The sequence below is a fragment of the Actinopolyspora biskrensis genome, assembly GCF_013408175.1.
GTDB classification, from domain to species: Bacteria; Actinomycetota; Actinomycetes; order Mycobacteriales; family Pseudonocardiaceae; genus Actinopolyspora; species Actinopolyspora biskrensis.
In genome coordinates, this window is sequence record NZ_JACBYW010000004.1 from 244597 (window position 1) to 301442 (window position 56846).

A 56846-nucleotide genomic window follows, 5' to 3' on the forward strand; every position below is an offset into this window, starting at 1 on the left:
AGCCAGAGCACCACGGCGCTGGCCACCAGCGAGAACACCGCCGCCAGCGGCGCTTCCCACGGGGCGGCGACCCCGAGCGCCAGCCGCATCGGCATCAACACCGGCGAGAATCCGGGCACGAAGGACAGCACCGTCCCCAACGTGCTGTTCGGATCGGCGGGAAGCACCGAGACCCCCACCACGAACGGCACCACCAGCGTCATGATCACCGGTGTGATCACGCTCTGCAGGTCCTCCTGGCGGGAAACCAGGGAAGACGCCGCCGCGAGCAGCGTCGCGTACAGGAGGAATCCGAGCAGGAACCACACCAGTATCCAGCCCAGCAGGCCCGCGACGGCCCCCAGCGGAAGCACCAGCGTCGCCGTGGCGCTGACCGCGCCGAACCCGACCACCCCGATGACCGCGAACTGGATCAGTCCGGTGAGTCCGATCCCCAGGATCTTCCCGGCCATCAGCTGGGTGCTGCTGATCGTGGCCAGCAGCATCTCGACGACCCGGTTGGACTTCTCCTCCACGACTCCCTGGGCGATCATCTGCCCGGTCATGATCAGGAACATGTAGAGCAGGAACGCGGCCACGAACGCGATCACCAGTCGCTGTGCCTGCTGCGGGTCGGAGGAGTCCAGGTTCGTGGTCGTGACTTCGACCCGATCGGCCTGCCCGCGGACCTGGCCGGGGTCCGCACCGGCTTCGGCCATCGCTTCGTCCAGGGAGCGCTGCCACGCGATGTTGGCCAGTGAACGCCGCAGGTCGGCGTGGTCCCCGCTTTCGAAAACCAGTTCCGGCTCGGTGGACGTACCGGTCACCAGCACGTCCAGCTCACCCTCGCGGACCAGGTTCTCGCCCCGCTGCCGATCGTCGACCCGCTGGATCCGCCACTCGGCGTCGCCCGGAGTTCCCGCCCCGAGCGGTTGGGTGAGCGAGGTCGCCTGCGGCGTCACCCCGACGTCGGTGCCGCTCGCCGGTGCGTTCGAGCTGCCGATGAAGAACATCAGAGCCGGGTAGGCCAGCACCACCAGAAGCATGAAAAGGGTGCCGAGCACGAACGAGCGGGTTCGGACCCTGGTCCGCAGTTCGCGTCTGGCGACGAGCCATACTGCGTTCGATGTCGATTTCACTCGGCGGGCTCCTCGGTTACGACATTGCGGAACAGATCGGTCAGGCTCGGCCGGTTCCTGCTGAACTCGTGCACCGGCCCCGTGCTCAGCGCCGCCTGCAGCACGGCCTGGTCGTCGGCGGTCTCGTCGAGTCGTAGCGTGGTGCGCCCGCCGGAGGTGTCGACGACGCTCACCCCCCGCAGCCCGTCCGCCCAGTCGGGAGGTGCCTGCGGTGCGTGCACGGTCAGGTCGGCCGGTCCGCTGGAACGGAGTTGTTCGACCGTTCCGTCGGCGACCATCCTCCCCCGCTGCACGATGCCGACCCGGTCGCACAGTTTCTGCACGAGTTCGAGCTGGTGGCTGGAGAACACCACCGGGACCCCGCGCTCGCACGTCTGGCGCAGGACTGTGCTCATCAGTTCGACGGCCACGGGGTCCAGGCCGGAGAAGGGCTCGTCCAGGATCAGCACGGCCGGGTCGTGCACCAGCGCAGCGGCGAGCTGTACGCGTTGCTGGTTGCCGAGGCTGAGCTTCTGCAACTGGTCGTTGCGACGTTCGGCCAGGCCGAGCCGTTCGAGCCACGATTCGGCCGTTCTCCCGGCTTCCGCGCGGGAGAGGCCGTGCAGCTCCCCCAGGTACTGGAGCTGGTCCAGGACCCTCATCTTCGGGTAGAGTCCGCGCTCCTCGGGCATGTAGCCGATTCGGCTGCGGACGGTGCGGTCGATCGGGGCGTCGTTGTAGCGGACCTCCCCGGAGTCCGCTGCGAGCACGCCCAGCGCGATCCGCATGGTGGTGGTCTTTCCGGCGCCGTTGCTGCCGACGAATCCCAACATCTCACCGGGTCTCACGGTGAGTGACATCTCGTCCAGGGCAACGACGTCCCCGTAGCGTTTGGAGATCCGGTCGATCTCCAGTGCGCCTTCGGGCACGGGGCCCTCCTCTTCGGTAGTCGATCACGGAACCGTCCCGCTTCAGCGTGGGCGCGCCGCCGGATCGGTTCCGCCGCCGCGTCTTCGTCTTCTCGTCCCCAGCTGACGCGAGACCGTTTCACGAAAGAGCCTATCGCCGAATCGGCCTCCGACGAGTGCTTTTACCGAATCGGAAGACAACCGTGCTGGGGGAACCGGCCGCGCGCGGCGACTCACGTGAGGGCACCCGACAAGCGCACCCGGGGACTGATGAGGACCGAGGCTCGGGTGAGGTCTGTCCCGCGTGCGCGGGGCCTACCAATCGGCGATCCAGCCGGGAAAGACCAGGACGGGTCTGTCCCCGCGTGCGCGGGTCCTACACTTGGTGACCTGCGATCTTAGCAGCGCTTTCCCGCTGCGGGAACCACTTCTGTTCCGGGAGCGAGGAGGGGTCAGTACCACTGGCCGGGTTGCCACACCACGAGCACCGAGCCGCGGGGCAGAATGGTCCGTACCGCTTGCTTGCAGTTGAACTCTCCACGACACATCGTATCGTTCAGCACGATCACCCCGTACGTTTGACCGGCCTCTTTCATCCGTTGTGCGTATTTCGCTTCGACGTGCAGCACGACACCGGGAGCACCACGGGTGTCCGGATCACCGAAGATGCGGGAGTTGTGCAGATCGAGCCGCATCCGCTCGGAGAGGTCCTCACGTCCGCTGGTCAGGATCTGCTCGTTGCCGTCCTGGTCGTAGATGAGCCCGGATGTTTGACCACCCTCATAGCGCGGTAGCCGTTCGCGTGCTTGGTCGATCCACGAACGGTCGTGGGCGGTGTCGGTGGGAACTCGCGGGAGGGTCGAGGGGTGCGGCAGGCTGGGTGGGGGTTGGTCGGTGTTGAGGCCGAGTCCGGCGAGGTAGTTGATCAGGTGTTCTCGGGTGTTGTCGGACAGGGCGAGCACGTCGTCGATCAATTCCCGTGCCCGTTCGAGCAGGGCTACTGCCTCGGCCAGTTCGGACGAGGTGCTGCCTTCACCGACTTCGGTCAGGGTGGGCAGGGCGTATTCCTCGATCCAGGCGGGGGCCTGGTGCAGCTGCTCCGGCGGTAATCGTCCGAGCATCCCGGCGAGGGTGTTGCCCATCTCCTCCACAGCGGACATGGCGGGCTCCTGCAGGACGGCGGAAAAGGACCGGACGTGCTCGGCGGCCCGCATCGCTGCCGGTAGCTCGCCGGTGGGGGTGGCCTCGGTGATCTGCGGGAGTCGTTTCCGGATGTCGTCGCGCATCACCGGTCTCCTACCAGCCCGGGATGACAGTCAGATCGTGTTCGCGGCCTGCGACCTGTGGTGCGGGCACTGCTCGGGGGTGTACGGGTCGACGTAGAGGTAGAGCTGTCCGGTGGCGGTGACGATCATGGCCTCGACGGACAGCCCGTAGGCCAACGCGTGCCGATCGCGGGCCGCGTCACGAACTCCGGGACCGTCGAGGGTCACCCCCCACGGGGTGTGCCATTCGATGGCGATCGTGTCCGCGCTGTGGGCGGTGAGCATGTCGGCGATCCATTCGGCCCCGGCTTCCGGATCGAGCAGCACCGCGTCGGGGGAGTAGTTCCTCCGGAGCTTCGCGGCGGTGGCGTGGTCGGACAGGTGCGCGTGCCAGTGCAGCCCGTGGTCGCGCCAGCGGGTCGGAAGGTGGTCGGTCATGGGGGCCTTCTTCGTGGGAGGTGTGGTGGACGGGGCCCGGCGCCGGAGGTCGGGGTTCGAACGGCGCCGGGGGTGTGGACTACAGGGCACGCAGCCCGGACAGCACGCGGGCGAGCAGGTCCTCGTCCGGGTTCGGGTACAGTCCTGGGATAGGCTCGGGCTGCCGACCCGGCAGGGTGGTACTGCCGGGTCGGCGCTTGGCTGCGGCCGACAGCGGCAGCGTGCCGTGCCAGCGCGACCGGCGCGGCAGTCGTGCCACGGCGGGCATGATCTCGGTGGGTGCCGCGTCCGCTCGGACGGGTGCCTCCGGCGGCGGGCTAGTCATCGACGCCGCCCTCGGTGACCTCCGCGCCGTCGAGCTCGTCGGCGTAGCCCCGCAACCGCTCGGCGATTCCCTCGAAGGCCACGGCCGCATCGCGGCACTGCGCACCTGTGGCCGCACCACGGGGGATGTCGTAGGCCAGTTGTTCCATGGTCCACTGCTCGTGCGCGGCCCACGTGGCCAGCTCGCCCGGCCTCATGACTGACCCCGGATCGCCGCATCCAGCACGTCCCGCAACTCGCGAGCCTGCTCGACCGTCCACCGCGTCCGATTCCAGATCGTCGGCGTCGTGATCCGCACCTCGCCATCCACAGCAGACACCCGCAACGACACCGCCCCACCCTCGGAGTGGCACGGCACCCGCACACCCGGACCATCAAATGATCCATGTCTCATGCTCATGCGCTACGCTCCCCGTAGGAGATTAAACCTGATACCGGAATCAATAGTCTCTAACCGGTATCTGCGGTTTCAATCCTCCGAATGGGTGTACTGTTTGGACAGCTTTATCCACTACGGTTGAGTCATGGCCGGACTCAACGAGGCGCATACTCCGAAAGCTCGTCTGCTCGGTGCTGAACTGCGTGAACTGCGCAAAAACGCTGGATTCAACGGTCGGCAACTTGCCGCAAAGCTCGGCATCACACAGACAACGATCTCGCGATACGAACGAGGAGCACGGACACCACCAGTCGACTACGTAGCCCGCGTGCTCGGACTATTCGGTGTCACTGGTCAGCGATACGACGAACTGGTGGAGTTCGCGCACTCGGCATCCGAACCAAACATGATTACCCGGTCGAGTATTCACCGGAACCTCGTCGAGATCAGCGAGTTCGAACGCGACGCGAGCGAAATCGTCTACATCGCGCCGTTGATGATTCCCGGGCCGCTTCAGACCAGGGCATACGCCGCAGCCGTGATGGCTAGTCTGCCACCGGATGAGCGCGACTTGCGCATTGAGCTACGGATGGCACGTCGTGAGGCTCTGGCCGAGCCACGTCAGATCACTACCTACCTCGCTGAACGCGTGTTGCGGGACCAGCTCGGTGGGTTCTCCGTAATGGCTGAGCAGATCGAGCATCTCGTCAAAGAAGCGTCACGTCCGAATGTTGATATCCGAGTCATCCCGGCTGATCAACAGAGGTGGACGCTCGCGCATGATGGCTCGTTCGTGCTGTACAAGTTCCCGAAAGCGTCCCCGATCGTGCACCTGGATCACCACGGCGGACCAGCGTTCCTCTATGACCAAGCCGACGTGGCGATCTATGCCGATGCGGTCGATACGCTGCCGGAGGTGTCCATGAGCCCGGATGAGTCGGTCGGGCTCATGGCCAACATGCTGGAAAAAATGGAAGGACGAAGTGATGCTACACCCTACTAACTGGCGTAAGGCCAGCTACTCGGGGCCGAACAACGGATGCGTCGAGGTCGGCCGGGTCGGTGACGGTGCGGCGGTGCGCGACACCAAGGACCGCTCGCTCGGCTACTTCACCGCCGACCGGCAGCAGTGGCAAGCGTTCCTCGACGCGGTGAAGACCGACCGCTTCGAGTGAGCCGACCGCACGAAGGGCGCCCCCGGAGAACTTTCCGGGGGTGCCCTTTTTCGCGCCGTGCGAAACTGTCCACAGTAGTCATCCCGTGGGGTGGATGTGGGGGCGGACCGCGACCAGCAGCGGCTGGTAGCGACCAGTCCGCATATCCACGGCTCCCCTGCGTGCGGGGAAAATTATGAGCAGCCAGTTCGCGTGACCGCTCTCCTAGAGCAGCACGCCGCGCAGGGCCCGGGCGACGAGCCCGTCCAGCTCTTCCAGGGCAGCGGCGCGTTCGGAGGGGGGCGGTTCCACCCGGAGCCGTCTGTCCAGCACGTCGGTGGCATTCAGGGCGCCCTCGTGGCGTACCGCCCACAGGACCTCGGCCACGGTCGGGGAGTGCCCGGACAGCGCGCGTTCGGCCAGGTTCGGATCGAGCTCGTGCAGGGCGACTATCCGCTCGGCGTCCCGCCCGTAGTTCGCGACCAGCTCGGGTGGCGCCTCCACCTGCGCCGGGTCGTCGCCGCCCGTGGCCCCGGCCAGCCGGAGTGCCGCGGTTCCGCTGGGCCCCGCGCGCAGGCCGGTCGTTCGCGCCGCGGTGTCGACGGCCTCCTCCGCCGCCTTCCGGAACGAGCTCGGCCCGGAGCCGGCGACCGTGACGACACCGTCGGGCGAGATGTGCGCTCCGTGCCCGGGGAAGGCCCGGGCGGCCCCGCCGCGTCCCGCCCGCGGTGCCCGTCGGAGAACGGTGCGCGAGTCGGTGTGAACCCCGGTGACGTGCTCGGACGACAGGCGCGTTCCGAGCAGTCCGCTGCCCGACTCCAACAGGCTCTCCCGCTCGGAGTCCGACAGCTCGGCGGGGCGGGTGGCCGCTTCGCCCGGGGTGCTCTCGGTGGTGAGCGGTCCCAGCGAGAGCCGCCCGTCCCCCAGCGGCAGGATCTCGATCGAGCCGCCGGTGGGACCGCCCCCGGCCGAGGCCACTCCCGCGCGGGTGGTGCCCACGGCGTCGGCGGTCAGCAACAGCCAGGAGTCGCGCAGCACCCGCGCCCCGGGGACCTCGGCCAGCTCCTGCGCACGTCCCCCGGTGGCGTTCACGACCGAACGGGCCCGCACGCGGATCTCGGAGTCGCCGAGCCGGTCCGACACGTCGGCCCCGTCGCGGTGCAGCGCCGTGGCGCGTACCCGGGGCAGGATCCGGGCGCCCAGCCCGGCCGCGGTGCGGGCGAGCGCCACGACCAGCCTGGCCTCGTCGACCGGCTGTCCGGTGAATCCCAGCAGACCGCCGCGCAGGTCCTCCCGGCGGAGCGCGGGCACCAGCGCCCGCGCCTCGGCGGGAGGTACCCGGCGTGTCGCCGGCAGGGCGTTCGCGCCCGTGCGCCTCCGCGGCGCCTCCGCGCTCCGGAGGCGGGTGAGCAGCGTGAGCTCGTCCGCGGTGGACAGCTCCGCGCCGAACGGGGTGAGCAGTGGCAGCGTGCGGAACAGGTGCGGGGCGGTCCGGTTCGTCAGCGAGGCGAGCTCGACCGCCCGGGAACGGGCGTGGGCGAGTTCTTCGGGAGCGAGCCGGGGAGGTGGTCCGCAGGTGGACCCGCGGGACCGGCGGGAGGAGTTCCGGGCGAGGTCCCCCTCCTCGATCAGTGCCACGGACAGCCCGCGCGAAGCGGCGTCGAGGGCCACGCCCGCCCCGGTGATCCCACCGCCGACCACCAGCACGTCGGGACGCGCTCCACCGGCGAGTTCGGCGAGCTCGGCGTCGCGCCTGGAAGCGTTGAGCGAGGTGGCCCGGAACGGGGCGGACGGGCTGGATGTGCTCATGCGGTCCTTCGGCCTCCCGTGGAGCTCGGTGAATCCGGCGCGGACCCGGTCGTGCGCGCCGCCGACGGCACGCACGACCGGGACGCCCCGGGGACTCGTCCTCCGCGCCGGTCCACGTCGGCCGGGGACCGGCCGGCCCGCGGCGGAAGGATCAGACGTTGACGATCATCTTGCCGGTGTTGTCCCCGCGCAGCACACCGAGGAAGGCCTCGGGCGCGTTGCGCAGCCCGTCCACGAAGGTCTCCTCGTGGATGAGCCTACCCTCGCGGACCAGCGGGGCCACGTGCTCGAAGAACTCGCGCTTGAGGTGGCCGTTGTCGTTGACGATGAAGCCCTGCATGCTCAGGCGCTTGGTCACGAACTGGAACATGTTGCGGGGACCCGGCTGCGCCTCGGTCGCGTTGTACTGCGAGATCGCTCCGCAGGCCGCGATCCGGCCGAAGTCGTTCATCGTCCCGATGGCCGCTTCGAGGTGGTCGCCGCCGACGTTGTCGAAGTAGACGTCGATGCCGTTCGGGGCCGCCTCGCGCAGCTGTTCGCCCACGGGGGCGTCCTTGTAGTTGAAGGCCGCGTCGAAGCCGAACCTCTCGGTGAGCAGCCGCACCTTCTCGGCCGATCCGGCGCTGCCGATCACGCGTTCGGCTCCGTTGAGCTTGGCGAGCTGCCCCACGAGCGAGCCGACCGCTCCGGCGGCTCCGGAGACGAAGACGGTGTCGCCCTGCTGGAAGCGCGCCTTGTCCATCAGCCCGACGTAGGCGGTCATGCCCGGCATCCCGAGAACGCCGAGGAACGCGCTCGACGGCAGGTCGTCGGCCACCGTGGTGGCCTGGGAGGCGTCCACCGCGGCGTACTCCCGCCAGCCGAGGGCGTGCAGGACCTGCTGTCCGGTGGAGAAGTCGTCCGAGTTGGAGCTGACGACCTCACCGACGGCTCCTCCGTCGAGTGGTTTGCCGATCTCGAAGGGAGCCACGTAGGACTTGGCCGCGCTCATGCGCCCGCGCATGTACGGGTCGACGCTCATGGCCTTGTTGCGCACCAGGATCTGGCCCGGGCCGGGTTCGGGGACGGGGGCTTCCGCGATCTCGAAGTTGTCCGTTGTCGGCCATCCCGCGGGGCGGGAGGCGAGCCGGACCTCCAGGGCTGTGGCCGGGACGGAAGAGTCGGTCACCTGAACCTCCATATTCGAAACTGTTTCGTATCGTAATTTTACCCGCGTCGCTGTGCGGTTGCCACGCGAATAAGTACGTCCGATCGTACCGACCGGTCGGTCTCCGAAGGGCGAGCCGCCGCGCTTCGCGACCCCTCCGGTTGCGGGGCCGCGGTTTCCGGCGGGTTTCAGGAGGCTGTGGGGACCCCGGTTTCAGGCAGAACTGAGTCCCTGTGCCCGGTCGAAGTGCTGCGACCGCTCTTGCACCGGATCGGGGTGGTTAACCCGTTGTGGGGCTCGGTGGTCACGGCGATCCCCCGAGCACGTCGTGGATCAGCGCTCGCGGCGGCCCAGCCAGCCGGTGGGGAGCAACCCCGAACCCGACCAGCGCTTCTGACCGACCGCCTCGTGCAGTTCCATGTAGGCGCTCTGCACCGAGCGGATGGCCTCCTCGGCCGAAGTGGGCTCGGCCGCGGGGTCGGGGGAGGGGAGCTGGGTCACCTGCATCCAGCGCTCCTCCCACAGCGCCTCCTTGGCCGCGTTCCAGCGGAGACGAACGCCCTCGTCCACCTGGTCCCGCTGCTGTCGCGCCTGCTCGACCCGGTCCCGCTCGGTGGTGAGCTCGTGCTCCAGCTGCTCGACGCGCTGTCGCTCCCGCTCGCTCAACCGCTCCGCCGCCTCGGTGGCCAGGGCGGCGATCTCCTTGTAGCGCTCGGCTGCCCTGGACGTCCTCTCCTCGGAGTGCTCAGTCACCGGTGTCCTCCCCGACGTTGGAGATGACCGCGTCCGAACCGCGCGGACGCGGGACGTGTTCCTGCTCGTCGGGCTCCGGATCCGACCCCCGTTGCTCGAGCACCCCGGAAAGATCGAACGGGAGGACGACCTCGGGGTGCGAGTGCGCCGAGCGGTCGAAGAACAGCCCACGATGGGCGCGCGGGGACCAGGTGATCAGCTGGCCCGCCGCCAGCGGTGCCAGTTCCTGGCCCTGCACGTCGAAGGCGACCCAGGCTCCCACGTCGTCGGCCGGTCCCATGCCCAGCGCGTTGCGCAGCCGCTGGACGCTGCGCCACCAGCCGATGGTGTGCACCCCCGCCTCCGGGCCCTGCTTGAGGAGCTTGCGCAGCTGGTCCAGCCCGCTGAGCCGCGTCTGCGGATCCTTGTTCTCCAGCAGGGGCTGGGCGGCATCGGCCCCGTAGAGCAGCAGGCAGTGCTTGGCTGTCCCGGACCCCTTCGAGGTCGAATCGGCGCGCTCGTCGAGCAGCGCGGACAACCGCTGCAGGGTGTCGTTCAACTCCCCCGTCTCGACGAACGAGACCTCGTGCCCGCCCTGCCGCAGCGTCGACTCCAACGCGCGCGCCTGTTCCGCGCTCTCGTCGACCAGCCCCGCGATGGTGAACTCGATGTCACCGGGCACGAACTGCGCGGCCAGCGAGAGCGCGCTCGCGCCCAGCACGGCCACGGCGTCCTGCTGGGCCGAACCGAGCACAGCCAGGTTCCTGCCGGGGGAGCGCCCGAACGGCAGCGCCGCCGCCGTGCCCCGAACGTCGATCACCTGCCCCAGCAGCACCTGCGGGGAACGCTTCGGACCCGGGCGCAGCGCCTCGTAGTCCTCCAGCTCGGAGAGTCGGGGCAGGTGCGAGCCGTCGAACAGCCGCGGAGGGCGCGCGTTGCGCCTGCCCGTTTCCCACAGGTGCCGCTCCCACAGGCCCGTCTGCAGCGAGTCGAAGGTCTCCGAGGCAGTGGCGTCCGGTATGCGCGCCACTTCGTTGCCGTGCTTGACCCCGGAGTCGTGGTTGACCACGGCGTGCCAGCGCGGCAGCTCCAACGCTGTCGTGTTGTTGTCCACCAGCACCCTCCGGGCCTTGGGCAGGGCGATCCGCAGGATGAACTGCTCGAAGATGGCCGGTTTGCCCCAGAACGCCTCGATGCCGGAGACGTCCTGACTGGCCAGAATCAGATGGATCCCCTGGGAACGTCCCCTGCGGGCGACGTCCTCCAGCAGTGTGGCCGCCTGAGTGGAGACCGAGTCGCGTTCGGAGAACAGGTACTGGAACTCGTCGATCACGGCGACGATCCGGGGCCAGCGCCCCTGCGGATCACGCTGGCGCAGCTCCTCGAGCTTGGTCACCTCGTGCGCCTTGGCCGCGTCGGCCCTGCGCCGCATCTCCGTGGCGAGGAAGCGCAGCAGGGCCAGACCGAACTCGCGGTCGGTGTTGACGTTGACCCCCACGAGCTTGGCGTGCGGCAACCAGCTCGGGTCCCTGCTGCCGGGGGTGAACTGGGCGAACGACACGCCCTCCTTGAAGTCGAGCAGGTACATCTCCAGCTCGTCCGGGCTGTACCGGGCGGCGAGCGCCCCCAGCATCCCGTACAGGAAGTTCGTCTTGCCCGAGCCGCTGGGCCCGCCGACCAGGGTGTGCGGACTGGAGTCGCCGAGCGAGATCCGCACCGGCTCCCCCTCGAAGAAACCGACGGGAGCGGTCAGCCCTGAGGTGGAGTCGTTCGTCCAGTACCGCTCGGGAAGCAGGTCGTCGAAGGTCCGCACCCGGGAGCGCCTGGCCTGGAACGTTTCCGAGATCGCCGAGCAGGCCCTGCTCACGCGCTCCCGCGGGGGAGCCTCGTCCGGGGTGATCGTCAGGTGTGCGCCGGTCATGCTGCTGCGCGCGCTGTCCGGGCCGGTCAGGGTCACCGACTCCAGGGCGTTGTTCACCGTCATCGGCAGGTCCACGACGATCAGCTGGATCCCGCAGGACAGCCCGTTGCGGGCGACGCGCTGCAACTGCTGCTGCTGTTCCTCCTTGAGCGGTTCACCGTCACCGAACAGCACGGCGATCCGCCAGGGCTCGCCACGGTGGCCGGTTTCCTCGGCGAGGGACTTCAACGAAGTGTGCCCCCCGAGCAGCGCGGTGGTGTGGATCCTCCTGATGTGCTCGGCCAGCTCTTCGAGGAGATCGTCCAGTCGTGTCGGGTCGTGCGCCGTGAGCAGACCGGAGCGGGTCAGGGGGAACAGCCCGGGCAGGGTGCCGGTCAACCGTGCCGTGTCCCAGACGTGGACGCGCACCAGCCCCGGCTCGTAGTACGAGAGCACGCGCAGCAGCAGGTTCTGCACGAGGTGCTCGGCGGCGTCCCTCGTGGCGTTCTCGGACGTGGCGGACCGGCAGGTGATGCGCAGGTTCGACTCGTCGAGCAGCGGAACCGCGGCGGGGAACCCGGCCGCCTCGGGAGCGGCCGGGGCGTGCCCGGTGCCGATGCGCCACAGCTCGGGCGCGGGGGTCTGCGCGGTCGCGGAGCCGATGCTGCCCAGCCACTCGCGCCACGGTGCCGAGGCCGTGCCGGGAGCCGCTTCGGACATCAGCTCGGCCAACCGGTCGGGCCCCTGCGCCGTCCACCGGGAGAACACCTCGACCCGTTCGGCCACCGCCTCGTCCAGCGCCTCCCGGAACTCCGGTTGGTCGGATCCCTCGAACGATTCCGGATCACCTGCCGCAGCGGAGACCCCGTGCTGTGCGATTCGCAGCGCGTGCTCCTGCTTGACCTGCTCCGACCGGACCCGCTCCACCTCGTTCTCGGCCGCTCCGAGAGCCGTGGCCGCGGTGGCCCTGAGCCGATCGAAGGCCGTTTGAATCGCGTTGCGCCGCTCGTTGCGTTTACGCACGCCCCACCTCGGTACTCGCGTCACTGACCGTAAGCAAAGTACCACTGAACAGCCCGTGCGGACGGTGGTGTGATCGGTTACTCGCGACGGGCCACCGGAGCACCGAGGCACACCCGGAGGGACGGTTCCCCGGTGTTCTCCGTTCAGCTCGTCGTGGACGCTCACTCGGCGGGATCTCTCGCGGGCTCCTGAGCGGGCGCCCCGACGCCGGACAGCGACCTGCACGACGCCGGGACCGTCCTCGCGGGAACACCACGGGAGAACCCGCGGCGGTGCCGACGGGCGGGATGCTGTGCTTCGGCGCCGGGAGCGCCGAAGGAAGAACCCCGACCCAACGACCCGACCGGAAAAGCTCTGTCAAAGTCCTGCCGCGAACTGTCTGATCGCGTCGGAGACGTGCTCCACCGTGGACAGTGTATGTCCTATCTGGTCGTCCGCGCGGTGCAGCCCCGGAGGTACCACCGTCTCCGGGTTGTCCGGGTCCACCCCGCGCAGCGCCGATTCCGCCTGGTGCAGCGCGGTGCGGGAGGTGGCCAGGTGCCGCTGGGTCTGCTCGAGCTGGTCGCTGACCGTCTGCAGTGCCTGTTGGAGTTCCTGGAGCGCCGACACCGTGTTACAGCCGTCCCGCGTAGTTCTCGGCCGAGGTGATGCTGGCGTTGATCGTGCCCTGAACCCCGTTGAGGCTCTGTGCGGCCTCGGCGAGCATCCCGTAGGCGTGCTGGATCTCCTCCTGCCCGCTGCCCTGCGTGGCGTTGGCCAGCGCCTGCTGGGCCTCCTCCAGGCTCAGGGTCGCCTGCTGCAAGGCGGCCACGCTCTCCGAGGCCTTCTGATTGGCCAGTGCTATACCGGCACGAACTTCTTCCACACCTGCCATCGACTTGTCCCCCTCCGGGTGATCGTGTTCTGATGCCACCGCCGCTGCGGGCGCGTTCACGTGGACACCGATGTCGATCACCAAAGTAGCGTTCCACCGCGGTGTTGCCGATCTCAGGTTGGCACTCGGCGTGTTCGCCCGAAACGCCCGTACGGAGGTCCCTTCCGGCTGATTCGCCCGGAACCCCCGGAACGGCGGAGGAACGGCCGAACCGTCCTCCGCACCGGGCCGGAGGTGCGCCTTCAGGGGTCGACGTGATTCCCGGACTGGCTCTCCGGCCGGGAGGGCTGTGCGGGGCTCTGGTGGGGGGCTCCGGTCAACGGTCCCGCCGTGGTCGCGGAGGCCACGTCTCCGGCGGAGTCGGTCCTCCCGGTGGTGCTCCACGCTTCCACGAGCATCCGCTCGCCCCGTGCGACCAGGGAACCGACCAGTGCGGGGTCGTCGATCACGGTCCAGGCGCTCGGCGGTTCGCAGGAGACGCGGGCTCCGGTGAACCCGGGGCCGAGAACGTTCAGCAGCTCCCGCACCGCCCGGGAGAGGGTGGCGGCCTGGTTCCCCGACGCCGGTGCGGAGGTGGTCCGTGCCAGCGTCACGGAACGGCACCCCGGTTCCTCGTCGGAGCAGTCCGCGGACTGCACGATCCGCCCCGCCGTCCGCCGGATCAGATCGTCGCACGCCCGGCGTGCCGTTTCCTCGTCCTCGGCGCCGACCACGACAGTGGTCAACAGCTCCACAGCGAACTCGTCAGCCGTCACGGCCGTCATTGTCCCGCAGCCGATCGACGGCACGGTCGGGTGCGCCCCCCGGGAGCGGGCCGTGGGCCCCCGGGCGGTGCGGCTCCGGGGAATCTCCGCCGGGGGAGCCCTCGGCCCCTGTGCGAGGGGACTCCGAGGAGCGCTCCGGGGCGGGTACGTGCTCCTGTCCCGGAGCCGTCATCGCCTCCGGTGGGCAGCTTCGGTTGCGTGCGTGCGAGTGCCGCGTTCGGGAGTTCGCGGCGGGGGTGCTTCCCGGAACCCCGGGAGGCGGTACTCCCGTGTCGTCGACGCCGTAGTGCTCGTAGAGTCTGCGCCCGTCCCGGTTCGAGAGGTGGCCGTGCTCGACGTCCACGTTCGGGGCCGTCCTCACCTGCCGCTTCGAGAAAACGAGCAGCAGGTGACCCCGGCTGAGGACGGCACCGTGCAGTGGGGCGAAGTTCTCACGCATCCCCAGGGGGCCGCTGCGAACCGTCACCCAGTCGGCCCGGTGGCTGGTGTCGTCGACGTAGACGTCCCCGACCCGTCCGATGCGTTCCCCGTCCTGATCGCGCACCTGGATGCCGAGCAGGTCCTGTGCGTGCGGCACTTCGCTCATGGCCCCCGCCTCGGTCGTGCTCGGGATGACGAGTGTTCCTCCGCCGCCGTCAGTTCCGAGTCCTACGCTGCCCGGTTCGCCGGGTGAGCGCAAATCCTGCGGATGCGGGGACCGGTGGCACCGGGTCCGCCCCGGCGGAGCGGGCGAAGTCTCCGCCGTCCGGCACGGGCACCGGCCGAGCGGTTCAACGGAACGCCGTCACGTCGATGGCTCCTCCACCGCACACCCGGCCGTGGTTCCAGTCGAGCCGGAACGAATCGGTTTCGTCCGGCGGGGTGACACTGACCCCGCTCGGGGCGGGCTCACAGGGGTTGCCCGACGGATCGGTACCGCTCGGAACGACACTCCAGTGCAGCCGTGCCGAAGAGGTCTCGTCCGGAGCCAGTCTGACGGTGCTGGGGCCAGGAGCGGCGTTCCTGGACACATCGGTGGGCAGCGGGGCGCCGGACTCGTCGAGCAGTTCCAGTCCCGGGTACCCGTAGAGCGTGCACGTGCTGTCGCCGGTGTTGCGCAGCGTCAGCTCGGCGTAGCGCTGTCCGGCCCCCGGGCTGCCCCGCTTCAGGGCACCGTCCAGCACCCCGGTGTGACAACGGCTCGTCGAAGGACGTTGTCCGGCGTTGGTGGAGGTTCTTCCGGTCGATTCTCTCCCTTCCGAGGTCGAGGAAGCGGTGGAGCGCTCCGCCGAGCTCCGGTCCGTCCGTGCTCCGTCGGCGGAGTCGTCGGTTCGTGTGCGGGACGTCGACGCGCCCGTCGCTCCCGCGGCGGAGTCGCCGGACGTTCCCATCGCTTCGCCCGCCGATCCGGACAGCTCGTTCGCGGGGTCGGCCTGCTGACCGCACCCGGCGAGCAGAGCACCTGTGAGCAGGGTCGTCGTCGCCGCGAAAACGCGGAAACCGAGACCGTTCCGTCGATGGGGAACCATTGCGGCACCTCCCGTTGCTACCGGTTTCGTCGATTCACCGTTGATCCGTTTCTCTTCCCGTAGGACGTGTCGGTTGCCCAGGGGTTGCTTCCGTAGTACCGAACTGGGCGAGATCGACTCAGCTGCCCGTTGGGTCCGATTCGCCCGGGCGCGGTGCGGCCCCGTTGTCGTCGCGTGGCGGACAGGGCCCGTTCGGGCGCGGGGTGATCGAGCTTCGCGTGTGCCCGTGAGTTCGTCACGCCGGGTCGCCGAACGGGCTCGCCGCGTGTTGTTCCCTCTTTCGCGCGAGTGGGCTCACTCACTGCGGACCGTACTCCTCGGCCCCGGGGAATGCCGTGTCCCGCGGTGTTCGTGGAGACGAATTCGCTGGTGTGCGAGCTGCAGCGCGGGCAGGGGGCACGTTCGGGTGGCCGGGGTCCGAATGAAGCGAATCGGCATCGCACCGCGGACGGGTGTTCTACAGTCGTGCGCGTGAACGTCCGGGCTGCGTGGAGTCCGGGGGTGTCCCCGAGAGCAGCGCGGCGCACTCCGGGGAAAGTGGGGGAACACCCTGAAGTGCAACGATGTGCGGTACGCGAGATTCATGGGGAGCAGGAACAGGCCTGCCCGGTTCCGGGGCGCGTGCGAAGGACTTCCGGTCGGGACTCTCGGCGATTCGGAGTTTTCGGCGGTGTTGTGGAGGATCGTGGTGGAGACACGGGAAGGCGGGTGTTCCCGTTCCGGGGACGCGAGGAACCGAGTGAGAACGGTGGCTCGTGGTGCTGGATGATGCGGCTATGAGCGGACGAGATCTGATATGACCATGTTCGCGGTTGTACTCGCGGCCGTGGCGGCCTTCGGATACGCCTTCGGAGCTCGCCTGCAGCACGGTGCGGTCCACGACACGATCTCCGGACGAGGCCTGGGGGTGCGCAACCAGCTGCGCCTGGTGCGCAACACCCGGTGGCTGTTGGGGTTGATCTGCCTGGGCAGCGGCACTGTCCTGCACGCCCTGGCACTGGGGTTCGCTCCGCTCAGCGTGGTACAGCCGCTCGGGGTGCTGGCCCTGCCGATCACCGTGCTGCTGAACTCGGGCGGAAACGCCGGAGAGTTGGGCAAGCTGCCGCGTTCCACGATCGTGGCGGTCTTGATGAGTGGTGGCGGTGTCGCCGCGTTCGTCTTCCTGGCGGTGCGGAGCGCGACCCCGACTTCGGTGACTTCGGAGGCGGCCGTGACCGCGGTCCAGCTCGTCACCGTGGCGGTGCTGGTGTTCGGGGTGGTGGCCCTGCTGAGTCGCCGCTCGGTACGCTGCGTCGCCTACGCCTCCGGGTGCGCCGTGGCGTACGGTCTCGTTTCGCTGCTGCTCCGCGCGGTGTCCCAGCAGGTGACCTCCGGAAAGCTCGCCGAGGTCCAGCTGTGGTTGCTGCTGGCCATGGTGGTGGCGGTTCTCGTCGGGGGATGGCTGCTGCAGCACGCCTACGCGAGCGGCCCGCCTGATCTCGCCGTCGCCTGTCTGACCGTTATCGACCCGTTGGTGGCCGTTGGGCTCGGCATCGGCCTGCTGGGGGAGGCCGACGCCGTCGGCACGCCGACCGCGGCGGCCGAAGTGGTGTGCGCTGCGATCGCTTGCGCCGGTGTATTCGCGCTTGCGCGCTACCACCCGGACAACCGGAGCGGCGTTGCACCTACCGTGACCGAGGACAACGACCGCCGGGTCACGTCGATTGACAGTTCGTAATGGGAGTAGCAGGTGACTTCGCAACCAAGCGGCCGGCCACTGCGGATCGTGATCGGTGCCGTCATGTATCCGCCCGACGTCAACGGTGCCGCTAGCTTCGGACACCGGCTCGCGACGGGCCTGGCCGCACGTGGCCACGATGTGCACGTGATCTGCCACGCCTCGGACCGGAGGTCGCACACCGCGGTCGAGGACGGCGTTACCGTCCACCGGGTCGGCTCTTACGCCACCCCGGTCCACCCCACGGCCAGGATGTGCTCTCCGTGGCGTGCCTCCTCCGAGGCGAAGAGGTTGTTGGCCGAGATCCGACCGGATGTGGTGCACGTCCAGTCCCACTTCTTCATCGGCCGCGGAGTGATCAACGCCGCCCGCAGGATGGACATTCCGCTGGTGGCGACCAATCACTTCATGCCCGAGAACATCTTCGGGTACCTGCGGATTCCCAGGGGACTGCAGTCCGTCACGGCCAAGGTGCTGTGGAGGAACCTGGTCAGGCACTACAGCAAGGCGGCAACGGTGACCGCGCCGACACCGCGCGCCGTTCGACTGCTGCGGGAGAACGGCTTCGAGAAGCGTGCGCTGCCGATCTCCTGCGGGATCGACATCGACCGGTATCGCAGCGCCGCGGCCGAATATCGTGAGCAGCACCCGTTCCCCGAGGTCAGGACCGTGCTGTTCGTGGGAAGACTCGACGAGGAAAAGCACGTCGAGGATCTGTTGCGTGCGATGTCCCTGCTGCGCGCGGACGTGTCCACCCGCCTGGAGATCGTCGGGGACGGGAGCAGGAAGGAGACCCTCGAGCACCTCGCCGCCGAGCTCGGCATAGCGGACAGGGTGTGCTTCACCGGCTTCGTGGACGACGAGGAGCTGTTGGCCGCCTACGCGCGTGCCGACGTGTTCTGCATGCCCAGCATCGCGGAGCTGCAGAGCCTGGCGACGATGGAGGCGATGTCGGCTCGTACGGCTGTGGTGCTGGCCAACGCGATGGCCCTGCCCCACTTGGTTCGACCGGGCCGCAACGGCTGGCTCTACCCTCCGGGGGATGTCCACGCGTTGGCCAAGGCCGTCGACGAGATCGTCACCGACCGTTCGACCGTCGACGCCATGGGGGCCTTCAGCGAGCAGATCATTTCCGACGCGCACGACATCGACGCGGTGCTGGCCAGGTTCGAGTCGGTCTACCGGCATCTGATCGATCCGGGGAGGGCCGACGACCCGGTGGAGATCCACACCGAGATGGCGAGCTGAGGCGATTCGTCGTGGGCGAGTCGACGACCGCGGCGAGCGGTTCCGGGGAACTCACCGCCAGGGTGAGCCGTTCGACGTTGTCCGTGCTGGGCAGCGCTCTGAGATTCTGGCGGTACGCCCCGACCGCCGTTCCGCCGGGGGAAGTCGGGCAGGACCGCCCCGGCGAGGGCGGGAACGGGGACGTGAGTCGCGGGACCGGCAGCAGGTTGATCATGCTGCACGGGTTGCGCGGTACCCACCACGGACTCGGGCTGATCGTGGGTTCCCTCCCGGAGCGGGAGGTGCTGGTTCCCGACCTTCCCGGGTTCGGCGAGTCGGAGCCGATGACCGCGGAGAAGCACGATGTGGCCGGGTACGCGAAGGCCGTCGTGGAACTGCTCCGTGAGGTTCGTGCGGACGGGGAGCGTTTCGATCTGCTCGGGCACTCCTTCGGTTCGGTGGTGGCCGCCGCGGTGGCCGCGCGGGCTCCCGAGCTGGTCCGCGGGCTGGTGCTGGTCAACCCGATAGCCACTTCGCCGGTTCACGGGGCTTCCTCCGTGCTTACCCGGATCACCTCCTCTTACTACCGCTTGGGCGAGCTGCTGCCCGCGGGCGCGGGCAGGGAGCTGCTGTCGAACCGGTGGATCGTGCTCGCCGCGACCCGTGTCATGCTCCGCACTCGCGACTCGCGGGTGCGCCGGTTCGTCTACGACAGCCATCTGCGGCACTTCAGCCGTTTCCACAGTCCGGCGCTCGTGGCCGAGACCTATCGTGCCTCGATCAGCACAGCGGTCGAGGACCACGCCGAGCGGGTGAAGTCCCCCACCCTGCTGATCGCCGGGGCGACGGACGAGATCGCCCCGCTCGAAGGGCAGCGGCGGCTGGTTCACGGGCTCGTGGACGGGCGGTTGCGGGTCGTCGACGGGGTCGGACATCTCGTGCACTACGAGGCGCCCGAACGTGCCGCTCGGGAGATCCGCTCGTTTCTGGACGAGTCGTGAACGCGGCGGGGAGGGGCGCGCGTTCGCCCGCCGGGGACGACGAGCGCGGTGCGCGGGACGCGGACATGCGGATATTCGTCGATGCTCGTTGGACACGTACCGACTTCCCGGACGGCATCAGTCGTTACACGGCGGGACTGGTCGAGGCGTTGCACCGGATCCGTCCGGTGACCGTGCTGATCCACGACCCGGCCCAGCTCGGGTTGCTGCCAGCGGGGGTACCGCACGAGCTGATCAACAGCCCGTTCTCGCCGCGGGAGCTGTGGGTATCGCGCACCCTGCACCGGCTCGGTGCCGAAGTGGTGTTCAGCCCGATGCAGGTGATCGGTGGGTTCCGGCGCCGTTACGCGCAGGTCCTCACCCTGCACGACCTGATCTACTACCGGTATCCGAAACCCCCGGAATTCCTCCCGCTGCCGGTGCGGATCGTGTGGTGGCTGTTCCACCACGCCTGGTGGCCGCAACGCGTGCTGCTCAACCGCGCCGACCTGGTGATCACCGTGAGCGAGACGACCAAGAGGCTGATCGAGCGGCATCGTCTGACGCGGCGTCCCGTCGCGGTCGTCCCCAACGCTCCGACCGCTTCGTCGCCCGCGGACACCGGAAGTGCCGGCAGCACGGCGCGGACGGCCGAACAGGACGGGCAGGGCCGAGCTCCCTCCGCGTTGCTGTACATGGGGTCGTTCATGCCGTACAAGAACGTCACCACGCTCATCTCAGCGATGGACAGGCTGCCCGGTTACCGGCTCCACCTGTTGAGCCGGATCGACCCGGCCAGGCGACGCTCCCTGCGGGAAGTGGTCCCCAGCGGTGCCGACGTGGTTTTCTGGAACGGTGTGTCCGAGGAGGATTACGGGGACCTGCTGGGGAACGCGGCGGCTCTCGTGACCGCTTCCAAGGACGAGGGCTTCGGGCTCCCGCTGATCGAAGCCATGAACGCGGAAACCCCGGTGGTCTGCAGTGACATCCCGATATTCCGCGAAGTGACGGGTGGGCACGCGCAGTTCTTCGCCCCGGATTCGGTTTCCGGATTCATCGCGGCCGTGCGCCGCTCGGAGGATCCGGAAACCAGAGCGGAAACGGTCGAGTCCGCGCGCGCCCACGCCGCCGGTTTCACCTGGGAGGAATCCGCGCGCAAACTCCACGAATCGATTCGTCGGATGATTTCGTGACGCGGTTCCGACAGGACTCCGTCGGCTCGGTCGTCATGGGAGTTCGGGGAACGGAATCGCCCGTTTTCCCGGAAGTGGGGCCCGGACCTCGAACAACGTCCCGGGAACCCCTGTGATCACTCGTCCCGGCGGTGTGGAGTTTCGGTGCCGCCGCGCCGGACGGGGCCGGGGTCGGATGCGGGCCCCGTGCGAATCCCGCCGGTCAGTGCGTCCAGATCTTGAACGCTCTTACCACGAACGGGGAACGCGGAACGAAACTGCCCTCGGGGTAGGTGCTGAAGTCCCCTCTGGTGCCGCAGTGCGCGTCCTGGTACACGGTGACGGGGCGATTCAACCGGTTGACGAAGGAATGCGCCTCCAAGCCGTCGCTCAGCGGAACACACTCCTCCATGTTGGTCGTACGCAGGTCGGCGGAATGCGGACTGCCGCCGTACTGGTGTTCGGGCCAGGCGCAGAAGACGCCGGACTCGCACTGCGCTTCGTCCTGCTCGGGAGCGGGGACGGCCGCCGCCGGAGCCCCCAGCCCCACCGCTGTCAGGGCCAGCACCAGCGGTGTGCACCTCGCTCGCGACCGCCGCGGCGTTGTCGGGACCCGCGTGCTCTCCCGTCCGGGGAGTTTCCCGCGGGGAGTGGTCACACGTGAAGCGAACCTCATGAGAAGTGACTCCTTTCCGGTCGTGAATCGATTGCCGGGATTCGTGTCGAAACCTCTTGGTCAACATGGCGAAGGCGGGAGTCGGTTTGCCAGCGAACCGTCCGGATTCACCCCGGAAGAGTGTTTTTTCGTGCTTTCGGCGTGACGTGGGAAACTTCGGAAATTACACGAAAGAGTGTTCCTGTGACGTTGTGCGTGCGAGGTGGCGAAAATTCGCGGTGTCCGGTGTCATGGAAGTATGCAGACCACAGTGTTGGGAAAGACGGGTATGGAGGTGTCCCGGATCGCCTTCGGCACCTGGCAGCTGGGTGGCGAGTGGGGATCCTTCGACGAGGAACAGGCCGTCACCGCGATCCGCCACGCGCGTGAGCTGGGGGTCAATTTCTTCGACACGGCACAGGCCTACGGCTTCGGCAAGTCCGAGGAGGTCCTGGGGCGCGCGCTGCGGGACGAGCTGAAGAGGGACCGGGACAGCCTGGTCATCGCGACCAAGGGCGGTATCAATCCCGGAGGGGAACGCCCGAGGGACGCGCGGCGCGCGAACCTGCGTCAGGGCGTGACCGAGAGCCTGAGCTCCCTCGGCGTGGACCACATCGACCTGTACCAGGTGCACTGGCCGGACGAGCGGACCCCGGCCGAGGAGACCGCGAGCGCGCTGCAGGAGCTCGTGGACGAGGGCAAGATCCGCCACGTGGGCGTGTCCAACTACGACGCCGCCCAGATGGCGGAGTTCGACCGCACCCGTCCCGTGGAGACGCTCCAACCGCCGTACCACCTGTTTCGACGTGGTATCGAACGGGAGGTGCTGCCCTACACGCGTGAGCACGACATCGGCGTGCTCGCCTACAGCCCGTTGGCCAGCGGACTGTTGACGGGCAGGCTCTCCACGGAGAGCACCTTCGAGTCGAGCGACTGGCGTGCCCACTCCTCGGCCTTCCAGGGCGACACGTTCCGGCGCAATCTGGACATCGTGGAACAGCTCTCCCGGTTCGCCGCCGAACGTGGGACGAACGTGAGTCAGCTCGCGATCGCCTGGGTGCTCGCCCAGCGGGGCGTGCACGTCGCGATCGTCGGGGCGCGGAGTTCGCGCAACATCGAGAACAGCCTGGCCGCCGCCGATCTGGAGCTGACCCCGCAGGACCTGGTCGAGATCGACAGCATTACCTCCTCCGCCGTGTCGATCGAGGGGGCCAGCCCGGAAGGCGTGGCCTGAGACCCCACGGAGGAGGGCTCGTGCGGCCTGGTCGGGTGGCCGTCACGTGAGTCGGCGCCTCGGGAACTTCCGAGCGTTTCGCGCGAAACCGTCATTCTGGAGTCGTTCCAGAAAGGACGGTTCGCGCGAAGCGTCCCCTGCGTGGGCCGGGGAGGCGGGGTCGGTCAGCCCTTCTCGTGCCCGAGCGGTTCGTGAGGCCTCCTTCGGACGCTTCTCCGGCGCGGCTGCTCGACAGAGCTCACCCGGCCGGGTGCGACGATGGAAAGATGAGCGAGTCCTCCGATCCCTCCGCCTCCACGCCGCTGGTGCTGCGGATCGGACACGAGGAGCTGTCGATCCGCAAGCGCTACGAGGCGCTGAGCATCATCAACGACATTCTCATCGCGCTGTGGTTCGTGGTGGGCAGTGTCCTGTTCTTCTGGGAATCCACAACCTTCCTCGGAACCTGGTTCTTCCTCGTGGGCAGCATCGAACTCGCGGTCCGGCCGGCCATCAGGCTGAAGCGGCAGCTGCACCTGCGCAGACTGCACAGCTCCGCCCGGACGAGCGCGGAGTCGGGGCAGGACTTCTAGTGTCCGACCGTACGAGTGCCGGTGGAGCCCGCTCCGGGGCGGACGGAGGTGCGCCCGAAGCGGCGGCTCGGTTGGCGCGTTCCATGCTCGCCGAGATCGACTCCGTCACGGACCGGCTGGTCGACGACATCATCGAGGAGAACCCCGAGTACTACGACTCGCAGCGCGTGGCGGAGTCCGATCTGCGTGACTCCTGCCGCGCGAACCTCCAGCGGGTGCTGCAACTGCTCGGCCTGCGCGTCCCGCCCGGAGAGGATCCCTACGACGCCGCCCGCAGCACGGGAAGGCTGCGTGCCGAGCAACGGGTCGCGCTCGATCTGGTGCTGCGTTCGTTCCGGCTCGGCGGTCGCGTGGTGTGGTCCAGCGCCCTCGAAGCCGCGCGAAAGGAACGCGAGTTCGATCAGGACACGTTGCTGGAGGTCGGAACCTCGATCTGGAACGTCGTGGACGCGGTCTCCCTCGCGGTTTCGGATTCCTACCGTGCCGCCGAGCTGGAGATGCTCCGGGTCGACGAGCAGCGCCGCCAGGTGCTCGTCGACGGGTTGCTGCGCGGAACCGGTGGCGACTCCGACTTCATCGAGTCCGCGCTGCGTGCCCTCGGACTGCCCACTTCGGGGCCGTACCTGGTGGTCGCGGCCGAGGTCCCCTCGAACGTCGCCGACGTGCCCGCTCCGGAGAGCACCTTGGAGCAGCACGGAATAGGTTCGGTGTGGCAGGCCCAGGCCGACACGCTCGTGGGGCTGGTTGCCGTGGGTGATCGTCCGGTGGAGGAGATCCCCGGGTTGTTGCGGAGTGTCGTGCACGCGGGCGTGGGGGTCTCGCCGACGGTCGAGCGGGGCGATGCCGTTCCCCACGCCAGGGAGCTCGCCGTGCTCGCCCTGCGCTCGTTGCCGGGGGGCACGACCGAAACGGCGTGGTTGGACGGACGGTTGCCCCAGGCCCTGGTGGCGCGCTCCCCGGAGCTGGCCGACCGGTTGGTGGAACGGACTCTGGCGCCGGTCCTGAGCCTGCCGGAGGCCGAACGGGCGGTGCTGCTCGAAACCCTCGAGACCTGGCTGTCCGCCGACTGCTCGGCCAAAAGGACCGCCGCCCGGCTCTACTGCCACCGCAACACGGTGTTGAACAGGTTGAGCCGCGTCGAGGCGTTGTTGTGCCGTCCGGTTACCGGAGTGCGGGAGACGGTCTGGCTCAGTCTGGCGCTGCATGCCCTGGAGCTGCGGAAACGTTAGTGGTGTTCGCGGGCGGAGCGCCCAACGCGGTTTTCGGCGATGTCCCGGTTGTGTTGGATGCACAACGCCTCCGCCCCATCAGTGGGCCGGCGACATAGTGCCAATACCCCTGAACGGCTGATACACAGTAGTGTGTTCGGCGTCACAGAGTCGAGGTTCGATCTGTGCCGGCCGGGTTCGAGGTGTTCGTACGGCGGGGAGAGCGAGAGAGCACGATATGCAGGCATTGATGCAGGACAGCCCGCTGACCATTCCGCAGCTTTTCCACAGGGCGGAGCGTCAGTTCCACGACAAGAGGATCGTCACGACCACTCTGCGGGGCGAGGTGAGCAACACCTACGGGGAGTGGAGCACCCGGGTGCGGCGGCTCGCCACGGCCCTGGACGGTCTCGGTGTCCCGCAGGATGCCAAGGTCGCCACCTTCGCGTGGAACACGCAGAGCCACCTGGAGCTGTACTTCGCGGTGCCGTGCACCGGGCGAGTGCTGCACACCCTCAACATCAGGCTGTTCGCCGAGCAGGTGGCCTACATCGTCGAGCACGCGGGCGACGACGTGATCTTCGTGGACCGCTCGTTGCTGCCGATGCTGTGGCCGATGGCCGACAGGTTGGCGACGGTGCGCCACTTCGTGGTGATCGACGACGGCGCCGAAGCCGAGATACCGGACGATCCGCGGATCCGGCACTACGAGGAGCTGCTGGCCTCCGCGGAGCCGTTCCGCGGCCGGTTCGAGGTCGCCGACGAGAACGCCGCGGCGGCCATGTGCTACACCTCGGGAACCACGGGGCACCCCAAGGGAGTGGTCTACTCGCACCGCTCCACCGTGCTGCACTCGCTGGTGAGCCTGACGGTGGACGCCGTCGGCCTGAGCGAGCGGGACACGATACTCCCGGTCGTCCCGATGTTCCACGTCAACGCCTGGGGGCTGCCCTACGCCGCCGTGTTCGCAGGCTCCTCGATCGTCTTCCCCGGCCCGGCCATGAAACCGGAAGCCCTGGTCGAGATGCTGGAACGGCACAGGGTGACCACCACCGCCGGTGTGCCCACCATCTGGATGGGGATGCTGCCGCTGCTCGGCGAGCACGACCTGTCCAGCCTGCGCGTGGTGGTCGGCGGCGGGGCCGCGATCCCGACCGCCCTCTCCGAGGGGTGGCGTGCGGCGATCGGAATCCCGATCACCCAGGCGTGGGGCATGACCGAGACGAGCCCGTTGGCCTCGGTGGCCAGCCCGCGCAGTCACCACGAGGGGCTGGACAGCGAGTCGTTGATCCAGGTGCGTGCCACGCAGGGACAGGCGGTCCCGCTGGTCGATCTCCGCATCGTGGACATGGACACCGGTGCGGAACAGCCCTGGGACGGAGCCACTCCCGGCGAGTTGCAGGCGGCAGGCCCGTGGATCGCCTCGGCCTACTACGGGGACGAGGGCTCGGACGCGTTCAGCGCGGACGGTTGGCTGCGCACCGGCGACGTGGCCACGATGGACGAGCACGGATTCGTGCGGCTGGTGGACCGGACGAAGGACCTGGTGAAGTCCGGAGGGGAGTGGATCTCCTCCGTCGAGCTGGAGAACGTCATCATGGCTCACGAGTGGGTGGCGGAGGCGGCGGTGATCGCCAAGCCCGACCCCAAGTGGACGGAACGCCCCGTGGCCTGCGTGGTCGTGGAGCAGGGCGGGCAGCTGACCGCCGACGAGGTTTACGATCACCTCAGGGAGCGGGTCGCGAAGTGGTGGCTGCCGGACGAGGTGTGGTTCGTCGACGAGCTCCCCAAGACCAGTACGGGCAAGTTCTCCAAGAAGGACCTGAGGGAACGGCTGCTCGGTCAGTCCCAGTAGGACTTCGCCAGTAGGACTTCGCCGTCTCGCTGTGAGCGGCGGTGCGGGCTCGTCACCGGCTCGTCGGCACCACGAGCCGGAAAACGCACCCGTCCCCCGGCGCGGTGTCCAGTTCGATCCTGCCGCTGTGAGCCCCGGCTATGGCGGCTGCGATCGCCAGGCCCAGCCCGCTGCCGCCCTGTTCGCGGGAGCGGGCCGGGTCGGCCCGGTAGAAACGCTCGAACACCTGGCCCGCCTGCTCGGCGGACAACCCGGGACCGTTGTCCGCCACTTCCACCACGGCGATGCGCGTCCCCGGGCCGAGTTCCGGTGCGGAGCCCCATCTTCCGGGGCGGTCCACGCCTCCGCTCTCCGCGCGCGCCGTGGTGCACCCCACCCTGACGTGCACGTCGCTCTCGGAAGGTGTGTGCGCCAGCGCGTTGGAAACCAGGTTGCCCACCACCTGGCTCAACCGGTGGGAGTCCCCGACGACCGGCGCGGACTCCAGCTCCTCCGCGTCGGCGTGCAGCGAGTCCAGCAGTACTCGGCGCGCGGATTCCCGCGGGGCGCGGTCGCTGACGACGTCGGCGGCCACCGAGAGCAGCTCCACCGACTCGCGGTCGTAGGTCGGTTCCCTGTCCAGCTTCGCCAGCAGCAGCATGTCCTCGACGAGCCGACTCATCCGTTCCGCGTTCCGCTCGATCATCCTGTGGGCTTCCTGGCGCTGCCGGGCCGGCAGGGACTCGTGCTTGAGGACGAGCTCCGCGAAGCCGCGCATGGAGGTGAGCGGGGTGCGCAGTTCGTGCCCGGCGTCCGCGACGAATCGGCGCAGCCGGTTCTCCGATGCCTCCCGTTCCCGCAGCGCGGTGCGCAACCGTTCGATCATGGTGTTGAGCACCCGGCCGAGCCTGCCGATCTCGGTGTGCGGGTCCGTTTCCCGCAGCCGCAGTTCCAGGTCGCCGTCGGCTATCGCCGCGGCGGTGTTCTCCATGCGCGTCAACGGCAGCAGCCCGAGCCGCACGACCCAGCGTCCGACCGTGAACAAGCCGATCACGGTCGCCAGCAGCAGGGCCGCGTTCAGCCAGATGAGCTTGGACATCGCGCCTTCCAGCGTGTCCAGCGGGAGGGCGACGACCGCGGTGGTGTTCCCCGGTGCGTCGCGGTGCAGCACGCGCCAGCTTCCCGAACCGGAGGTGGCCGGAACGGTAGCGGGGTCTCCGAAGGAGGACGGGAGCCCGGCGGTGGAGTCCGGCAACCGCGGACCGTCCCCGGAACCGGTTCCGAGTGAGTTCCGCAGCTCGCCGTTCCGGTAGAAGTAGAGCTGGAAATCGGAGGGGAGGTGTTCCGGGGCCCGCTCGGCCGGAGGTCCTCCGTGCGCCATCTCCGGAGGTGGGGGAACGAAGTCCTCCAGCTGCTGGTCCACCCGGCTCAACAACCACGAACGCAGGACGAGTACCCCGATTACCTGCGACAGCAGCACGGCGATCGTGGCGAGCACGGTGGACCCGATGAGTAACCTGCGGCGTAGTGAACGCGCGCGGAGCAGGTCCGTCACGACGCGGTGCTTGTTCACGAGACACCTTTTTCCGAACGGTCCTCGGAGGAGGGATCGCGTTTCCCGTGGTGCTCGTGGAGCGGCACCTCGCCCGTTCTCCGGTTCGTCTCGGTCATCGAAAGTGGCTTTCGCGGGGAGGGCGGCGTGGTCGTCGGTTCCGTGTACCCGGTGGTGCTCCGTCGGGTGTGGAAGTGGCTCACAGTTTATCGGCGACGCTTCCCGCGCTTCCCGTTCCGGGGCATTCTCGGAAAAATATTCATGATTGTGCCGCTGAGCGTTTCACCTCCGCAGGCGACAGAATCGCTCGAGTGGCTGGTGGATCGAGTGCCGGGATTCTCGTGTTCCGCGAGCGGGGACACGAGGTCGAGGTGTTGCTGGGACACATGGGCGGTCCGTTCTGGCGTGGACGGGACAGCGGTGCCTGGTCGATTCCCAAGGGAGAGTACGGGGCTGACGAGGCCCCGCGGGACGCCGCGCTCCGCGAGTTTCGCGAGGAACTCGGGATCGAGCCGCCCGCGGGGGAGCTCGTCCCGTTGGGCGAGGTGCGTCAGTCGGGAGGCAAGCGGGTGCACGCCTGGGCCGTGCCCGGGGATCTCGATCCGGAGGGGATCACGCCGGGGACCTTCACCGTGGAGTGGCCGAGAGGCTCCGGGGTTCTCCGCGAGTTCCCGGAGATCGATCGGGTCTCCTGGTTCGGTGTGCCCGCGGCGGAGGCCAGGATCGTCACCGCCCAGCGGGCTCTGCTGCACCGCTTGGTCGAACTGGTGGAAGGCCGCTCGGGCGGGGGACGGCCGTTTCCCCGCCCGGGCTGAGTCAGGACCGTGCGGGGCGCAGGGTCCAGCGGACGGTCATCCTCCCCGTGGTGTTTCCCGCGGAGTCGCGGATCGTGCAGTGCACCGGGAACTCCGGCCGTCCGCCTTCGTCCAGCTCCGCGGTCACCTCCTCGACGTCTCCGCCGAGGACCGCTTCCGTGGTCAGATCGCCGAGAGCGAGCTTTTCGTAGTGGATCTCCGAGCTGGTGACCAGGGGAACGGCCCGTTCGAGCAGTGGGGTGAACGCGGCGAGGGTCACCGCGCCGGAGGCCGTTTCGGCCAGTCCGAACATCACCGCGGCGTGCGGGCCGCCCACGTGGTTCCGTTGTTCGGGAGTGTCGCGCAGCGCGCAGACCACTCGCTCGGCTTCGAGTTCGAGGAATTCGATGCCCGCTGTGCCGACCCACGGCACGGTTTTGGCCATCGTCTCCGCCACCCAGTCGTAATCAGCGGTCATGAGAACGGATGTTACTGGCCAGTAGAACGGTGCGGTAGAGCCAGTGGGCCGAGTCACTCCGCGCTCTCACGAGCCCGCCGGACCCCTCTCGCCGTGGAGCGCGCCTCCGGGAGATGCCTTTTCGCCCAGATGGCCCGGGGACGTCGACCGGCCGAGCCCGCACGAAGCTGCCGATCTTGGTGTACTTGGGCACCACCGACCGCGGTGGTGACCCGCAGCACCCGTGCGCGGCAGCAGCGGCGTCACACGGGAGACCGGGGGTGCGATGAACCTGAACGAGCTCTACCTGGCGTTGTTCGCGGGCGGTGTCGTTCTCCTGGCGAGCATAGTCGCCACCCGGATCGCGTCCCGGGTCGGTCTGCCGAGCCTGCTGCTCTTCCTCGCGGTCGGGGTGATCCTCGGGGAGGACGTGCTGGGGGTGGACCTCGATGATCCACAGCTGGCGCAGAACCTGGGCACCGCGGCGTTGGCGATCATCCTCGTCGAGGGCGGGCTGACCACCAAGTGGTCCGACGTCTCCAAACTGCTCGCGCCCGCCGGGGTGCTCGCCACGCTGGGAGTCGGGGTCAGTGTCGGGGTGACCGCGCTGGGAGCGCACTTCTTCCTGGGGCTCGACTGGCAACTGGCCCTGCTGCTCGGAGCGGTGCTGTCCTCCACCGACGCCGCCGCCGTGTTCTCGGTGTTGCGCGTGCTGCCGATACCGAGGCGCATGGCTGGGCTGCTGGAAGCCGAGTCGGGGTTCAACGACGCGCCGACCGTGATACTGGTGCTGCTGTTCAGCTCGACACCCCTGCGGATGCAGCCGTGGCACGTGCTCGGTTCGCTGGTGTACCAGCTCGCCGCAGGCGCGGCCATCGGGCTCCTGCTGGGCGTGATCGGCTCCCTCGTGCTGCCCCGGATAGCGCTGCCTGCTTCGGGGCTCTACCCGCTCGCGATATTCGGACTGGGGGTGCTGGCCTTCGCCGCGGCCGGTGTGGCCCGGTCCAGTGGGTTCATCGCCGCCTACCTCGCCGGGATGGTGCTGGCGAACACGGGGCTGCCGCACCGCTCCGCGACGCGTTCCTTCGCCGAAGGGCTGGGGTGGTTGGCCCAGATCGGCCTGTTCGTGCTGCTCGGGCTGCTGGTCACTCCGAGCGAGTTGCATCGTGAGGTGTTGCCCGCCCTGGTGATCGGGGTGGTGCTGTTGCTGTTGGCACGTCCGCTGGCCGTCGCGGTCTCCCTGGCCGGTTTCCGGTTTCCGTGGCGGGATCAGGTCTTTCTCTCCTGGGCGGGGCTCCGCGGGGCGGTTCCCATCGTGCTGGCGACGTTTCCCGTGGTGGCCGGGGTGCGGGGCAGCGACCGGCTCGTGGACATCGTGTTCGTCCTCATCCTGATCCTCACCCTGGCGCAGGGGCCGAGCCTGCGGTTTCTGGCCCGTTCGCTCGGTCTGATCCGTCCGGAGGCGGCCAGGGAGGTTCAGGTGGAGTCCGCGCCGCTCGACGTGCTCGACGCCGAACTCCTGACGGTCACGATTCCGCGTGGTTCGCGGTTGCACTACGTCACCGTGCTCGAGCTGCAGTTGCCGGAACCCAGCGTGCTGGCTCTCGTGATCCGCGAGTACGGGGTCTTCGTTCCCCATCCGGAGAGCCGGGTGGAGGAGGGGGACCAGCTGTTGATCGTGACCACGACCGCCAAGCGCGAGGTCACCGAGCGAAGGCTGCGGGCGGTGGGGCGCAGGGGCAAGCTGGCCTACTGGTTCGGCGAGTACGGCGACCTCATTTGATCACGGTCGGTGTCCGGGCCATTCGGTGGGTGTGCCGCTTTCACTCTTCCGGAAATCCTTTTTGGCACCTTCGGATGACATTGATGGAGTACAAGTTGATCGTGGTGCTAGGTTGAAGACGTTCGTTTCCCGGGTTCGGAAACTGGTTCGGAAATATGTCTGGGGTTTGATACGGAACGGAGGTTTCCATGGAAAGTTGGTTTCCGAAGAATTCGATGAGTTGTAGCTGGGCAGGTGATTTCGCCTTACTTGACTCGTGTGGTGGATTCGGGGTGTCGCTGCGGCGCCCGCGTCTCTTATGAGAGTTGTTTGTGTTCTTGTTCCGGTGTGAGATTGTCGCGCGAGGACAGCCCGGAAGTTGAGAGCGGATCGAGCACCTGAGGCGAATCGTTCGAATTTCTCTCGCGTTTTTCTGTTTGCGTATCATCTTCGCGTTCGAAGCTTCCTTCGCCTCCGGTTCGTCTGACGGACCGACTGCTGTGTAACTCGGGGCTCGCGCGGAGCCGTGCGGCGGGGAGCTCGCTCCCCGCCGCCGGTGCCCCGCTCTCCTTGCGGAATCCTTCCCGTCGTATTGGCGATCAGCCGCTTCCCGGTGTCGGGCAGCCGCAGCGGGAGCCCACGGGAGGTTCCGCCGGCCGAGCACCCACGACGACCTGAACGGAGAAGCTCGATCAGTGGGGTGCTTCGTTCTTCTTCGTGCCGTATTTCCCAGTTGACGGTGTTCTCGGGGAAAGCTGCCAACACTTCGGACCTTGTTCGAGGTGCTCGGGCAGTCACAGTGGATAGGAAGTCGTTTTCGCAGTTCATCGCCCGTGCTGTTTGGCGGTTTGTCCGTTCGTGCGGGGCTTCGCCCGCCTTCCTGGAACTTCGCGTGGAACTTCCGTCCGGGAATTCCGTGAACGGACCGGACCGTTCCGTACGGGGGGCACGTACGGTGTCACGGATTGTTCTTCGTTCGTGGTGACCGGATCGTTTGGGCACTGTTCATCCGCGTTTTCCGAGGTCATGCGAGTTCTTTTCGCTCGTGCGGCCGAGGGGAGGGATGCGGGTGAAGGACCGTTCCCGCCGCCTTTCCGGCGGCGTAATCACCAGGAGGAACGATGCGGTACCCGAACAGGGGGCACAGCAGACTCGCGAGTCTGTGTCTCGGTGCCACCGTGGCGACCTCTTTCGGGGTCGCGGCGGCACTGCCGGCGCAGGCCGCGGAGGAGCAGATCAGAAACGCCGGTGTCGACGCGGCCATCGAGGACAGCTACATCGTCGTGCTCGAGGACGCGGCAGCGGCGGGCCCGGGTGGTGTGAGCACCGCGGCCACCGATCTGACCCAGCGTTACGGCGGTCAGGTCGACCGCACCTACGACGCCGCCCTACGGGGTTTCGCGACGTCCATGGACGAATCGGCCGCCAAGCGCCTCGCCGCGGACTCCGGCGTCAAGTACGTCGAGCAGAACCAACGGGTGCACGCTCTCGGCACCCAGCAGGACCCTCCCTCGTACGGTCTGGACCGGATCGACCAGCGGGACCTCCCGTTGGACGGTTCCTACACCTATCCGAACGAGGGCAGCGGCGTGACCGCGTACGTGATCGACACCGGTACCCGGATCAGCCACAACACCTTCGAGGGGAGGGCGAGCAACGGTTACGACTTCGTCGACAACGACTCCGTCGCCAATGACTGCAACGGGCACGGGACCCATGTGGCCGGCACCATCGGTGGCGCTGAGTACGGGGTTGCCAAGAATGTCGACATCGTCGGTGTGCGCGTGCTGGATTGCCAGGGCAGCGGCTCGTACGCCGGTGTGATCGACGGAATCGACTGGGTGACGCAGAACGCGGACGGTCCCTCGGTCGCGAACATGAGTCTCGGCGGTCCAACCAGCGGATCGGTTGACGACGCGGTGCGGAACTCGATCTCCGCCGGGGTGACCTACGGTGTCGCGGCCGGGAACTCGGGAGACGACGCGTGCGGTTACTCGCCGGCGAGGGTCGACTCGGCGGTGACGGTCGGTGCCACCAACCGCCAGGACGGTGAGGCCAGCTACTCCAACTACGGTGATTGCCTGGACATCTACGCACCCGGAAGCAACATCACCTCCGCGTGGATCGGCAGCGACAGCGATACCAACACGATCAGTGGCACCTCGATGGCGACTCCGCACGTGGTCGGAGCCGCTGCGCTGGTACTCGGTGACACCCCGGCGGCCTCGCCCGCCCAGGTGAGCGACACGTTGGTGAACAACGCCAGCTCGGGCAAGATCTCGAACCCCGGTCCGGGATCGCCGAACAAGCTGCTCCACGTCGGAGGGGACAGCGGGGACAACCCGGAGAACCCGGGAAACAGCTCGCCCAACGCCTCGTTCACCGTGAACTGCTCGAACGGCTGTGAGTTCGACGCCGGCGGTTCGACCGATGCGGACGGTTCCATAGCGGGCTACGCCTGGGACTTCGGCGATGGTTCCAACGGAAGTGGAAGCACGGTCAGCCACACCTACTCCGGTGGTCAGTTCACGGCCACCCTCACGGTCACCGACGATGAGGGCGCTACGGACACCGCCTCCCACCAGGTTCAGTGCTACGACTTCGGCACGGTGTACTGCTTCGCCTGACACCGCCGGTGATCGGCACGGATGAGCGGGTGAGCGGGGTTCTCGAAGCTGGGAACTCCGCTCACCCGTCGTGGTGCCGGAGTTCGTTCGGCTCGGTTCGTGTGCTGGTCACTCCGGTGGAAGGTCCGCACGGTTCGTCAGCCCCAGTTTGCGTATCGCTTTCGCCACGTGCTGCTCCACGGTCCGCGGGGACAGGAACAGCGCCGAAGCTATTTCCCGGTTCGTACGTCCCCGGGCCACCAGCTTCGCCACTTCCCGCTCCCGCGGGGAGAGTTCCTTTCCGTAGCCTTTCCTGCCGCGTCTGGAGGAGAGAGGTCTCCCCGTGCAGCGCAACGAATGTCGGCAACGGGCGGCGTCCCCGGTGGCCCCGAGCCGCTCGAAGGAGTCGACCAGCTCCTCCGGCCCGATCCCGTCGGGGGGCTCCCCGGCACCGTGGAAGACGAGCTTCTCGGCCATCAGGGCAGCGCTGTACGGCTGCGGCAGGGCAGCGTATCCGGAGTGGGCGACTTTCCACCACTCGACCGCGGAGCCGATGTCGCCCTCGCCTTCGCACACCGCCGCGTGGGCCGCCGCCACCGCGGGGGCGACGACGGGTGCGGAACGGCCGGTCGTGGCGGAGCGGAACCTGTCGATGGTTTGTCGAGCTTCAGCCGTCCGCCCGATGCGCGTGTACACCTCGGCCGCTACCGGGACGAGTCCGCTCGCCCAGAGCCACACTCCTTTGTGCCGCACGATCGTCAGCGCTTGGTCGACGGCTCGGGCGGCTCCCAGGAGATCGTGCTGTGCCAACCGCATTCCGGCGCGCGCGGAGCCGGCCGTGATCACCACGGGGGCGAGGGAGTTCTCCGGGGTGTCCAGTCCGGTGGCATGTAGCGACCGTTCGGCCTCCGCCCAGTCCGCCTGTGCGATCGCGATCAGCGCCAGGAGCAACGATAGCTCCACGACCAGCGGCCGCGAGTTCCGGCAGTCGCGCAGCAGTTCCACGGCGTTGTTCGTCGAGTCCCGCCACATCCCGGTCGACCAGCACAGGCGGAACTCGATGGTGCGCAGGGTGTTGTCCAGGTGGGGGAGTGCTTCCTTCCGGGGGGCGAGCCCGCGTGCTCTTCCCAGGTGTTTCTCGACCAGCGTGTATTCCCCGAGCCAGAGGTAGGCATCGGCGATATTGGCGTGCGCCCGGGCGGTGCGGTGCTGTTCGGTCGCTCCCGGTGGTAGCCGATCGAGGAGGCGTAGCCATTCCTCCACCGGTTTTCCGCCGTGCAGCCGTGTCGGAACGGTCTCGGCCAGCGCATCGCGGACCCCGCTGTCCTCACCGACTTCCCCGAGCACGTCCTCCGCGCTGCTCAGCCAGTCGAGGCATTCCTCCACACGGGTGGTTCCGAAGTGGACCGCGGCGAGAGCCGCCATGCCGGCGGCCGCCTGCGCGGGAGCCTCGCGGAGCTCTTCGATCGCGAGTTCGAGCTGGACGCGAGCCGGTTGGACCGAGCCGGTGTCCAGCAGCATTTTGCCGTGAGCGAGCCGTACCCGTCCTCTTGCCGTTCCGGACAGCCGCGGTTCGTCGAGCAGGCCTTCCAGCACCGCCGCGGTCTCGTCCCGCCGGTCCGGGACGTCGAGCGCGGCGAGAGCGTACTTGACCGCCAACCGGTTCAGACGTTCCGCGGAGAGGTGGGAAGTGGTCAGCAAGCTGCCGAGCAGTTCCACGGCGGTGCTCGTATCGCCCGCGGCGGTGGCGCGGTCGGCGGCGGCCGTGCCGTAGTGCAGCCAGGCCTCGACGTGTCCGCAGGCGCGAGCGTGGAGGGCCAGCCTGAGCAGTGGTGGTGGGTCGTTTCCGGCGAGCCGGCGCAGGGCCGCGCCGTGCAGCTCCGTCCGTTCCGGGACGGTGAGGCTCGCGTAGACGGCTCTGCGGGCCGGGGAGTGCCGGAAGGTGTAAGTCCCCTCGGGAGTTGCGTACAGCACGTTGGCGCGCAGTGCCGCCGTCAGGTGGTGTTCGGGGGTGGCGACGCCGGCCATCCTGCCGAGCAGTTCCGCTCCGGCGGGACGGTCGAGCACCGAGGCGGCTCTGACCAGGTGTGCCGCCTCGTGCGGCAGCGAGTCCAATCGTTCGAGCAGCGAATCGCGCAGCAGGACGGGAACGTCGTCCCGGTCGGAGGGGAAGCCGTCGAGGAGGGAACTGGCGGCCCGTTCGGCACCGTTCCGCCGGTTCCGCAGCGTTTCCTCGACGACGAAGGGGATGCCGGCGGTTCGTTCGTGCAGTTTCCGGGCGGATTCCGGTTCGGGGGCTTCCGCTCCGAGGAGTTCGGCGGCCAGCGCTCCGACCTGTTCCGGTTCGAGTGGCCGGACCGTCAGCACCGCGCTGCGGGTGTTCGGCGGGTGCCGGTACGCGGTTCCCAGCGGGGGGTGTCCGTGCAGGTCCTCGCGCCGGTAGGTCAACACGACGGCGAGGTTCGGTGGTGGGGAGCTCACGAGGAAGCGCAGCAGTTCCCCGGTGTGTTCGTCGGACCAGTGCAGGTCCTCGATCACGAGCACGGCGGATCCGATGCTTCGCAGCAGGGAGTCGAACCCGCGAAACACCAGGTGCCGCTCCGCAGCCGGGTCCGCGAGCCGTTCGGGCGCCGGTGGCAGCGTGTCGCTCAGTTCGGGAAGCAGTGACCGCAGTGTTCCGGTCACCGGGTCGAGCCGGGCCGGGACGGTGATGCCCACGAGTGCGCGTAACGCGTCGAGCACCGGCCCGTAGGGGAAGGGCTCCCGTGGGGGGCGGCACGAGCCGACCAGCTTGACGTGCCCGTCCAGGACGGGGGATTCGAGAGCTTCGCCGACCAGCCGCGTCTTGCCCACCCCGGCTTCACCTTCCAGCAGCAGCACCGCTGGTGGTGCGCTCATCGCTTCGGTGAGGACGTGGAGTTCCGCGGTGCGGCCGACGAGTGCGGGCGGAGCCTCGTGGATCGCGTCGGCGGGGTACGGGGGACGGGGTTCGTCGCTCGGCATGCGGACCCCTTCCGCGTTCGTGTGGCGCCGGGGCTCGGGTCATCCGAAGTGCGAGAATCGTACGACTCGAACGAGCGGGCGGCGTCGGCTTCCGGAGTGGTCCCTGTTCCCGTTCTTCCCGGGTTTCGTCCCCACCGGCCGATGTCTTCCGACCGTGTCGACGACTGGCGTGGTGCTTTCGGAGCAGGCAGCGCCGGAGATTCCTCCGAGCAGTCGGCGCCACCGCGGGAGGTTCCGCTCAGCGACCACCCGCGACGGGGGCGGAGAACCTCGATGAGGTACGTGGAAGGCGACGGGTTCGTTTCAGGAGGGGAGCACTTCCAGCCCGGCGTTCTCGGCCGCGGAGAAGGAGTCGTCTATCAGCACCGTTCGCCTGCCCGCCGATTCCAGCAGGGAGCTGGCCGCCGCGGCCCGGTAGCCGCTGCCGCAGTGCACCCAGATCGTCCCGGAGGGGAGTTCGCCCGCCCGGTTGGACAGTTCGTAGAGCGGGATGTGCACGGCCCCGGCTATGTGGGACTCGTGGAACTCGTTGTTGGTTCGCACGTCGAGGACCACGTCCGCGTCGGGGAACCCGCTGCCGTCCCCGGAACGGGTGTCCGCGAGGTCGTGGAAGGAGGCCGTGGTGGTGGCGCGTAGCTGTTCGGGGGTGGCGGCGAGCTGCTCGGGGTACCCGTCCGCGGCTGCTGCGAACTTGTCGATGCCTATGCGGGCGAGTTCGCGCTGCGCCTCGGCCACGTCCTCGGGAGTCTCGCCCAGCAGGGTGAGCGGAGCACCCCAGTCGATCATCCAGCCCAGCCAGGTGACCAGCGGTCCGTCCAGGCCCAGGCTGATCGTTCCGAGCAGGTGGGAGCGGGCGTAGGCCTTGCGGGATCGCAGGTCGACCACCCATTCCCCGCGTTCCAGTCTCCGGGCGAGTTCCTCCGGGGAGGCCGGTGCGGGGCGGCGCAGATCGAGCGGTTCGGGGCCCGCGGCGTTGTGCACCCCCATGTGCGCGTAGTAGGCGGGGTAGGTGTCCAGCCCGGTGAGGAGCTGGTCGACGAACTCCCGTTCGGAGAGTGTCAGCGCCGGGTTGAAGCGTTTCTCCGCTCCGATGGTGCCGGAGTCGCCGGCGGACTGGCTCGCGGAGCAGAAGCTGCCGAAGCCGTGCGTGGGCCAGAGGTGTGCGCCCTCGGGGAGGAGTTCGGCGAGTTTGCGGGCGGAGGCGTGCTGGTGCCGGGCCAGCGGTTCGCTGTGCTGCTCGCCGAGCAGGTCGGTTCGGCCGGTGGTGCCGAAGAGCAGTGATCCTCCGGTGAACACGCCGACGGTGCCGAGGTCCCCCTCCAGCAGGTACGACAGGTGGTGGTAGGTGTGCCCCGGGGTGGCCACGGCCCTTATGCGCAGGTGCCGGGAGACTTCGAGCAGCTGCCCGTCCTCGATGGGTAGGTGTTCGAAGGGGAGCTCGTCGGCGGCGGCCATCCCGTAGTCGGCCCCGGTGAGCCTGGCCAGTTCCAGCCCGCCGGAGACGTAGTCGTTGTGCACGTGCGTCTCCAGTACGAGCCCGACTCGCACTTCGAGGCGTCCCGCCACGGCCAGTACCCGGTCCACGTCCCGCTGGGGATCGACGACCACGGCGGTCCTGCCGTCGGTGGCGAGATAGCTGCGGTCTCCCAGCGAGGAGGTGGCGATCACCTCGACATCCAGCCCGCCGGCCGTTCCTTCCCGCTGCGCCCCTGTGCCGTTCCCGGTCATCGGCGAACATCCCTTCGACCCGTGGTCGTTCGGTCCGCCCCTCCAGGGGAGCGCATCTCGGACGGCTATGCACGCGCGGGCGGTGGGTTCGTCCGCGCGGACGCCTCGCGACCACGAGCTCCCGTCAGCCGGTTTCCCGCGCGGGCGTCACCAGTCGCAGGGCCGCCTCGTGCGCCCGGTGCAGCGGCAGCACGTCGTGGCGCAGCGTGCAGCGCACGACGGCGCCTTCCAGCAGCAGGAACCATTCCTCGGCCACTTCCGCGGCGTCGGCGCATCCCGCGGTCTCGGCGATGTCCCGCAGCTCCCGCCGGATCCCCTCCTTGTGCTCCTCGATGATCTCCCGTCCCGGGTGCAGCGGCTCGGTCAGCTCCACGGCGGCGTTGACGAAGCCGCATCCGCGGAACCGGTCGGACACGGTCCACTGCTCGTAGGCGTCGAAGATCCCCGAGAGCCGTTGCGCGGGAGTTTCGCGGTCCTCCAAGAACCGGGACAGCGTGGTGCGCCAGGCGTGGTCGCGTGCCCGCAGGTGCTCGGTCACCAGCCCGTCCTTGGAACCGAAGTGGGAGTACAGGGTCACTTTGGTGACCCCGGCCCGCTCGGCGACGGCGTTGACCCCGGTGGCGCGGATTCCGTTCTCGTAGAACAGTCGCGAGGCCGCCTCCAGGATCCGTTCGCCTGCGGGTGGTCGCTTGTTCGTCGTGCTCTCGTTCATCGGTGGGTCTTTCCCGTCATTGTGACTATACAAACCGGTATGTATGGTCATGGTACCCCTTCAGGGACGAACCGACAGGACAGGGAGAACCCCGGATGAGCACCAGGCCGCACGCCGTCGCCTTCGACGTCATCGAAACCCTGCTGACCATAGAACCGCTGCGTGAGCGCCTCGTCGGGATCGGGCAGCCGGAACAGCTGCTGCAACCGTGGTTCATGCGCTTCCAGCGCGACTCGATGGCGCTGAGCCTGAGCGGCGACTTCGGCGCCTTCCACGACGTGGCACGCCAGGCGCTGCGCACCGACACCGAGCACACCGCGAGCGAGGCCGACATCGACCACGTGCTCGAGGGATTCGCCGGACTGCCCGCGCACCCCGATGCCGAACCGGCGCTGCGCAGGCTCTCCGAGGCGGGGGTCCGCGTCGGTTGCCTCACCGTCGGGAACCCCGACGCGACCGCCCGCTTTCTCGAGGACGCGGGGCTGGCGCGCCACGTCGACCGGGTGGTCACTGCCGAGCAGGCCGGGGTCTGGAAACCCTCGCCGAGCATCTACCGGGTCGCCGCCCACCGGCTCGGAGTGGCCCCTCGCGACATGGCGCTGGTGGCCGTGCACGCCTGGGACTGCCACGGGGCCAAACGGGCCGGATGCGGCGCGGGCTGGTGCAGTAGGTTGGAGGGCGAGTACGGCGACGTGTTCACCCCGGCCGACGCCACCGCCGATGATCTCGTAACTCTCGCCGACCGCCTCCTCGAACTGCCCGAGCGCTGACTCGGAGACGGCCGTCGCGGTGGCGGCTCGGCGGGAGTCGGGGAATTCCCGCGCGTCGGATCCGGTGACCCGAGACTTGCGGTGTCTGCTGAGGAGGCCCGATGACGCGTGGCGACGTGTCCGCACTGACCGTGTTCCGTGGGCGCGCGGGAGACCACAACGAGCGCGGGATGCGCGGAGCACGGTTGCTGGGGGAGGAGCTCGCCCGGCGCACCGGCAGCGGTTCGGTGTCGATCGGGCAGTCGCGGCCTGCTCTGAACGCCTCGTGGGAGACGGAGCTCGCCGCCGCGCTGCCGGAGCTGCGCCGGCTGGCCCGGCGCTACGAGGAGGTCCTGCGGGCGGGATCGGTTCCGGTGACGGCCATGAACAGGTGTGCCGTGGGGCTGGCCACGCTGCCGGTGGTCGCACGCCACCGCCCCGACGCCTGCGTGGTCTGGCTGGACGCGCACCCCGACCTCAACACTCCGGGGACTTCGGGCAGTGGTTACCTCGGTGGGATGGTGCTGGCCGGTGCCACCGGGATGTGGGACTCCGGGCTGGGCGCGGACCTGTCCGCGGACAACATCGTGCTCGGTGGGGCCAGGGACATCGATCCGGCGGAGCAGCGGATGCTCGACGAGGGGCTGGTGCGGTCGGTTCCCGTCGGCGCTGATCTGCCGGAGAGGCTGCGTTCGGCCGTGGCCGGGCGCCCGGTCCACTTCCACCTGGACTGCGATGTCCTGGAACCGGGGATCCTGTCCACCGACTACCCGGTTCCGGGCGGTATGACCCTCGAGCAGCTGCGTGCGGTGTCCGAGGTGCTCGCCGAGCACGAGCTCGTCGGCATCGAGCTGGGGGAGTTCGAGGGCGGACGGTCAGCGGAGGAGAACGCGGCGGCGGGAGCTCCCGAGCTGGTCGGTGCGGTGGAGCCGCTGCTGCGAGTGCTCGACGGCAGGTGAACCCCCGAGACCCTCCCGGTCGCCCCGAGCGACCGGGAGGGCCGGTATCGCGACGCGGCCTCCGGGCCGCGTGGCCTCACGGGCGGACCAGCACCTTGAGCGCCTCGCGTTCGTGCATCGCGCGGTAGCCCTCGGAGATGTCGTCCAGTTCGAGGGTTCGGTCGAACACCAGGCCGGGCTGGATCCTGCCCTCCAGCACGTCGGGCAACAGCTTCGGGATGTAGTTGCGCGCCGGGGCGACACCGCCGCTGATGGTCACGTTCCTGAGGAACGTCTCGGCCGGTTGCGGGATGTTCTCGTAGGTCGGCGCCCCGACCCGTCCGATCGATCCGCCTGCCCGGACCGCACCGACGGCCGTGGACAGCGAGTCGGCGGTGCCCACGCACTCCAGCACGCTCGAAGCGCCGTGCCCGCCGGTCAGCTCGCGGATCCGTTCGACCCCCTCGGCTCCCCTCTCGGGGACCACATCGGTGGCGCCGAAGTGCTCGGCCAGTTCGGTGCGTCGTTGGTGCCTGCCCATGATGATCACCCGGTCCGCTCCGAGACGAGTGGAGGCGAGCACGCCGGAGAGCCCGACCGCGCCGTCGCCGACCACGACCACTGTGGAGCCGAGTCCGACCGAGGCGGAGACGGCCGCGTGGTGCCCGGTGCTGAAAACGTCCGACAACGTCAGCAGCGAGGCGCTCAGCGCCTCGTCGGAGCCGCCGGGCAGCTTCACGAGTGTGCCCTCGGCCTGCGGTACCCGCACGGCCTCGCCCTGGCCGCCGTCCACATCCGCGGAGCCCCAGCCGCCACCGTTGACGCACGAGGTGTGCAACCCCTCGCGGCAGAACTCGCAGTCGTCGTCCGAGAAGGTGAACGGGGCGACCACCACGTCACCCTGACGCAGCGAGTTCACCTCGGACCCGGTTTCCTCGACCACGCCGAGGAACTCGTGCCCGATGCGCTGGGGTTCGGCAGGAACGTCCCCGTCGGGGGTGAGTCCGATCCCGCGGTAGGGCCACAGGTCGCTGCCGCAGATGCAGGCGTGCGTCACCCGCACGATCGCGTCGGTGCTCACGCGCAGCGCGGGGTCGGGCACCTGTTCGACGCGAACGTCCTCCGGCCCGTGCAGCAGGGTCGCCTTCAAGTTCTCCTCCGTCCGTCGTGGCTGGTTCGGGTGCTCGTGGTCCGGCCTCGGAGCGCGGCTCAGCGGAGGTCGACCAGCATCTTGCCCGTGTTCTCGCCGCGCATCATTCCGAGGAAGGCTTCGGGGGCCTTCTCGATACCGTTCAGCACGGTCTCCTCGTAGTGGACTCGCCCGTCGCGCACCCAGGGTCCGACGTGTTCGAGGAACCGCGGGTACTGGTCGAAGTGGTCCAGCACGATGAAGCCGCGCGCGGTCAGTCGCTTGGACACCATCTGGAACATGCCGCGCGGTCCCGGCTGCGCCTCGGCTTCGTTGTACTGCGAGATCGCGCCGCACATGGCGATGCGGCCGAAGTCGTTCATGGTGTGGATCGCGGCTTCCAGGTGGTCTCCGCCGACGTTGTCGAAGTACACGTCGATTCCCTCGCCCGCGAGCTCGGCGAGCTGTTCCCCGACGGGGCCCTTCTTGTAGTTGAACGCCGCGTCGAAACCGAGGTCCTCGGTGATGTGGCGGACCTTCTCGTCGGATCCCGCGCTGCCGATCACCTTGCGGGCTCCGTGCAGTTTGGCCAGTTGTCCGGCGAGGGAGCCGACGGCGCCCGCGGCTCCGGAGACGAACACCACGTCGTTCTCGGTCAGCCCGGCCACCTCGAACAGTCCCGCGTAGGCGGTGAGCCCGGGGGCGCCGAGCACGCCGAGGAACGCGTTGGGACCGGCGAGTTCGGGGTCGGCCCGTCGCGCGGCCGTTCCGTCGAGCAGCGCGTACTCGCGCCACCCCAGGGTGTGTACGACGAGGTCGCCCGCCGCGAATCCTTCCGCGTTGGAGACGGCGACCTCGCCGATGGCCGCTCCGGTGAGCGGTTCGCCGATTTGGAAGGGGGCCACGTAGGTGTGGCGGTCGTTCATCTGGCCGCGCATGGCCGGGTCGACGCTCATCACCAGGTTGCGCACCAGCAGTTGGCCCGGCCCCGGCTCCCCGGGGGTGACGGTGGCGATCTCGAAGTTGTCCTCGGTGGGCCAACCGTTCGGGCGTGCGGCGAGTCGTACTTCTCGTGCTGTGGAGGGCACTGGCAACTGCTTCTCCCGGGGTCGTGTCTTGTTCGGGCGTGGTCCGTGCCGTGGAGCACGGACCAATTTCTATTGTACGCAACTAAAAAGGGTGCGTTTATGTTGTGTGAAATTAAATACCGTTCCCCGGTGGGCTGCGCCGCGGGCCTCGGGGCGGCAGGGTGAACGGGGCGAGGAACACGAAGACCCGAGAGGACCAGCGACAGCATGGATTACGTTTCGCTCGGCAGGACCGGAGTCAAGGTCAGCCCGCTGTGTCTGGGGGCCATGAACTTCGGAGCCTGGGGCAATCCCGACCACGACGATTCGATCCGCATCATCCACCGCGCCCTGGACGCGGGGATCAACCTCATCGACACCGCCGATGTGTACTCCCACGGGGAGTCCGAGGAAATCGTCGGCAAGGCCTTGGCGGACGGTCGTCGGGAGGACGTGGTGCTGGCGACCAAGGCGCACGCCCCCATGGGCGAGGGCGCCAACCGGAGGGGCAACTCACGCCGCTGGATCGTCCGCGAGGTGGAGAACAGCCTGCGCAGGCTCGGTACCGACCACATCGATCTGTACCAGATCCACCGCCCCGACCCGGACACCCACGTCGACGAAACCCTGGGGGCGCTCACCGACCTGGTCCGGGACGGCAAGATCCGCTACGCGGGCTGCTCGACCTTCCCGGCGCACCTGATCGTGGAGTCCCACTGGGTCGCCGAACAGCGGATGCGCGAGCGGTTCGTGACCGAGCAGCCGCCGTACTCGATCCTGACCAGGGGAATCGAGGCAGATGTGCTGCCGGCCGCCGCGAAGTACGGGATGGGGGTCCTCCCGTGGAGCCCGCTGTCCGGAGGGTGGTTGTCCGGCAAGTACCGCCGGGGGCGGGAGACCCCGGACACGCACCGGGTCAAATTCTCTCCCGTGGACCGGTTCGACCCGGCCGAACCGGGCAACGCGCGCAAGCTGGACGCCGTGGAGGAGCTCGTCCAGCTCGCGGGCGAGGCCGGGATAACGCTGGTGGATCTGGCGCTGGCGTTCGTGCTCAGCCACCCCGCGGTCACCTCGCCGATCATCGGTCCGCGCACCATGGAACAGCTCGAGTCCCAGCTCGGCGCGGCCGACATCGAACTCGACGCGGCCACGCTGGACCGCATCGACGAGATCGTTCCACCGGGGACCACGGTGAATCCGGCCGATGCGGGCTGGACTCCTCCGGAGCTGGCCCGCAAGGAGCTGCGCCGCAAGCGCTGACGGGGCTCCGCCGCGCGGTCCGCGTGGTGGTGCGGGTGGCGGAACCTCCCACCGCGCGGTCCCGCCCGGGGGCGGGCCTTCGGTCGGCGCGGGAAGTGGTCGTTCAGTCCTGCCGCTCGATGCTCTCGGCTGCCGTGTCCAGGGCCGAGGTGACCCTGGACAACTCGTTGTAGAGCTCGGTGAGCCGGCTCTCGTCGAGTCCGGTGGCGGACAGGATGCGGCGCGGGATGTCCCGGGCCTCTTCGCGCAGCTGTCTGCCCTGGTCGGTCGCGTTCACCAGCACCGAGCGCTCGTCCACCGCGCTGCGTTCGCGTCGTACGAAGCCCGCCTTCTCCAGGCGTTTGAGCAATGGGGACAGTGTTCCGGAATCCAACCGCAGCAGGTTCCCGAGCTCCTTGACGGTGAGCTCGCCGTGTTCCCAGACGGTCAGCATGACCAGGTACTGCGGGTAGGTCAGGCCCAGCTGGGAGAGGACCGGGCGGTAGAGCGTGTCGAACGCCCGCGAGGTGGCGTGCAGCACGAAGCAGAGCTGCCGTTCCAGACGCAGCAGTTCCTCGGACTCCGCTTCCGGCGTCGCGTCGCCTGCGGCTTCCGCTGCTGAATCATTCGAGTCCCGCACATACGCAGGTTAGCAGCGAATTGTGTGCAACCAAACGGTGTCGGTCCTCTCGCCGGTCCGGCGTTCCCCGGGGGAGGGTTCCGCGAGCCCCGGTGCTGCGTCTGTTCGACCCGTGGCGCGCCGCGGAACTCCCTACCGCCCTTCGAGCCCGTCGCGCAGCAGCGCCCAGACCTCCTCGAAGTGCCGGTCGAGGTTCGGGTCGTCCCACTCCGCCGCGTGCGCGGGGTGGTGGAACCGGGTGGTGGCCGACAGCATCGCCCGCGCCGTCCCGTGGGGATCGTCCACCGCGAACTCCCCGCGCCGCACGCCGTCGGCGACGATCCGGGCGAGCATGCCCACCAGCGTCTCGAAGTGGGTCGACACGACCTCCCTGCTCTCGGTGGCCAGCCCGTAGTAGGTCGCGAAGAGCTCGGGGTCGTGGCCGGCCATGTCGCGCTTGGTCGTGCTGAGCAGCCGCAGCCACCGCCGGATCCGCTCCGTGGCGGGCGCGTCCTCGGTGACCACCGGGTGCAGGGGGACGCAGATCCGTCGCAGCCAGCGCTCGGCCACGGCGTCGCGCAGGGCGGCCTTGTTCGGGAAGTGGCGGTACACGCTGCCGTGGCTGACACCGAGTGAGCGGGCGACGTCCACCACCGTCGTCTTCCCCGGACCGAAGCGGCGGAGGGTGTCCTCCGCCGCCTCGAGGACCCGTTCCGCCGTCAGCGTCCCGGTCACGAGGTCCCGTCCCGGCCGCCGCGTTCGCTGTCGAGCAGTGCCATCCCGTGCTCGTCGTAGCGCTGCCCCGCCGCGGACTCGGGAGGGACCGCTCGTTCGATCGCGGCCACGTCCTCCGCCGTGAGCCGCAGGTCCAGTGCGCCGAGGGCCTCGTTGAGCCGTTCCCTGCGTCGTGCCCCGACGAGCGGGACGATGTCCTCGCCCTTGGCCAGCGCCCAGGCGATGGCGACCTGGGCGACGTCGGCGCCCTTCTCCTCGGCCACGGAGCGGAGCTGTTCGACGAGCCCGAGGTTGTGGTCCAGGTTCTCGCCCTGGAACCTGGGGAAGCGCGACCTCGGGTCCTCGTGCTGGTTCCTGTCCCAGCGGCCGGACAGCAGCCCCCTGGAGAGCACCCCGTAGGCGGTGATCCCGATCCCGAGCTCCCGGCAGGCGGGCAGGATCTCGGCCTCGATGCCGCGGGAGAGCAGGGAGTACTCGATCTGCAGGTCCACGATCGGGTGCACCGCCGCCGCGCGGCGGATCGTGTCCGCGCTCACCTCGGACAGGCCGATGTGCCGGACGTGTCCGGCCTCGACCATCTCGGAGATCGCGCCGACGGTCTCCTCGATGGGAACCCGCGGGTCGAGGCGGGCGGGCCGGTAGATGTCGACGTGGTCGGTGCCCAGGCGTTGCAGGGTCTGGGCCAGCGAGTTCTTGACCCCGGCAGGACTCCCGTCGAACCCGACGAGGTCCCCGTGCGGGTCACGCATCGCTCCGAACTTGACGCTGAGGCGCAGCCGGTCCCTGTCGTGCCGCCGCAGGGCTTCGCGGAGCAGGAGCTCGTTGTGGCCGCTGCCGTAGAAGTCGCCCGTGTCCAGCAGGTCCATGCCCGCCTCGATCGCGGCGTCGATGGTGGCGTGGCTCTCCGCGGTGTCGGCGGGGCCGTAGAAGTCGGACATGCCCATCAGGCCGAGCCCGAGCGGGTGCACGGAGGGGCCGGTGGCTCCGAGAGCGCGTTGAGTCATGCCACCACCATCGGCGGACAAATGACAGTTGTCAAATTCTGTTATCAGTGGGCGAACTCCGTTGCCGCTGCTCGAGCCCCGCCGTTGCTCGAGGTGCCCTCCAACGCTCCCAAGACGCCGACTCACGCGATGGCCACCCGGCCACGCACGCGAGGTCCCGCCACGAGTCGCAGGAGTTCCTCGGCTCAGAGCTCGGAAACACCCCACTCGGCGACTCCGAACTCGTCCCCCACGGAGAGCTCGCCCGCGCGCAGCACCGCGAACTTGCTGCCGAAGGCCACCCCGCTGCCCGCCGTGCGCCGGTACTCGGCGAGCACGCGCAACGGCTCGGGCCCGTCCTTGCGGCCGCTGGTCTGCTCGACGGTGGTGACCGCGCAGCGCTTGGCGAGCTTGGCGTAGCCCAGCTCCACGTCCCCGGAGGCGCTCCTGCGCACCAGGTCCTCGGTGTGCGGCTCCCGCCAGCCCGCCACCACGATGTTCGGGCGGAAGCGGTCCATCGGCAGCGCGGGAAGCCCACGGTCGATCAACCGCTCGTTCATGCCCCGCAGGGACTCCTCGGAAACGACCAGGACCGGGCAGCTGTCCGCGTAACCGGAGGTGCCCTCGGTGCGCCCGTCGGTCACCCGGTCGTGTTCCGGGGGGACGCGCACGAGCCTGCACCGGGTGCCGAGCACCGCGGAGAACCACTCGGCGGCCGCGTCCCCCTGGTCGATGCCCAGGTAGCCCGTCCCGTGCAGCTCCACCTCGGAGCGCTCCGTCGCCGTGTCGTCCACCTCGATCGTCACCGGCTCGGCATCGGGGGCGTGCAACGTCAGCCGCGTGCCGTCCGGGTCGATCTCGGGGCGGACGACGGCCATGCGGGGGTTCTTGCGCTGGCTGCGGAAGCCGCCCCGCTCGTCGACGACCATGAAGCCGCGGTCGTGCCGCAGTCCGGCGGGGGTCAGCTCGGCGCTGTCGACCGCGATGCCCGCGCAGCCCTTGACCGGGTAGTAGACGAGTTCGGTGATCTCGGCCATGCGGCGAGCCTAAGGGGTGCCCGCGCCGGAGCACGACCTGATTCAGCCGAACCGCCGCGTTCCGCCCGCGGTGCCGCCGCCCAGCGTCCGCGCCGCGACGTCCGGTCGCCGCCCGGCTTCCGGTGGAGTGCGCAGCGTTATCCCGGCGTCGGTCAGCATGCTCAGGTCCAGGCTCCACTCGATCCGCGACCTGCGGGACCAGAGCTCGAAGGCCGCCGCCACGTGCTCCTCGGCTGCGGCCTCGCTCATGCCGGTGACCGCGCACAGCTGCCGCCTGGCCTCTTCTTCGACCCCGCGCACCTGGGCGAGCCCGAAGTGGGTGACGGTGTGGCAGCCGTCGCACAGGCAGATCAGCCTGCGCAGCGCCTGGACGCGCTCGGCCTCGTCGTAGTGCCACCGCTCGTGCGCCTCCAACCGGCGCCGGGACTTCGCGTCCTGGGCGGCCCCGCAGATCTCGCACCGCCACCCGGCACGCCTGGTGATCATCCGGCGCAACCGCTCCCAGTCCCGCGGGGCCGTGCACGAGCGCACGTTCGTGAACCAGCAGGTGGTGGGCACGAGATCGACGAACAGCCCGGCACCGAACGTTCGGTCCTCGCCGGGCAGCAGCTCGGGGACCTCCGGCAGAGCGGTCCAGGGACGCAGGGCCTCCATGCCCTCGCGCGGGGCGTACCAGCGCTTCTCGGCGGGGTCCCAGCGCGCTCCCGCCGCCTTCGCCGCGTCCTTCTCGGCGAAGGGGACGTCGAGCCAGATCCGCTCGACCAAGGTCAGACCCCGGCACCCGTGGTCGGAAGCGCGGGCTGCCGCAGCGGCCAGCCCTCGGCCTCGAGCCGCACCTGGGCCGCCCGGGTCCGCAGCCGCTCGGCCTCGGCCTCGTCGTCGGTTTTGCTCGCCTGCTTCTCGAGATATCCCGCGAAACCGCGCGTCTGGGACCGGTACCACTCGACCTGCTGCTCGTGCAGTGCGCGCGGTTCGACGTCGCCGATCTGCTCGGGATAGCTCTTGGCCAGCCGCCACGCCAGCCGCGCCGCCGCGATGGCGTCCCCAGCGGAGGTGTGCGCTTCCCCGGCCTTGACCCGGTGGTGCTCGCACAGGGCGGCCAGCGTGCGCTTGCCCTTGCGGTAGCGGTCCACGTGGCGGTCCATGCAGAGCGGATCGACCACAGGCCCACCGAGCGGCAGCGAGCTGCCCAGGTGCCTGCGCGACTCCGCGTCCAGCAGGGACAGGTCGAAGCTGGCGTTGAACGCGATCAGCGGTGTCGTCGGCGACCACTGCGCGGCCAGCGCCTCGGTCATCTCGGCGACCACGGTCCCGACGGGTCTGCCGTGCGTGCGGGCGTGCTCGGTGTCGATTCCGTGAACCTCGGTGGACTCCGCCGGGATCTCGATTCCCGGGTCCGCCAGCCAGCTCGTGCACTCGGCCGGGTGCCCCGGAGTCACGGAAACCAACGTCGCGGTCACGATGCGATCCGTTTCGGTGTCGGTTCCCGTCGTTTCCAGGTCGAGGGCAAGCAGCGGACCGTCGGCCCACGACGTCGCGGAATCGTTCATGAATCCGAAGGTATCCGACGGTGCCGACTCCGAACAGCCGCCACCCTGGTGGTGTCCCCCGCGGGCACAGCGCGAAGGAGCGCCGCGCACGGACGATGCCGTGCGCGGCGCTTGTCGGAGCGGCCCCGCCGCGGGGTGCTCGTTGATCTCCTCCGCTGGTCAGGCCTCCAGGAAGTCGACCACCTCGCCGAGCGTCGAGGTGTCGCTGAGGAAACCGATGTGCGTGGTGCAGGTGGTGCGGTTGTTGTCCGCGCCCGTGACGCGGGTGTTGGTGTAGGGAATGATCACTCCGTCGCAGGCCGAGTACCAGGTGGCGTACTCGGAGTCGCCGGGAGTCCGGTCACCGGAGTTGAGCTGTTCCTCGAAGTCCGATCCCGGGGTCATCTCCTGGCAGGAGGCGTTGTACAGGCACGTGCTCGCGGAGGTGGTCCCCCGGTTGGCTCCGGCCAGCGAGGCCCAGTGACCCACGTCGGTGTGGCCGCCGAGCTCCTTCATGTACCAGCGGCTGACGAGCCCGCCCATGGAGTGATTGACGATGTCCACTTTGTCCGCCCCGGTCTCGGCGAGGACGTTGTCGACGTATCCGGCCAGTTCGGCCGCGCTTCGCTCGTTCGACTGACTCCAGTCGTACTCGAAGGAGTGCAGCTGGGAGTCCGAGTACCCGCTCAGTCTGAACTGGGCCTCGGCCGCGGTCCAGTTGGAGGCGCTGCCCGAGTACCCGTGCACGAACACGACGGGGTTCGGTTCCGCCGCGTTGGCCACGGCGGGAAAGCCGAACGCCGCCAGGGCGACGCTCGCGAGCAACAAGCCGAGTTTCCTGCGCATGAAGTCCTCCTGGTGGGTTTTCGACAGGACGCGCCGAGTCTCCGACCGAGGAGGAGGCGGACACATCGGTGAAATCACCGGTGTGTGTTCTCCGGAAATTTTTCCGGAGTACATCCGCGGTTGGTTCGAGCGAGCCACCCCGGGGCCGTCCTCTCCGGACCCTGCGCCCCTTCGGCGCGTCGGCGTCGAAACGCACCACCCGAGCCACCGGCACCGCCGCGGGAGGCCCCGCTCGTCGAGCAGCTACGAGGACCGAGCCGGAAAAACTCCAACGGGAAGAGTGCTTGATGCTCCGGTTGTACCTTTCCGGAATCGTGACCACCGGAGACACTGTTGCCATGTCGGACGGGAACACCGGTCGGGCCGGACGGTCGACCCGGTTGCACGGCCGTGAGGACACAGTGGACGAGCTGCGGGAGCGGAGCGCCCGCGCCGCGGAAGGCAACGGCGCGGTCGTGGTGCTGACGGGACCGCGCGGAAGCGGGAAAACGACCCTGCTCGAGCGGGTGGCTCGTGATACCGGCTTCGCCGCCGTCGACCTGTGCGGAGTCCGCGCCGAGCGCGATCTCCCGCTGTCCGGGCTGGCTCGGCTGGCCACTTCGGACGACGCCGGTCCGGAAGCGGTGTGCTCGCCCGAACACGACGAGATCGCGTGCTGCACCGCGTTGCTCCGGGAGCTGACCACCCGCTGTCGCCGCGGTCCCGTGCTCCTCCGCGTGGACGACGCCGGGTTGGTGGACCCCGCCTCGCTGCGGGTGCTGGGGCTGCTCGGACGCAGGCTCCACCGGTTGCCGCTGCTGCTCGTGTTCGCGGTGGAAACCGATCCGCTGGGGCGGGAGCCCGCGACGGAGCCGCTGGAGGGTTTCGACCGGATAGCCCTCGGACCGCTGGACGAGTGGGCCGGGGCGCGGCTGCTGCGCGAACGCGCGAGATGCTCGCCCGCTCCCGAGGCGGTCGAGGACGCGCTCGCTCGTTGCGGCGGGCTTCCGCTGGCCCTCTCGGAGGTCGCCGAGTCCCTCACCGCGGAACGGGCGGCCGGGCTCGCTCCTCCGCGACTTCCGCCGGACGGCAGGCTGCTCACCGAAGCGGGAAACGAGCTGCGCGGGCTCGCGCCTTCGGCACGCAGGTTGGCGCTGCTGCTGGTGGTCGGGGAACGGTTGAGCCTGGAAACCGTGCACCGCGCGGCCCCCGAGGACTCGGCCGCCCCGGGAGCGTGGCGCGAACTCCTCGGTGCGGGGCTGGTGCACGTCTCCGAGCGGACGGTGCGCTTCTCCTGCGAGCTCGTGCGCGTCGGGCTGCTGGACCGGGTCTGTCCCGCGGAGTCACGGGAGGCGCACCTCCGGCTGGCCGAGGTCTTCGAACGCGACGGGGACCGGGCGAGGGCCGTCCGGCACCGCTGCGCGGCGGGGGAGGACCTCGGCGGTCGGCTCCCCGCGGAACTGGCCGAGGCCGCCGAAACGGCGAGCGGGGTCCGTGACCACTCCGCTGCCTCCGAGCTGCACGAGCTGGCCGCGGCCCACTGCGCCGAGGGCGACGACAGGGCGGAGCGGCTGCTCGCGGCGGGGCGCGAGGCGTGGGCGGACGGGGATACGCGACGGGCCCGCGCCCTGTCCCGCCGTGCCGGTCCGCTGGTTCGCGAGGTGCGGACCCGTGCGGCGAACGAGCTGCTGCGCGGTGGGCTCGAGCTCTGCGACGGCGACCCGGACACGGCGCGGAGAAGCCTCACCACCGCGGCCGAGGCCCTGCTCGGCACCGACAGGAAAGCGGCGTTCCGGGCGCTGATGCTGGCCGGGGAGGCCAGCTGCGTCACCGGTGACTACCGGGGCTACTACGCGCTGGCCGAGCGGGCCGAGCAGTTGAGGTCCCGGGAGGAGACCGCCGAAGTCACGCTGATGCTCGAACACTTCGAGGGCATGTCGGCGACCTTCCGGGGCAGGCACGCGGCAGCCGTGCCCCCGCTGCGGCGGGTGGTGCGGCTGGCCGGCTCCGCGGTCGATCCCATGTCGGTCATCTGGGGCAGCCAGGCCGCGTTCACGCTCGGCCTGCTGGAGACCTCCCGCGAACTCGCCCGGCGGGCGCGCGGCCTCGCGCACCGGAACGGGGACACCGCTCAGGAACCGTGGGCCTGCGTCTACGGCTGTCTTTCCGCGCTGGCGCTGGACCGGTATGCCGAAGCCGACGCCGCGGCTCTGGAGGGGCTGCGGCTGGCCAGGGCGTTCGGGCAGCGGAACCGGGCGGTCGACCACCTGGTCCTGTTGGCGCTGGTGGCCGCGCTGCGCGGAGATCTAGAAACGGTGCGGGTCCGCCTGGACCGGGCTTGCGCCGAGGAGATGTCCGGCAGGGGGCTCGGACGGCCGGACGCCTTCGTCAGCTGGGGAGCGGCCTGCGCCGAGCTCGCCCACGGCAGGCCGGCCGAGGCGACCAGACAGCTGCGGCTGATGAGTTCGGGAGCCGGTGGTTTCAACCCGGCGGTGGGGGTGCTCGCCGCTCCGCACTTCGTGGAGGCCGCCGTCTCCTGCGGGGAGTTCGAGAGCGCGGGGCGGTTGCTGACGGCTTTCGACCGCTGGGTGTCGTCCACCGAGAGCCCGGCGCGGCTGGCGCTGTCCCACCGGTGCCACGCGCTGCTCGCCCGGCGGACCTCCGAGGCGGAGGAGCGGTTCCGGACCGCTGTGGAGCTGCACCGGGGCAGCGGGAGCTCACTGGAGCTGGCCAAGACCGAGCTGCTGTACGCCGGCCGGCTGCGCAGGGCGCGCAGACCCACCGACGCCAGGGAGCTGCTCGGCGAGGCCCACACCATCTTCCTCCGATACGGAGCCGAGAGGTGGGCGGACAGGGCGCGGGCCGAGCTCAGAGCCGCCGGACACACCGTCCCGGGAGGCGACGGGGCCGCCGTCCCGGAGTTGACGGGACAGCAGTCCCGCATATCGGCCCTGGTGGCGGAGGGGGCGACCAACCGTGAGATAGCGGAGCGGCTCTGCATCAGCGAACGCACCGTCGAACACCACCTGCGCAACGTTTTCGTCAAGCTCGGTGTGCGCTCCCGGGTAGAGCTGACCAGGATGCTGGGCTGACGTTTTATAACCCATAGCAGCACTTCGCGTGGTTGGCCGGGTAGCCGTCACGTGAGTCGGGGCCTTGCTGCGTCGGAGGGCACCTCGAGTAGCGGCCTACGCCACGTGCCCTCCCCGCCTCGCGATGCATCCGACTCACGCACCGGGGTCCCCGCGCTGCGTAGGCTCCAAGCGCTCGGGGCAGACGAAGCCTTTTGCTAGAGGTTCTTGGAGAGTGCGTGGAGCGGGGCCGTCCCCGGTGCGGGCCGGTTCGTCGGGCGTGGTTCCGCGATCGCCCGCACAATGAGTCCGCGCGTTTGCCGAGTCGAGCGACGACGGTGCGGAAGGCCGATGGCTACCGGAGATCAGGACGACGACCAGCTGCGGACCGACAGCAAGGGCAGGCACCCTCCGCTGCGCGAGGACGAGGTGGAGCGGGCGTTCGACGCGATCGTGGCCCGTGGTCGTCCGAGACTCTTCCGGACCTTGCCCGAGCTGCTGGCCAGCGGAGTCATAGCCGGGGTGGAGATATCGCTGGGAGTGCTCGCCTTCCTGGCCGTCGAGGAGGCCACCGGCAGCGAGCTGCTGGCCGGGTTGGCCTTCGGGGTGGGCTTCATAGCTCTGCTGCTGGGCAACAGCGAGCTGTTCACCGAGGGGTTCCTGGTTCCGATCGCCGTGGTGCTCGCGAAGGAGGCGGGCTGGTGGCGGCTGCTGCGGTTCTGGGGGATCACGCTGGCGGGGAACCTGTTCGGGGGTTGGCTGAGCATGTGGATGGTGGTGGTCGCCTTCCCGGGGCTGGGGTCCGCGGTCGTGGCGACCGGGCGCACCTTCGCCGAGTCCGGTTTCACCCTGCGCACTTTCCTGCTCGCCGTGCTGGCCGGAAGTGCCATGACCCTGCTGACCAGGATGCGCATCGGCACCTCCGACGACGTGGCACGCGTGATCGCCTCGCTGACCACGGCTCTGCTGGTGGCGGGGTTGAGCATGTACCACTCGGTGCTGGACACCCTGTTCCTGTTCGGAGGCATCCACGCGGGCGCGGGCTACGGCTACGGGACGTGGGTGGCGTTCTTCGGCTGGACCGTGCTGGGCAACGCCGTGGGGGGCATAGGGCTTACGAGTTTCCTGCGCCTGGTGCGCAGCCACGAGCGGCTCTACGAGTGGCGGCGCACCGCCCCGGCGAGCAACCGCCCCTGAGCACGCTTCGGCGCAGGCAGCGGGACCCGGGCACCGCCCCGGGGATCCGGGCAGCTCCCCTCCCGGAGGTGGGCGGAGCCCGGCCGCCGGGCCGACCGCGTTACTCCTCGCGCTGCTCGGCCTGTTGCTGGCTCTCCCTGCGCTGGGCCTCCCGGTACCCGTAGGCGGCACGGCGCACCGTGGCGTCGTCCTCCAGTCCGGAGCCCAGGGCGCCCGCGGCCACGCCCATCGAAGCGGCTCCCCAGGCCAGCCCCAGGTAGTCGCCGAACGAGGTGGTGCCGCCGAGCTTGCTGCTCAGCAGCTGGGGGTCGATCAGCATCAGCGCCAGGGCCAGGTTCACCAGGAACAGCGTGACGTACATCAGCCCGACCCCGATCGTGACGGTCGTCGCGGTCGAGGCGTTGTAGAGCACGCGCTGCTCCCGGTCGTGCGAGTGGTGCGGTTTCTCCCACAGGTGGTGGGTGAGGATCAGCCACGCGACCATCAGCGCGATCACACCGGCGACGACGACTCCGCGGCGCGCCGGTCCCACCAGGTCGCCGATCTGCCAGACCGTGCTCGAGGTGAGCCCGAACACCGAGGTGGCCAGGGAAGCGGCCACCGCCCCGGACATGCCCAGCACGAGACGCCACGGCGTGTTGCTGCGCACCATCCCGGAAAGCAGCCGCAGGCGCCCGCGCCACTTCGTGGCCCGGTAGCGCACGGAGACGGCCTTGCCCTCCGGCTTCTCCCTGCGGATGGGGGCGAGCAGCTCGGTCAGCTCGCTGTGCAGGCCACGCCTTCTCCTCCGGGGCCGCTCGTCGGCGGGTTCCGTTCCGCTCGACTCCTCGGTGGCCCTGAGGATCTCGTCGACGGCCTGCAATATCATCTGACGCGCCCGGCGGCGCGGCTGGAGCCCACCGAGCGCGGGCAGCGACACGAGTCCGACGCGGGGGTGTTCCTCACCGATGTTGGCCAGCACCGGCCGACTGCTGGTGCGCAGCGGCAGGTCGGTGACTCCGATCGCGTAGTCCCAGCGCTGTGCCGCGCGTTGGTTCTCGATGGCGTCGAGGATGTCCTTGCCCTTGCTGCGCCCCGCCACCACCGGATCGCACACCACCTCGACGACCCACTCGGACCCGCCGATGTGCGCTTCGAGCTGTTCGGGCAGCTGCTGTGCCAGCGCCCTGGCCACGTGATCGGGGGAGTCCGGATCACTGATCAGGCCCAAACGCGGCATTGACCTCGCTCCCTGGGAGAAGTTCGCTGGTCGGGTCGGCGGGGTGCTCGCCCGGCGGAGCCCCGGTTCGTGGAACCGGGAGCTCTCCGCGTGTGGACCCGCTCGTGGGCGTCACCGGTGTTCGATGCCGTATCCGGAACGGCTCGAGGTGCCGTGCATGGTGGGGCGGTCGGAGCTGCGCGGCGCCTTCGGGGTGACGTCGGAGCCGGACCTGCTGTGCTCCGGCTCGTCCGAGGGTTTGCCCTCACCGCCCTCGGTGGGCGTCGCGCCCTGTTCGAGTTCCTCCAACCGCGCGTTGAGCAGTTCGATCACCTGCGGCCGGTTCGCGTGGGCGCGCTCGTGCTCGACCAGGGTGTTGAGCTGTTCCTCGTCCAGCGAGCGGATCCGGTGCTGCATCGTCGTCAGCGGAAGTTCGTCGAACTCGGGGATGGGGAGTTGTTCCGTCACGGCGGACTCCTTCGTTCCGAGAGGATTCCTGGGGGACTTCAGGCGGACACGACCGGGGCGACCCAGCCGTCGTCGGTGGTGGTCCAGTCGGCGCTGCGGTTCCAACCCGCCGCGAGCAGCTCGTCGTCGGCGTGCAGCGGTTCGGACACGGTCTTGGGCAGCTCCAGCTCGACGATCTCGGCACCGCGGTCGTCACGCACGATCACCGAGGGGCTGGCCACCTCGTCTCCCAGCCTGAAGTGAGCGGTGTTGGCCATTCCGGGTCCTCCAACAGGTCGTTCGTCCGGGCTCGCCTCCACTCGCGGTCGCCCGCCTTCGTCTCGGGTACCCGGTTCCCGCTCTGTTTAAGCGTCGTCGGCACGTGCTCCGCGACCACGGGTGCCCCGGCCCGTGGTGGTGCCGCGGGGCCGCCCGGCGGCTACGCAAAGCGAGTGACGGGAGTTGCCCACGGGTACCCCGAAGATCAGCATGAGGGGGTGGACAGTGATCACGTGGTTCCGGCCACGAGCGTCCCGAGCGGCACCGCGGGGGCGGGGCGCGGTGGTGACAGGCGCGCTTCGGCTCGGTGGACCGTCCTGTCCAGGCTGGTTTCCGCGCTGGTGCGCGAGGGGCGGCTCGATCCGGCCGAGGCGGCCCGCCGCGGGGTGTTCCTCCACACCCGGACCGTCACCGGAACGGGCAGACGGGAGCTTCGCGCGCCCGTTTCCGCTTCCCCGTGGACGACCGGGGCGCGGGGCGTCCCGCACGATCCGGTGGAGTTTCTCGACGTGCTCCGGCGGGCCGGACTGGTGGAGGACGATCCGGAGGCCTGGCTGGGCTTGCGTGCCGATGTGGCCGACAGCGTCTCCGGGCTCGCGCGTGCCCGGCGTGCGTACGAGACGCGCGCCGGGAGGGTGCGAGCCGTGTCCGGGGGGCGCTCGGCCGTGCGGGCGCACCCCTTCTCCGCGCTGGTGCGCGCGTTGCGCGTCGACGAGGGGGCGGACGACCCGCTGCTGACCGCTTTCGAGCAGTGGGTGGTGGACGGTCACCCCATGCAGCCGGTAGCCAAGATCAAAACCGGGATGTCGCCGGGTGAGGCGCGGCGCTACGCCCCGGAGTTCGGGGCCGAGTTCGACCTGCGGCTGGTCGCGGTGCCCCGGCGGCTGGTGTCCGGGGCCGACTCGGCGGGCGGGAGCGATCCGGTGGAAGCGGTCCGCCGGGAGCTGCGTCGGACCCTGCCGGGAACGGCCGAGTCCGCGGAGTCCGAAATGGCGCGCAGGGGGCTCGTTCCCGGCGAGCACGCGTTGATCCCCGTGCATCCGCACCAGCTGCGGCACGCGCTGCCACGGCTGCACGGTGCCGCGCTCAGCAGCGGAGCCGTCACGGTGCTGTCCCGTTCCGTTCCGGCGCGTCCGCTGATGTCGACGCGCACGCTCGACGTGCGCGAGCGCGGCGAACGCGCCGGGCTGCACGTCAAGACCGCGCTCGAGGTGCGGCTGACCGGGGCGGTACGGGGAGTTTCCGGGGAGGCGGTGCACAACGGCCCGC

General features: G+C 69.4%; 52 protein-coding genes (2 of these 52 only partly in view). 19 read left to right on the forward strand and 33 right to left on the reverse strand.

What is annotated here, in order from left to right:
* The 6 genes from FHR84_RS12190 to FHR84_RS12215 all read right to left on the reverse strand — a co-directional run.
* Positions 1-1118 carry the 5' portion of an ABC transporter permease gene (locus tag FHR84_RS12190; RefSeq protein ID WP_179535603.1) on the reverse strand. It extends 79 nt beyond the left edge of the window, so only the first 1118 of its 1197 coding nucleotides appear in the window; its start codon is at positions 1116-1118; its stop codon lies off the left edge, out of view.
* Positions 1115-2026: an ATP-binding cassette domain-containing protein gene (locus FHR84_RS12195; protein ID WP_179535604.1), complete on the reverse strand. Its 912-nt coding sequence runs from the start codon at positions 2024-2026 to the stop codon at positions 1115-1117. Before FHR84_RS12195 ends, FHR84_RS12190 begins: the two co-directional genes overlap by 4 nt.
* A gap of 431 nt (positions 2027-2457) precedes the next feature.
* Entirely contained in the window at positions 2458-3291 is an 834-nt protein-coding gene (locus tag FHR84_RS12200) for a DddA-like double-stranded DNA deaminase toxin (protein ID WP_246300503.1), read from the reverse strand.
* Between the two features lie 30 nt (positions 3292-3321).
* Positions 3322-3708: a hypothetical protein gene (locus FHR84_RS12205; RefSeq protein ID WP_179535605.1), complete on the reverse strand. Its 387-nt coding sequence runs from the start codon at positions 3706-3708 to the stop codon at positions 3322-3324.
* Positions 3709-3787: 79 nt separating this feature from the next.
* Entirely contained in the window at positions 3788-4033 is a 246-nt protein-coding gene (locus FHR84_RS12210) for a hypothetical protein (RefSeq protein ID WP_179535606.1), read from the reverse strand.
* A complete protein-coding gene (locus tag FHR84_RS12215) occupies positions 4026-4229 on the reverse strand; it encodes a hypothetical protein (RefSeq protein WP_179535607.1) in 204 nt (67 codons plus the stop codon). The genes FHR84_RS12210 and FHR84_RS12215 overlap by 8 nt, the downstream gene beginning before the upstream one ends.
* A 327-nt stretch (positions 4230-4556) precedes the next feature.
* On the opposite strand from FHR84_RS12215, the gene FHR84_RS12220 reads away from it, so the two are divergent.
* Together FHR84_RS12220 and FHR84_RS12225 are read left to right on the forward strand one after the other, a co-directional pair.
* Positions 4557-5414: a helix-turn-helix domain-containing protein gene (locus FHR84_RS12220; protein ID WP_179535608.1), complete on the forward strand. Its 858-nt coding sequence runs from the start codon at positions 4557-4559 to the stop codon at positions 5412-5414.
* A complete protein-coding gene (locus FHR84_RS12225) occupies positions 5398-5586 on the forward strand; it encodes a DUF397 domain-containing protein (protein WP_179535609.1) in 189 nt (62 codons plus the stop codon). Before FHR84_RS12220 ends, FHR84_RS12225 begins: the two co-directional genes overlap by 17 nt.
* Before the next feature lie 204 nt (positions 5587-5790).
* Here the strand turns inward: FHR84_RS12225 and FHR84_RS12230 are convergent, their stop codons facing one another.
* From FHR84_RS12230 to FHR84_RS12270, 9 genes are all read right to left on the reverse strand, one after another.
* Entirely contained in the window at positions 5791-7374 is a 1584-nt protein-coding gene (locus tag FHR84_RS12230) for an FAD-dependent oxidoreductase (RefSeq protein ID WP_179535610.1), read from the reverse strand.
* Between the two features lie 151 nt (positions 7375-7525).
* Positions 7526-8554, reverse strand: a complete 1029-nt coding sequence (locus FHR84_RS12235) for an NADP-dependent oxidoreductase (protein ID WP_179535611.1) — start codon at positions 8552-8554, stop codon at positions 7526-7528.
* Between the two features lie 300 nt (positions 8555-8854).
* The gene (locus FHR84_RS12240) at positions 8855-9274 is read right to left on the reverse strand and encodes a hypothetical protein (protein WP_179535612.1); all 420 of its coding nucleotides are present in this window, start codon (positions 9272-9274) and stop codon (positions 8855-8857) included.
* Complete coding sequence (locus tag FHR84_RS12245) at positions 9267-12176, reverse strand: FtsK/SpoIIIE domain-containing protein (protein WP_179535613.1); 2910 nt, start codon at positions 12174-12176, stop codon at positions 9267-9269. The genes FHR84_RS12240 and FHR84_RS12245 overlap by 8 nt, the downstream gene beginning before the upstream one ends.
* A 357-nt stretch (positions 12177-12533) precedes the next feature.
* Positions 12534-12785, reverse strand: coding sequence for a hypothetical protein (locus FHR84_RS12250; RefSeq protein ID WP_179535614.1), 252 nt, complete (start codon positions 12783-12785; stop codon positions 12534-12536).
* A gap of 4 nt (positions 12786-12789) precedes the next feature.
* Positions 12790-13050: a hypothetical protein gene (locus FHR84_RS12255; RefSeq protein WP_026152045.1), complete on the reverse strand. Its 261-nt coding sequence runs from the start codon at positions 13048-13050 to the stop codon at positions 12790-12792.
* Between the two features lie 242 nt (positions 13051-13292).
* Entirely contained in the window at positions 13293-13805 is a 513-nt protein-coding gene (locus FHR84_RS12260; RefSeq protein ID WP_179535615.1) for a hypothetical protein, read from the reverse strand.
* On the reverse strand, positions 13795-14400 hold the full coding sequence (locus FHR84_RS12265; RefSeq protein WP_179535616.1) for a PRC-barrel domain-containing protein: 606 nt from the start codon (positions 14398-14400) through the stop codon (positions 13795-13797). Before FHR84_RS12265 ends, FHR84_RS12260 begins: the two co-directional genes overlap by 11 nt.
* 184 nt (positions 14401-14584) lie before the next feature.
* Positions 14585-15322 (reverse strand): DUF4232 domain-containing protein, encoded by a 738-nt coding sequence (locus FHR84_RS12270; RefSeq protein ID WP_179535617.1) that lies wholly within the window; start codon positions 15320-15322, stop codon positions 14585-14587.
* A 796-nt stretch (positions 15323-16118) separates the two neighbouring features.
* On the opposite strand from FHR84_RS12270, the gene FHR84_RS12275 reads away from it, so the two are divergent.
* The 4 genes from FHR84_RS12275 (at position 16119) to FHR84_RS12290 (ending at position 20439) form a co-directional block, all read left to right on the forward strand.
* Positions 16119-17039, forward strand: coding sequence for a DMT family protein (locus FHR84_RS12275; protein ID WP_179535618.1), 921 nt, complete (start codon positions 16119-16121; stop codon positions 17037-17039).
* 12 nt (positions 17040-17051) lie between these two features.
* Entirely contained in the window at positions 17052-18287 is a 1236-nt protein-coding gene (locus FHR84_RS12280; RefSeq protein WP_343075250.1) for a glycosyltransferase, read from the forward strand.
* Between the two features lie 11 nt (positions 18288-18298).
* Positions 18299-19267, forward strand: coding sequence for an alpha/beta fold hydrolase (locus FHR84_RS12285; protein WP_179535619.1), 969 nt, complete (start codon positions 18299-18301; stop codon positions 19265-19267).
* Between the two features lie 65 nt (positions 19268-19332).
* Positions 19333-20439 carry a glycosyltransferase family 4 protein gene (locus tag FHR84_RS12290; protein WP_179535857.1) on the forward strand — a complete coding sequence of 369 codons (1107 nt, stop codon included), beginning with the start codon at positions 19333-19335 and terminating at the stop codon, positions 20437-20439.
* 202 nt (positions 20440-20641) lie between these two features.
* Here the strand turns inward: FHR84_RS12290 and FHR84_RS12295 are convergent, their stop codons facing one another.
* Positions 20642-20986, reverse strand: coding sequence for a peptidase inhibitor family I36 protein (locus tag FHR84_RS12295; RefSeq protein WP_343075251.1), 345 nt, complete (start codon positions 20984-20986; stop codon positions 20642-20644).
* Between the two features lie 346 nt (positions 20987-21332).
* Between FHR84_RS12295 and FHR84_RS12300 the strand changes: the two genes are divergently transcribed.
* The 4 genes from FHR84_RS12300 (at position 21333) to FHR84_RS12315 (ending at position 25942) form a co-directional block, all read left to right on the forward strand.
* Entirely contained in the window at positions 21333-22307 is a 975-nt protein-coding gene (locus tag FHR84_RS12300) for an aldo/keto reductase (RefSeq protein WP_179535621.1), read from the forward strand.
* A gap of 266 nt (positions 22308-22573) precedes the next feature.
* Positions 22574-22879: a YrhK family protein gene (locus tag FHR84_RS12305; protein WP_179535622.1), complete on the forward strand. Its 306-nt coding sequence runs from the start codon at positions 22574-22576 to the stop codon at positions 22877-22879.
* Complete coding sequence (locus FHR84_RS12310; RefSeq protein ID WP_179535623.1) at positions 22879-24108, forward strand: RsbRD N-terminal domain-containing protein; 1230 nt, start codon at positions 22879-22881, stop codon at positions 24106-24108. Before FHR84_RS12305 ends, FHR84_RS12310 begins: the two co-directional genes overlap by 1 nt.
* A gap of 217 nt (positions 24109-24325) precedes the next feature.
* Positions 24326-25942 carry a long-chain fatty acid--CoA ligase gene (locus FHR84_RS12315; protein WP_179535624.1) on the forward strand — a complete coding sequence of 539 codons (1617 nt, stop codon included), beginning with the start codon at positions 24326-24328 and terminating at the stop codon, positions 25940-25942.
* A gap of 52 nt (positions 25943-25994) precedes the next feature.
* On the opposite strand, the gene FHR84_RS12320 is transcribed toward FHR84_RS12315, so the two are convergent.
* The gene (locus FHR84_RS12320; RefSeq protein ID WP_179535625.1) at positions 25995-27494 is read right to left on the reverse strand and encodes an ATP-binding protein; all 1500 of its coding nucleotides are present in this window, start codon (positions 27492-27494) and stop codon (positions 25995-25997) included.
* A 290-nt stretch (positions 27495-27784) separates the two neighbouring features.
* On the opposite strand from FHR84_RS12320, the gene FHR84_RS12325 reads away from it, so the two are divergent.
* Positions 27785-28288, forward strand: a complete 504-nt coding sequence (locus tag FHR84_RS12325) for an NUDIX domain-containing protein (protein WP_179535626.1) — start codon at positions 27785-27787, stop codon at positions 28286-28288.
* A gap of 1 nt (position 28289) precedes the next feature.
* Here FHR84_RS12325 and FHR84_RS12330 read toward each other — a convergent pair whose 3' ends face one another.
* Positions 28290-28745 carry a DUF4442 domain-containing protein gene (locus FHR84_RS12330; RefSeq protein WP_179535627.1) on the reverse strand — a complete coding sequence of 152 codons (456 nt, stop codon included), beginning with the start codon at positions 28743-28745 and terminating at the stop codon, positions 28290-28292.
* A gap of 265 nt (positions 28746-29010) precedes the next feature.
* On the opposite strand from FHR84_RS12330, the gene FHR84_RS12335 reads away from it, so the two are divergent.
* Both FHR84_RS12335 and FHR84_RS12340 read left to right on the forward strand, forming a co-directional pair.
* Positions 29011-30507, forward strand: a complete 1497-nt coding sequence (locus tag FHR84_RS12335) for a potassium/proton antiporter (protein ID WP_179535628.1) — start codon at positions 29011-29013, stop codon at positions 30505-30507.
* Positions 30508-31607: 1100 nt separating this feature from the next.
* Positions 31608-33113 (forward strand): S8 family serine peptidase, encoded by a 1506-nt coding sequence (locus tag FHR84_RS12340; protein WP_179535629.1) that lies wholly within the window; start codon positions 31608-31610, stop codon positions 33111-33113.
* Positions 33114-33221: 108 nt separating this feature from the next.
* Here the strand turns inward: FHR84_RS12340 and FHR84_RS12345 are convergent, their stop codons facing one another.
* From FHR84_RS12345 to FHR84_RS12355, 3 genes are all read right to left on the reverse strand, one after another.
* Complete coding sequence (locus FHR84_RS12345) at positions 33222-36095, reverse strand: ATP-binding protein (protein ID WP_179535630.1); 2874 nt, start codon at positions 36093-36095, stop codon at positions 33222-33224.
* 303 nt (positions 36096-36398) lie between these two features.
* Positions 36399-37823 (reverse strand): rhodanese-like domain-containing protein, encoded by a 1425-nt coding sequence (locus FHR84_RS23260; protein ID WP_179535631.1) that lies wholly within the window; start codon positions 37821-37823, stop codon positions 36399-36401.
* Between the two features lie 124 nt (positions 37824-37947).
* Positions 37948-38535: a TetR/AcrR family transcriptional regulator gene (locus tag FHR84_RS12355; RefSeq protein WP_179535632.1), complete on the reverse strand. Its 588-nt coding sequence runs from the start codon at positions 38533-38535 to the stop codon at positions 37948-37950.
* 95 nt (positions 38536-38630) lie between these two features.
* On the opposite strand from FHR84_RS12355, the gene FHR84_RS12360 reads away from it, so the two are divergent.
* Together FHR84_RS12360 and FHR84_RS12365 are read left to right on the forward strand one after the other, a co-directional pair.
* Positions 38631-39305 (forward strand): haloacid dehalogenase type II, encoded by a 675-nt coding sequence (locus FHR84_RS12360; RefSeq protein ID WP_179535633.1) that lies wholly within the window; start codon positions 38631-38633, stop codon positions 39303-39305.
* A 101-nt stretch (positions 39306-39406) separates the two neighbouring features.
* The gene (locus FHR84_RS12365; RefSeq protein ID WP_179535634.1) at positions 39407-40243 is read left to right on the forward strand and encodes an arginase family protein; all 837 of its coding nucleotides are present in this window, start codon (positions 39407-39409) and stop codon (positions 40241-40243) included.
* 76 nt (positions 40244-40319) lie between these two features.
* Here the strand turns inward: FHR84_RS12365 and FHR84_RS12370 are convergent, their stop codons facing one another.
* Together FHR84_RS12370 and FHR84_RS12375 are read right to left on the reverse strand one after the other, a co-directional pair.
* Positions 40320-41372: a zinc-binding dehydrogenase gene (locus tag FHR84_RS12370; protein ID WP_179535635.1), complete on the reverse strand. Its 1053-nt coding sequence runs from the start codon at positions 41370-41372 to the stop codon at positions 40320-40322.
* A 59-nt stretch (positions 41373-41431) separates the two neighbouring features.
* Complete coding sequence (locus tag FHR84_RS12375; RefSeq protein WP_179535636.1) at positions 41432-42439, reverse strand: zinc-binding dehydrogenase; 1008 nt, start codon at positions 42437-42439, stop codon at positions 41432-41434.
* Positions 42440-42646: 207 nt separating this feature from the next.
* Here FHR84_RS12375 and FHR84_RS12380 point away from each other — a divergent pair, with 207 nt between their 5' ends.
* The gene (locus FHR84_RS12380; RefSeq protein ID WP_179535637.1) at positions 42647-43678 is read left to right on the forward strand and encodes an aldo/keto reductase; all 1032 of its coding nucleotides are present in this window, start codon (positions 42647-42649) and stop codon (positions 43676-43678) included.
* Positions 43679-43781: 103 nt separating this feature from the next.
* Here FHR84_RS12380 and FHR84_RS12385 read toward each other — a convergent pair whose 3' ends face one another.
* The 7 genes from FHR84_RS12385 to FHR84_RS12415 form a co-directional block, all read right to left on the reverse strand.
* Positions 43782-44297, reverse strand: a complete 516-nt coding sequence (locus tag FHR84_RS12385) for a transcriptional regulator, SarA/Rot family (RefSeq protein WP_179535638.1) — start codon at positions 44295-44297, stop codon at positions 43782-43784.
* A 132-nt stretch (positions 44298-44429) separates the two neighbouring features.
* Positions 44430-45011: a TetR family transcriptional regulator gene (locus FHR84_RS12390; protein WP_179535639.1), complete on the reverse strand. Its 582-nt coding sequence runs from the start codon at positions 45009-45011 to the stop codon at positions 44430-44432.
* Positions 45008-46015, reverse strand: coding sequence for an aldo/keto reductase (locus FHR84_RS12395; protein WP_179535640.1), 1008 nt, complete (start codon positions 46013-46015; stop codon positions 45008-45010). The genes FHR84_RS12390 and FHR84_RS12395 overlap by 4 nt, the downstream gene beginning before the upstream one ends.
* A gap of 185 nt (positions 46016-46200) precedes the next feature.
* Positions 46201-47031 carry an MOSC domain-containing protein gene (locus FHR84_RS12400; protein WP_179535641.1) on the reverse strand — a complete coding sequence of 277 codons (831 nt, stop codon included), beginning with the start codon at positions 47029-47031 and terminating at the stop codon, positions 46201-46203.
* Positions 47032-47073: 42 nt separating this feature from the next.
* Positions 47074-47796: a DUF5710 domain-containing protein gene (locus FHR84_RS12405; RefSeq protein ID WP_179535642.1), complete on the reverse strand. Its 723-nt coding sequence runs from the start codon at positions 47794-47796 to the stop codon at positions 47074-47076.
* A 2-nt stretch (positions 47797-47798) separates the two neighbouring features.
* Positions 47799-48581 carry an exonuclease domain-containing protein gene (locus tag FHR84_RS12410; RefSeq protein WP_179535643.1) on the reverse strand — a complete coding sequence of 261 codons (783 nt, stop codon included), beginning with the start codon at positions 48579-48581 and terminating at the stop codon, positions 47799-47801.
* Positions 48582-48740: 159 nt separating this feature from the next.
* Positions 48741-49406 carry an esterase/lipase family protein gene (locus FHR84_RS12415; RefSeq protein WP_179535644.1) on the reverse strand — a complete coding sequence of 222 codons (666 nt, stop codon included), beginning with the start codon at positions 49404-49406 and terminating at the stop codon, positions 48741-48743.
* Between the two features lie 338 nt (positions 49407-49744).
* On the opposite strand from FHR84_RS12415, the gene FHR84_RS12420 reads away from it, so the two are divergent.
* Together FHR84_RS12420 and FHR84_RS12425 are read left to right on the forward strand one after the other, a co-directional pair.
* Positions 49745-52477 (forward strand): helix-turn-helix transcriptional regulator, encoded by a 2733-nt coding sequence (locus FHR84_RS12420; RefSeq protein WP_246300504.1) that lies wholly within the window; start codon positions 49745-49747, stop codon positions 52475-52477.
* Between the two features lie 330 nt (positions 52478-52807).
* Positions 52808-53653, forward strand: coding sequence for a formate/nitrite transporter family protein (locus FHR84_RS12425; protein ID WP_179535646.1), 846 nt, complete (start codon positions 52808-52810; stop codon positions 53651-53653).
* 100 nt (positions 53654-53753) lie between these two features.
* Here FHR84_RS12425 and FHR84_RS12430 read toward each other — a convergent pair whose 3' ends face one another.
* The 3 genes from FHR84_RS12430 to FHR84_RS12440 form a co-directional block, all read right to left on the reverse strand.
* Positions 53754-54872 carry a hypothetical protein gene (locus FHR84_RS12430; protein ID WP_179535647.1) on the reverse strand — a complete coding sequence of 373 codons (1119 nt, stop codon included), beginning with the start codon at positions 54870-54872 and terminating at the stop codon, positions 53754-53756.
* 111 nt (positions 54873-54983) lie between these two features.
* Entirely contained in the window at positions 54984-55319 is a 336-nt protein-coding gene (locus FHR84_RS12435; protein WP_179535648.1) for a DUF8129 domain-containing protein, read from the reverse strand.
* A gap of 38 nt (positions 55320-55357) precedes the next feature.
* Positions 55358-55576 (reverse strand): hypothetical protein, encoded by a 219-nt coding sequence (locus tag FHR84_RS12440; RefSeq protein ID WP_179535649.1) that lies wholly within the window; start codon positions 55574-55576, stop codon positions 55358-55360.
* 219 nt (positions 55577-55795) lie between these two features.
* On the opposite strand from FHR84_RS12440, the gene FHR84_RS12445 reads away from it, so the two are divergent.
* Positions 55796-56846: the 5' portion of an IucA/IucC family protein gene (locus FHR84_RS12445; protein WP_179535650.1), read on the forward strand. 917 nt of this gene lie beyond the right edge of the window; 1051 of the gene's 1968 nt are visible here — the first part of the coding sequence; its start codon is at positions 55796-55798; its stop codon lies beyond the right edge, outside the window.

What these genes read in the sequence shown, in the direction of transcription:
- FHR84_RS12200 (WP_246300503.1), bottom strand. Translation starts at nt 3,291, where the DNA reads ATGCGCGACGACATCCGGAAACGACTCCCGCAGATCACCGAGGCCACC.
- FHR84_RS12205 (WP_179535605.1), bottom strand. Translation starts at nt 3,708, where the DNA reads ATGACCGACCACCTTCCGACCCGCTGGCGCGACCACGGGCTGCACTGG.
- FHR84_RS12210 (WP_179535606.1), bottom strand. Translation starts at nt 4,033, where the DNA reads ATGACTAGCCCGCCGCCGGAGGCACCCGTCCGAGCGGACGCGGCACCC.
- FHR84_RS12215 (WP_179535607.1), bottom strand. Translation starts at nt 4,229, where the DNA reads ATGAGGCCGGGCGAGCTGGCCACGTGGGCCGCGCACGAGCAGTGGACC.
- FHR84_RS12220 (WP_179535608.1), top strand. Translation starts at nt 4,557, where the DNA reads ATGGCCGGACTCAACGAGGCGCATACTCCGAAAGCTCGTCTGCTCGGT.
- FHR84_RS12225 (WP_179535609.1), top strand. Translation starts at nt 5,398, where the DNA reads ATGCTACACCCTACTAACTGGCGTAAGGCCAGCTACTCGGGGCCGAAC.
- FHR84_RS12230 (WP_179535610.1), bottom strand. Translation starts at nt 7,374, where the DNA reads ATGAGCACATCCAGCCCGTCCGCCCCGTTCCGGGCCACCTCGCTCAAC.
- FHR84_RS12235 (WP_179535611.1), bottom strand. Translation starts at nt 8,554, where the DNA reads ATGGAGGTTCAGGTGACCGACTCTTCCGTCCCGGCCACAGCCCTGGAG.
- FHR84_RS12255 (WP_026152045.1), bottom strand. Translation starts at nt 13,050, where the DNA reads ATGGCAGGTGTGGAAGAAGTTCGTGCCGGTATAGCACTGGCCAATCAG.
- FHR84_RS12265 (WP_179535616.1), bottom strand. Translation starts at nt 14,400, where the DNA reads ATGAGCGAAGTGCCGCACGCACAGGACCTGCTCGGCATCCAGGTGCGC.
- FHR84_RS12270 (WP_179535617.1), bottom strand. Translation starts at nt 15,322, where the DNA reads ATGGTTCCCCATCGACGGAACGGTCTCGGTTTCCGCGTTTTCGCGGCG.
- FHR84_RS12275 (WP_179535618.1), top strand. Translation starts at nt 16,119, where the DNA reads ATGACCATGTTCGCGGTTGTACTCGCGGCCGTGGCGGCCTTCGGATAC.
- FHR84_RS12290 (WP_179535857.1), top strand. Translation starts at nt 19,333, where the DNA reads ATGCGGATATTCGTCGATGCTCGTTGGACACGTACCGACTTCCCGGAC.
- FHR84_RS12300 (WP_179535621.1), top strand. Translation starts at nt 21,333, where the DNA reads ATGCAGACCACAGTGTTGGGAAAGACGGGTATGGAGGTGTCCCGGATC.
- FHR84_RS12305 (WP_179535622.1), top strand. Translation starts at nt 22,574, where the DNA reads ATGAGCGAGTCCTCCGATCCCTCCGCCTCCACGCCGCTGGTGCTGCGG.
- FHR84_RS12315 (WP_179535624.1), top strand. Translation starts at nt 24,326, where the DNA reads ATGCAGGCATTGATGCAGGACAGCCCGCTGACCATTCCGCAGCTTTTC.
- FHR84_RS12330 (WP_179535627.1), bottom strand. Translation starts at nt 28,745, where the DNA reads ATGACCGCTGATTACGACTGGGTGGCGGAGACGATGGCCAAAACCGTG.
- FHR84_RS12335 (WP_179535628.1), top strand. Translation starts at nt 29,011, where the DNA reads ATGAACCTGAACGAGCTCTACCTGGCGTTGTTCGCGGGCGGTGTCGTT.
- FHR84_RS12340 (WP_179535629.1), top strand. Translation starts at nt 31,608, where the DNA reads ATGCGGTACCCGAACAGGGGGCACAGCAGACTCGCGAGTCTGTGTCTC.
- FHR84_RS12345 (WP_179535630.1), bottom strand. Translation starts at nt 36,095, where the DNA reads ATGCCGAGCGACGAACCCCGTCCCCCGTACCCCGCCGACGCGATCCAC.
- FHR84_RS23260 (WP_179535631.1), bottom strand. Translation starts at nt 37,823, where the DNA reads ATGACCGGGAACGGCACAGGGGCGCAGCGGGAAGGAACGGCCGGCGGG.
- FHR84_RS12355 (WP_179535632.1), bottom strand. Translation starts at nt 38,535, where the DNA reads ATGAACGAGAGCACGACGAACAAGCGACCACCCGCAGGCGAACGGATC.
- FHR84_RS12360 (WP_179535633.1), top strand. Translation starts at nt 38,631, where the DNA reads ATGAGCACCAGGCCGCACGCCGTCGCCTTCGACGTCATCGAAACCCTG.
- FHR84_RS12365 (WP_179535634.1), top strand. Translation starts at nt 39,407, where the DNA reads ATGACGCGTGGCGACGTGTCCGCACTGACCGTGTTCCGTGGGCGCGCG.
- FHR84_RS12380 (WP_179535637.1), top strand. Translation starts at nt 42,647, where the DNA reads ATGGATTACGTTTCGCTCGGCAGGACCGGAGTCAAGGTCAGCCCGCTG.
- FHR84_RS12395 (WP_179535640.1), bottom strand. Translation starts at nt 46,015, where the DNA reads ATGACTCAACGCGCTCTCGGAGCCACCGGCCCCTCCGTGCACCCGCTC.
- FHR84_RS12400 (WP_179535641.1), bottom strand. Translation starts at nt 47,031, where the DNA reads ATGGCCGAGATCACCGAACTCGTCTACTACCCGGTCAAGGGCTGCGCG.
- FHR84_RS12410 (WP_179535643.1), bottom strand. Translation starts at nt 48,581, where the DNA reads ATGAACGATTCCGCGACGTCGTGGGCCGACGGTCCGCTGCTTGCCCTC.
- FHR84_RS12415 (WP_179535644.1), bottom strand. Translation starts at nt 49,406, where the DNA reads ATGCGCAGGAAACTCGGCTTGTTGCTCGCGAGCGTCGCCCTGGCGGCG.
- FHR84_RS12420 (WP_246300504.1), top strand. Translation starts at nt 49,745, where the DNA reads ATGTCGGACGGGAACACCGGTCGGGCCGGACGGTCGACCCGGTTGCAC.
- FHR84_RS12425 (WP_179535646.1), top strand. Translation starts at nt 52,808, where the DNA reads ATGGCTACCGGAGATCAGGACGACGACCAGCTGCGGACCGACAGCAAG.
- FHR84_RS12430 (WP_179535647.1), bottom strand. Translation starts at nt 54,872, where the DNA reads ATGCCGCGTTTGGGCCTGATCAGTGATCCGGACTCCCCCGATCACGTG.
- FHR84_RS12440 (WP_179535649.1), bottom strand. Translation starts at nt 55,576, where the DNA reads ATGGCCAACACCGCTCACTTCAGGCTGGGAGACGAGGTGGCCAGCCCC.